Here is a 57671-nt window from a genome sequence, read left to right as displayed (position 1 = left end):
TACTAATAGAAGCGAAAAGAATTAGAAGGGATTTGCTCTAGATGACGAAAGAAAGATGGCTAGAAGATTTATGCCGTTTTTTGCCTGAACAACAGGTGAAAATCGATGAGCCGCTACACCTGCATACGTTAACGCGAATGGGTGGGCCAGCTGATATTTTTGTAACACCAAAGACTGAAGATGAAACTGCTGCGACAGTTAAATATGCATATGAAAATAATATACCGCTTTTGCTTCTTGGAAATGGATCGAATATGGTCGTGCGTGACGGAGGGGTCAGAGGCATTGTTCTTAATCTGAAAAGCCTCCAGGCTATCCGCATTGATGGTGTTAGCGTCTATGCCCAAGGCGGAGCGCACATAAAAGAAGTATCCAAGGCAGCAGCAAAGCAGCGGCTTACGGGTATGGAATTCGCTTGCGGCATTCCAGGTTCAATCGGCGGTGCATTGGCAATGAATGCAGGCGCGTATGGCGGGGAGATCAAAGACGTCATACGGCAGGCGACTGTTTTAACCCGTGAAGGTAAAAAACTCGTATTATCCAAAGAAGAATTGGCTTTAAGTTACCGAAAAAGTGTCATTACGAAAAAAGGCTATTATGTTTTGTCTGCTGAATTCGACTTGGAGGTCGGCAAGCAAAGTATAATCGATGCGAAAATGAGCGAACTCACTTACCAAAGAGAATCCAAACAGCCTTTGGAATTTCCTTCGGCTGGCAGTGTGTTCAAGCGCCCGCCTGGGAATTTTGCGGGCAAGCTGATCCAAGAAAGCGGTCTTCAGGGCAAAGGGTTTGGCGGAGCGGAAGTTTCCACAAAACATGCAGGGTTTATCGTCAACAAAAACAACGCTACAGCAAATGACTATATCCAGACAATTGAAATGGTTAAGTCAGCAGTCCGTGAGAAGTTCGGTATTGACCTTGAGCTAGAGGTGAAAATTGTCGGAGAAGATTTAGCATAATATAGAAGCGATGCCCGTTACTAGAGGCATCGCTTTTATTTTTTTAAAATGTCTATGTTATAATTGGGCTATTCAAAAGAGGTGGAGGGGAAAGGATGATAGACTTTTCGACAAACGGCATCATTTTAATTGGCGGTATTTTCCTCTTAGCCGGTGTACTCATGACAAAAGTCTCTTCACGCGCCGGTGTTCCTTCCCTCGTTCTCTTCATGATTATCGGAATGTCCTTAGGAAGCGATGTTTCAGGGTTGATCTATTTCTCAAATGCAGAAATTGCCCAATTGGTCGGCATTGTCGCATTGATTTTCATCTTGTTCGAAGGTGGATTGCAAGCAAGCTGGAAACACATTCGGCCAGTGCTTGGCGGTTCACTTGTTTTAGCGACGGTCGGAGTAGTCATTACGACATCAATTGTCGCCGTAACGGCTTATTATATTTTAGAAATCAATTGGGTTGAAGCTTTTTTGCTGGGTTCCATTGTGGGCTCTACTGATGCCGCGGCGGTGTTTTCAGTTCTTGCCGGCCAAAACATCAAATCCAAAATCTCTTCTACGCTAGAAGCAGAGTCTGGGACCAATGATCCGATGGCGATGTTTTTGACTATTGCTTTTATTCATTTGATCGAGGCACCTGATTCATCTGTCGGGCAATTGGTCGGAGATTTTGTTTTGGAAATGGGAATCGGGGCTGTTATTGGTATAGGAATGGGATTTGTGGCAGTATGGGCGATCAACCACAGCAGTTTGGACGCTCCTGGTTTGTATGCCGTGTTATCTGCGGGGTTTGCCATCTTCATCTATAGCTTTGCTGCGACACTCCATGGCAGCGGATTGCTGGCAGTCTATCTTGCAGCGCTTGTGATGGGGACACGGGAATTGACACAGAGCTATTCGATTATCAGTTTCCATGAAGGAGTCGCGTGGCTCATGCAGATTCTCATGTTCGTCATGCTTGGATTACTCGTTTTCCCAAGCCAGCTGGCCGATTGGGATTTGATTTGGAGAGGACTTGTCTTATCGCTTGTGCTGCTTCTTGTAGCACGTCCGATTGCGGTTTTTGTTTCGACCATTTTCTTCGATTACTCTGTAAAAGAAAAAATCTTCCTTTCGTGGGCGGGATTAAGAGGTGCCGTGCCGATTGTCCTTGCCACTTTTCCACTGTTAGCAGGCGTGGACAACAGCTTCTTGTTCTTTAATATCGTGTTCTTTATCGTCATCACATCGGCCTTGTTCCAAGGTTCGACTATTCCTTTTATGGCAAGGAAGTTAGCGCTTAACGGGCGCCCACAACCAAAACGCATCCATTCTTTGGAGCTGGTGTCAATGGACCGGGCTAATGCCGAGATGCTGGAAATCGAACTAACAGCAAAATCTCCATTTGCCGGCCAGCTCGTCCAGACCATCGGCCTGCCGAGACAAACAGTTATCAGCGCCATCATCCGGTCTGGAAAACTGGTCATGCCAACTGGAAAAACGAAACTGAAAGTTGGAGATGTTTTGTACGTTCTGGCAGAGAAAAAACAAGTGGCCAAAGTAAAGATGGTGCTTGGAGAAGAAGATATAGCCAACTAACCCGCTGCCAGCGGGTTTTTGTTTTGATGAAGAGGATTTTTTTCGGCTGCAGTCGAATGAAATACCATATAAGGAAAAAAGGAGGGACTTTGGTGCCGGAGCAGGTAAGAAAAGGGTCAAAGCTAAGGTGGATGTTAGGGGTTGTCGGTGCGCTAGTAGTTCTCGCTATTATTGCATTGATTTTTGTAAACGTTTTCATAAATAAATCGAAACCGAGAATTGAAGGTGAAACGGCAGTCAGTATTTTGGATGATCGAGTGAGCGTTATAAGAGATGAAATCGGTGTGCCGCATATTAAAGCAGGGACAGATGCGGATTTGTACCGTGCGCAAGGTTACGTACAAGCCCAAGACCGCATGTTTCAAATGGATTTATCGCGTAGGCAGGCAAGCGGGCGTTTGGCGGAAGTGGTCGGAGATGCCGCAGTCGATACCGATAAGTTTTTTCGGGCGTTCGGTTTGCGGAATGCAGCTGAAAAATCATGGGATGGGTATAATGAGGAAGCGAAACAAGTGCTCGAATGGTATGCGGAAGGCGTAAATGCGTACATAAAAGAAGCGAAAGCAGAAGGGACGCTGAGTTTTGAATTTGCACTGCTCGGCTACGAACCGGAGGATTGGTCGCCGACCGATTCACTGGCTATCGGCAAATACATGGCATATGACCTTGGAGGAAATTGGTCGACGCTCGCTATACGGCACTGGGCCTTAAATGAGTTTTCGGAAAACAAGGCGCGGGAGTTGTTTATTGACTATCCGGAAAACGCGCCATCGATTATTGAAGCAAATTTAAAACAAAAGGTGAAAGTGGCGGGGGATTTTGATAGTTCTGTTATTCCGCCGGAATTCAATGGCAGCAACAATTGGGTTGTATCTGGAGATAAAACGGAAAGTGGAAAGCCGCTGTTGGCAGATGATCCGCATCTTGGACTCAGTACACCGTCGATTTGGTACCAAATGCATTTAGAATCGCCAAAACAAAATGTCAGCGGCGTTATTTTCGCGGGAATTCCTGGCATCATCTTAGGCCATAATGAAAAAATAGCCTGGGGCGTGACGAATGTCGGGCCGGATGTCCAGGATTTGTATATCGAAACGCCGAATCCGAAAGATGCCCATCAGTTTTTATACGAAGGCAACTGGGAGCAAGCGGAAGTCCGCAATGAACCGATCAAAGTAAAAGACGGCAAGACGGAAGAGTTTGAAGTGGTCGTTACACGCCATGGTCCGATCATTTCAAACGTCTTGTACGAAGAAGAAGATCCGGGCGCCTTGTTCTCGATGCAATGGACAGCGCTTGAGCCGACATTGGAGCTTCAGGCGATTCTCGGTTTCAACAAAGCATCAAACTGGGAAGAGTTTGAAACAGCGCTGGAAGACTTTCAGGCACCGGCGCAAAACTTTGTATTCGCTTCAACGGATGGCACCATTGCCTATAAAGCAAATGGACGGATTCCGATCCGGAAGATGGGAGATGGCCAACTGCCGGTCCCTGGAGATTCAGCGGAGTATGGATGGGAAGGATATGTGCCATTTGGCGAATTGCCGCGCGCCGTCAATCCGGAAAGTGGATTTATCGCTACCGCGAACAACAAAGTGGTGGACGACACGTATAAATACCACATCACGGATTTTTGGGCGCAGCCCTACCGTTATGAACGGATAGCGGAAGTGCTTGAATCATCGGACAATTTGACAAAAGAAGATATGATGGCGCTGCAAATGGACCAGAAGAATTTATATGCCGCCGAATTCTTGGAGAAAATGATTGCGGCTGTACGGAGTGAAACTGATAATTTTGATGAACTGCTCAGTATGCTTGAAGAGTGGGATCAAGCGGATGGCCTGGACCAAGCGGAGCCTCTCATTTTCCATCAATGGATCAAGCAATTGCCAGTCACGCTGCTTGCTGATGAATTTCCGGAAGATGTGTTCAGCATGCTGCCAGGAAAAAATCACATTACCGACCAAATGATGCGCGATGCTTTCGCTGGACGAGGAGGGGCGTGGGTGTCGGAGTACGGAGGAGTAGGCAAATGGCTGACAGATGCATTTGCCGAAAGTATAGCTCAAATAGAAGAAGAGTTTGGAAATGATTACGAGGACTGGAAATGGGGAGAGACTCATCAATTGACGTTCCCCCATCCTTTGGCAGGCGCATCGCCGGTTTTTGCGCAATTTTTAAACCCGGCGCCCGTTCCAATTGGCGGATCGAATATTACGGTCCAAGCAGCAGCTTCGGATGCAGAAGGCAATGTCGACCACGGCGCTTCTTGGCGCTTTGTTGCTGATTTGAGCGATTTGTCCAGCGCTTACCATATCGTTGGGCCTGGGCAGAGCGGCCATATGAAATCAGCTTATTTTCATGATCAAGTTGATGATTGGGTGGAAGGAAGATACCATGAAACCGTGCTGACCGGAGATGCGAAAGGGTCGACATTAATCTTATCGCCGGAATAAGCTATAATGAGAGGAAAATGATTAGAGGCGGTAGGATAGATGCGATTTTTGGCGGTTGGTTTGGGCGGAATGGCGGGAGCGCTGCTGCGGGCATGGATTTACACGGCAGTTCCCGTCGGATTCGGGATATGGACGGTTAACCTGGCCGGAAGTTTTTTAATTGGCATAGCAGCTGCATGGCTTGCCGGGAAATCGGCGGAATTGCGGCTATTCGTCTCGACCGGGCTAATCGGTTCATTTACGACTTTTTCCGCTTTCTCTAGCGACTGGTTCCATTATTTAGACCGTTCGCTCCTGCAAGGCCTGGTGTTTGCTGTTGGTATGACGACCGGTTCTGTCGGGTCTGCCGCTTTTGGCTTGTGGATCGGAAGAAAAGGTGGGCGCTTATGATTGGCATTGCAGTTGGTGCGTTTCTTGGAGCGATTGCGCGCTACCTTTTTTACCTTTATGTTGAAAGGAAAGCTTGGCATCCAAAAACAGCAACGTGGCTTGTGAACAGCTTGGGTTCGTTTGCGCTTGGCGCATTTATGGGAAGCGGGAAGCTGTCGGTCTTTTGGATGACTGGATTTTTAGGGGCTTTTACGACGTTTTCCACGATGGCGCTTGATGTGGTCAAAGATATAGAAGACGGCAAATGGCGGAGTGGCTTGGCATATGTGGCGGCCACCTTGCTCATTGGAATTGTGCTGTTCAGCGCAGCCTATACGATTTTTTAAATAAACAGGCATCCTGCAGTTTTGCGGGATGCCTGTTTATTTTAGAAGTTTGGCGAACGTGCATAAAATATAAACTCTCTCTTTCTTCTCTGATTTGCTCGAAAAAGGCGGACAGGCAATTTGCCTGTCCGCCTTTTTAATTACTTCACAATGATAACGGGCGCTTGCACGCGTTTGGCTACTTTATGGCTGACGCTGCCGAGCACCATTTCCTGAAAGGAGTTCAATCCGCGGCTGCCGATGAATACCACGTCATAGCCTGTTTCATTGGCATGCTGGACAATGGTCGGTCCTGGCGTACCATGCAATGTTTTCGTTTCGAATGCTACGCCTTCCGAACGGAAAATTTCTTCTAACGGCAATAAGTGCTTGCGCCGTTCAAAATGGACTTCATCACTGCTTTGGCCATGAAGGATCTCGCTTCGCGCTTTGTCATAATCGATAACATATAAAAGGGTAACGACAGCTTCGGGGTTCGCTTTTGCCATTTTCACCGCTTCGCGGGCGGCTCTGATGGAATGGTCGGAACCGTCTGCTGCAACAAGAATTTTTTGATACATGTAAAATCCCCCTTAATGTTGGCTTGGACTGTTGCCTTCCTTGCCATATGTCGCTAATTTGTTTACGAGTTTTTGGCTTGAAGCATTCAATCCTGTAATTTCTACTTTTTGTGCTTTTGCCTGCAATTTGTTCATTACACGGTCAATAGCCCCAACTCCGGAATCATCCCAAACTGTTGCATCTGTAAAATCCAAAGTGATGTGATCAGCCGGTTCTGCCGTATCGAAATATGCAACGAAGTCTTGACTTGATGCAAAGAATAATTGCCCGTGTATTGTATAGACATTCGACGAATTCTTGTCGAATCCTTTTTTTCGGATTTCCACTCTGGAAATTTTGGCAGCAAACAAAACTGCGCTTAAGATGACGCCTGCAAATACACCTTTTGATAAATCGTGCGTGTAAACGACAACGACGACTGTGACCAACATGACGAGTGCGTCGGATTTTGGCGCGGTCGCCAAATATTTGAATGAACTCCAGTCAAATGTGCCGATGCATACCATGACCATGATGCCGGCAAGAACCGGCATCGGAATTTGGACGACCCAGTTTCCAAGGACAATGATCAAGAACATCAATACGGCCCCTGCAGTAAACGTGGACAAACGCCCGCGTCCGCCCGATTGGACGTTGATGCCGGATTGGCCGATCATCGCGCATCCTGCCATTCCGCCGAAAAAGCCGGTGACGAAATTAGCGATGCCTTGTCCGCGCGCCTCTTGGTTCTTGTCCGAATCCGTTTCAGTCGCATCGTCCAAAATGGAAGCCGTCAACAGTGATTCCAGCAAACCGATGATTGACAAGGCAAGAGCCGTCGGGAAAATGATTTGTAAAGTTTCAAAATTGAATGGTACATCAGGAAGGAAGAACGTCGGCAGGGATTGCGAGATGGTGCCGAGGCTTCCGACATTCTGCATGTCGATGCCGGCATACATAACAATTCCGGACAACACTAGAATAGCGATGAGCGGTGCCGGAATTGCCGTAAAGAAACGCGGCAAAATATAGACGATGGCTAAGGTCACGGCTACAAAAACATAGGTGATTGTATTAATGCCGAAAATAAACGGCACCTGTGCCAAGAAAATCAAAATGGCAAGTGAATTGACAAAACCGATCATGACGGCGCGCGGTATGAATTTCATAAAACGCGCAATTTTCAAGTAGCCAAAAATCAATTGAAGAATTCCTGTTAATATCGTGGCAGCCAACAAATAATCCAATCCATGGTCCCGGACCAGGGAGACCATGGCAAGCGCCATTGCTCCTGTGGCCGCTGAAATCATGGCAGGCCTTCCGCCGACGAAAGAAATGATTACTGCAATAGAGAACGAAGCGTATAGCCCCACCATCGGATCGACTCCGGCAATGATGGAAAAAGCGATCGCTTCTGGAATAAGAGCGAGGGCAACGACGATGCCGGCAAGGATATCCGCGCGGATATTGCCAAACCATTGCTCTTTGTATGACATGGTGTTCAAAAATTCCACTTCCTTTTATATTGGTATAGTTTTGACTCCTCACTCTCAGAGAAGCCCCGGGTTATGGCAATCGTAAGAACTTTATCATTTTTTCTTGAAAGAGTAAATGGTTTTCATTCAAATCTTCGTTTGACTAACATTGCTTGAAGATTTATACTGCAGAAAATAGTCAAAGGCGCATTTGAATGGGAGCTGGAAAGGAAAACAAGTGTATTATTCATTGGTTCAAGTCTGCGTTCACAGCTAATGAAGAATGCCGGCGATCGGGCAAAAGGGAGTGCAATGGGCTTGGAAAGGAACCAGCAAGGCATTGCTTCCCCGCTTCATTTATTGGCATTGCGTTGGGCGTAGAGCTGCACGGACGCCACCCTTGAAACAGCGGGTATCGCGGTAATGGCTGGTGTTTTAAAAAACTTCCATATACGATTCGACGCATGTGAAAAAAATTGCGTATAATAAAGGAAACATCATTTTGCATTAGGATTGAAAATAATTGCTTTGCTTCTGATTACTCCAGTATGGCTGACGCCGTGGGTGCGGTTTTTGCGGATATATGTGCTGTGCTGTTCATTATACTAATGCACTTCGGCTGATGAAAGTTCAGAAGTAAGAAGTATTTGGAGGATTTTGGTTTGAAATTAACTGAATGGACTATGGAAGAGCAAGAACAGCTTATTAACTTCATGACAACGAATTCATGGCCGTTTCACGGAATCGAACATCCGGTTCGCGGATTGATCCAAAAAACGATTGAAGAAGGCGGCTACCAATCTGATCAGGTGACTACGTTTTGGATAGAAAACGACGAGGGCATGCAAGTCGGGTTAGTGAAAATTTTCGATTTGCAAGACGATATTCCGCTTTTTGATTTGCGGATAGCGGATCCATACCGAGGCAAAGGCTACGGTCCGAAAGCGCTGAAAATGATTGCCGATTACGTGTTCTCATTGCCGGAAAAGAAAATCCGGTTGGAAGGCAACACGCGCCACGATAATTTTGCGATGCGCAAAGCTTTCGAACGGACCGGTTTTGTCAAAGAAGCCCATCTGCGCCAAGCGTGGTTTTCTCCAAGAGAAAACCGCTATTATGATGCAGTGACTTACGGCATGACGCGCGAAGACTGGCAAGCGGGCATTACCACGCCTGTCCACTGGGATGATGTAATGGAAATTGAAAAAGAGCCAAGCTTTAATCCGATATTGCTCAACTTTCCGGAAGAATTTGAATCGGAACGCTTGCTGATCCGGATGCCAAAAAGAGAAGATGCGAAACTCAGCTACGAAGCAGTAGTGCACTCCATTGACGCACTCCGTCCGTGGATGCCATTTGCGCAAAAAAAGCCGGATTTGGAACAGATGGAAGCCAATTTGGTGGAAGCCATTGCTGATTTTCAACTGCGCAAAGATTTGCGCCTGCATTTCTTCTCGAAGGAAACTGGCGACTTTATCGGTTCTTCCGGGCTTCACCGGATCGATTGGGAAGTGCGCAAGTTTGAAATCGGCTATTGGGTGGATAATCGGTTTGAAGGAAAAGGCTATGTAACGGAAGCGGTTGACCGTATTACAAGATTTGCATTTGAGGAACTAGAAGCTAACCGGGTGGAAATACGCTGCGATCCGGAAAATGTGCGGAGCCGTGCAGTGGCGGAACGATTGAAGTTCGAACTCGAAGGCATCCTTCGAAAAGATTCTGTCTCCAAAATCGGCAATAAATTAAGAGATACATGTGTTTATGCAAAAGTGAAAGAATAAAAAGAAGCGGCAGGGGAATTTTCCCTGCCGCTTCTTTGGGCTAAACGCCCCGTCTGCCTGTCACTAAGTTGATGATCAAAATAATAGCTGCGATGACTAAAAGAATGTGAATTAATCCTCCTGCAACGTCCATTAAGAATCCGATCAACCAAAAAGCAATAACTACTACTAAGATAATCCAAAGTATGCGGCCCATGTTCCTCACCTATCCTTTCTGGTTCCATAGTAATAGATACCCTCATATGGATACGGGCAAACCTCGGCAGAAAAGTGAATCTATTTGCAGGCCCTTGTGAGTCGGTTGTTCGATAGAGTGGGGTATAGTAAACTGAAGAGAGCCACGTTAGGGAGGAACTTATTTTGCCTACTCCGAGTATGGAAGACCATATAGAAATAATTTATTCGCTAATTGAACAAAAAGGGTACGCGCGTGTATCGGATATTGCGGAAGCTTTATCGGTTCTGCCGTCTTCCGTAACAAAGATGGTCCAGAAGTTGGATAAAGATGGGTATCTGATATACGAACGCTATCGAGGCCTTGTGTTGACTCCTCAAGGGCAGAAGTTAGGAAAGCGGCTCGTGAAGCGGCATGATCTGCTCGAACAATTTCTGCGGTTGATCGGAGTTGACGAAGAGCGCATTTACGGGGATGTAGAAGGCATTGAGCACCATTTGAGCTGGAATTCGATCAACCGGATTGCGGACTTGGTTCAAGTGCTGGAAGAAAACTCGGCCTTTCGGGAAGAGCTTGAAAAGCTTAAAAACGAACAAAATGATAAATAACCGATACAAGGAGGATATATAAATGGCATTGCATCCAGGATTAAAAGCAACATTAGAGATAAAAGACCGGTCGGGTTCCCAATGGATTTTGACAAACAGTTCAGGGGATGAAGTCCTGATGAACGCATCAGAAATCGAAGAAGGGCAAGAAATCGGCAGTGAAATAGAGGTATTCATGTACCGGAACCGCCAAGGCGGCATTTCAGCGACGCCGATGATCCCGCACATTTTACCAAGCCAATATGGTTGGGCAAAAGTATTGAAAGTATCAAGGCGCGAAGGATTGGTAGTGGATATTGGCACCACCCGGGAAGTCTATGTGCTTCCTGCCGACCTTCCTCAAGTCGAAGAACTATGGCCAGAGCCAGGCGACCATATTTTTATGACATTGCGCACTGATCGCTACGGGGATTTATATGGCCGTCTAGCTACTGAAGAAACAGTTAGCGAGTTGTCTGTTCCGGCACCGGAAGAAGTGTTTAACAAAGACTTGAAAGCACGCGCTTATCGTTTGCTTCCAGTAGGTTCTTTCATGCTTTCCGTTCCAGAAATGTACCGCATATTTGTCCACGAATCGGAACGCGAAGCAGAACCGCGCCTCGGAGAAGAAAAAACAGTCCGTGTCATCGGCGTTAAAGAAGACCGGACTTTGAATGGCTCGTTGCTTCCTCGCAAACAAGAGCGTTTATCCGGTGATGCGGAAAAAATTGCGGCTTATTTAGAAGAATCGGGCGGCCAGATGCCGTTTACCGATAAATCCACACCGGATGAAATTCAGGAAATGTTTGGCATGAGCAAAGCGGCATTCAAGCGGGCACTTGGCACGTTGTACAAAGCCCGTCGGATTGTACAAGAAGAAGGTTGGACAAAGTTAACAAAGTAATGCAACCTTTTCCCCGTAAATTTCGTATTAATTTGGAGAAAGGGGTTATAACTCATGAAAAAAATGATTTCTGCCATTACGATGGTTTTAGCGGTATCGGTCTTATCGCCGGTAACCGGTTCGGCAAATGTCGGCATCAATGAAAAATTTGGTCTTCCAATCGCAGTCTACGGCGCCAACTTATCAGATGCTGAAAAAGATAGCGTCGCGAAAAGTTTGGAAGTGACAGGCGAAGTAGAAGAAATTGAAGTGACAGGTCAAGACCTTATAAAATACATTAAAGACGGCGATTCACGTGCGCGCATGTATTCTTCCGCTAAAATCACGCGGCAAGATGAAGGAAAAGGAATGGTAGTCGAAATTGTTACACCCGACAACATCACACAAGTAACAACGGAAATGTACGCCAACGCGATGCTGACAGCAGGCATCAAAGATGCGACAGTGGAAGTGGCAGCGCCAAAGCCGGTAACAGGGCATTCGGCGCTTGTCGGCATCTATAAAGCTTATGAAGTGAACGGCGGGGAAGAATTGGACCCCGAGCGGACAGACGTGGCAAACGACGAACTAGGTGTAGCGACTGAAATCGCCGACAGCGGTGTGGACGAAGCCAAAGTCAGCGAATTGCTGACGGAGATCAAAAAAGATATTGCCGAGCAAAAGCCTGAATCACGGGAAGAAGTAGAAAAGATTGTAGAAGAACAAATTATCAAGTTGCAAATCGAATTAAGCCCGGAAGACCGCCAATTGTTGGTTGATTTGATGGACCGGATCCGCAGCTTGGACATCGATTTTTCTCAATGGTCAAACGAACTTAACGACTTAAGCAAGACGATTGAAGACAAAATTGGAACCGTTGTAAACGATGACGGCTTCTGGCAAAGTGTTAAGAATTTCTTCAACAAACTGATCGATGGCATTCGTTCATTGGTCAGTTAATAAGGCAGAAAGGCGAATCAGTCACCATACTGATTCGCCTTTCGTTTGTTGAGGAACTTGAGTGATCATGAAATTGGAATAGCCAGAGACGTAAAAAAGAAGAATGTTTGTCTAAGAGTTCAAAAAAAGTGAAACTTGTACCGAAGGAACAACAAGCAAGAAAGAAAAAGCGTCGCTTATCCAAATGGTCTCTAGTGAATGGAGCGGAATCCGGCGACTCCAGCGGACAAAGCGCAAGCCGAAGACCCTGGACTGAGCAACGCGAAGGAAGCGGCTGAGGCTGCGCCCGCGGAAAGCGACCGGATGGAGCGCAATGAACAACTGCTTCACTTTCTCGACAGCCTGAAGGCGAATCTGTCACCATACTGATGCGCCTTTTTTTATTTTTTTAAAAAGCTCCTTTATTGCACGATTGAACAGCAAGTGATAAGATGAATTTAATATCTCGAATTCAAGATAATTAAAGGAGGAAGTTAAATGAAATTAGAAGGAATCCACCACGTTTCTGCGATTACAGCCAATGCAGACAAAAACCATGCGTTTTTCACGGGTATTTTAGGCATGCGCTTAGTGAAAAAAAGCGTCAATCAAGACAATACGTCTTCCTATCATCTGTTTTATGCAGATGCAGTGGGGACGCCTGGGACAGACATGACGTATTTTGATATCCCGATGGCGGGCAGAACTTATCCCGGTGTATCGAGCATCAGCAGTACAGGATTTCGCGTGAAAAGCGAAGCTGCTTTGGATTATTGGATCAGCCGGTTTGAAGGATATGGCGTGCCGCATGGTGAAATTGAGAAGCGCTTTAACCGGCCGGCACTGACTTTTCAAGATTTTGAAGGGTCACGGCTAATGCTTGTGGTTGATGATGGATCAGGAATCGATTACGGAATTCCTTGGTCAAAAAGCGGCGTTCCGGATGAATTTGCGATTGTCGGATTAGGACCTGTCCAGCTTACCGTCCGCAAAGCCGACAAGACGGCAGCTACGCTGACAAACATTCTTGGATTTGAACAAATCGGTTCTTATGCATCAACGGTAGAAGGCATGCCGGATATTTTGGTGTTTTCGACAGGAGAAGGCGGTCCTGCCGGCGAAGTACACTTAGAAGAGCGCACGGATTTGCCGCCTGAACGCCCAGGCAGAGGCAGTGTCCATCATGTTGCGTTTCGTGTTAAGACGTTTGAGGAATATAGTAAGTGGAATGAGTATTTGCGTTCGAACGGTTTTGTCACGTCAGGCGAAGTGGACCGTTATTACTTCAAGGCAATCTACTTCCGTGAACCTAACGGCATCTTGTTTGAGCTGTCAACGGATGAACCGGGATTTGCGACTGATGAGCCAATGGAAGAACTTGGCGGGAAACTGGCATTGCCGCCGTTCCTGGAACCAAAGCGGACACAGATCGAAGCTTCCTTACGCCCATTAACGCTTAACGACTAAGGTAAGAGGAGGATGAAAAATGCAATTTGAATTTACGGAACTTGGCCATGACGAATTTGCTTTTATCTGGAAAGAAGAAGGCGATTTAAAAGCGGAAATCACGTGGACACAAATGGCCGATGTCATGGTCATAGAGCATACGTATGTCGACCAATCACTGCGCAACCAAGGTATAGCCAAAAAACTGCTGGATGAAGCGGCAAACTATGCGCGCCAGAAAAATTATAAAATGGAACCTGTTTGTACTTACGCAGCCGTAGCTTTCGAACGATATAGCGAGTACAACGATGTAAAAGCATAAACATAAAAAGCAATCCGCTATTTGATTTAGTGGATTGCTTTTTTATGTTTCAATTATGTAGTTTTCCATCATTGCCTCCAATTTATAGACCTGTCATAAAGAAAACGATTGCCGTTAAAATAGACGCTCCGCCGATCCCGTACATAAAGTCTGATTGATTAAATATTAGTTTTTTTTCCATTTTCTAGAACCCCTTTCAAATCTTTGATATTAATAAATTACCCGAGATTAGAAATTTTAAACAGGTTTTATTAAAATTTTTAGGGGAAAGGAATAGCAAGAAACGAAATTTTATGCTATGGCAAAAAATCTTAAAAGAGGTGATCGAGATGAACGAAGGCAGAGTGAGCAGGGGCGCTGAGAAAGCGTTAGGTATAATAGGCATAGTCTTTAACCTGATTGTTATTATTTCAACCATTCTTTTGATTAGCAACTCGGGCAGTTTTCAAAACTCACCACAATTTCAACAAATCGAAGAAGAAATCAGGAATAATCCATCTTTTTCAAATCCACAAGATGCTCAAGCGGCAATTGACGCATTTGCTGCCAGTTTTGGAGCAGTTGGCTGGACGCTTGTCGCTTTACTGGCAATCAGTACGCTTTTTGCAATATTAGCATTACTGAATCTACGGAAAGACAAGAATGCCAAACTGGCCGGCGCATTCTTTATCATTGCCGGTTTGTTTGCGGGTATACTTTCCCTGACATCTATTCTTTTCTATATCGCAGCCATCATGTGTTTTGTCCGCCGGGCGAAGCATAGACGGGATGATGATATGCGCTACCGCGATAACGACAGAGGCGGGCGCTCTGATGACTATTCCCGCCGCACGGATAACACAGAAACCCGGACAGATGAAGCTCTCCATAAAAAAGAAGACACACCGTACCGACCTTTATAAATATCAAGTTCAGTATTATTCGCTAATATGATTGAAGGACCGAAGTTGTAAGCTGTCGAGAAAATTCTCGACAGCTTTTCTTTCGATCTAGCTGTGCACTTTTAGCTTGGCTTGAAGACCTATTTTAAAAGCACCCGCTTACAAGGCGGGTGCTTTTAAATCATATACATATTTAGCTGTCTGCAGTGGATAGCCTTCGAACAGTTCTTCAAACTCTTCTATGAACTTGAAGCCGTTGGTTTCATAAAAATGGCGGCCCTTCAGGTTTTTACTTTCTACATATACAAACAATTGCGAGCCCTTCAAAAGGGACAAGCCGCTGCTTAGCAGTTTTTTGCCATAGCCGTTTCGCTGGTATTCGGGCTTTAAGTAAATGGCGATCAGCTCTGCATCGCCATCTTCATCGACTTTGGTGAAGTTAGCGAATCCGACGGGTTGGCCTTCATGTTCAGCTAATAGCATAATTGTTTTCTTTAAACGCATTTCCATCATTGGAAATGAGTAAGATTTATCTAAAAAACTTTTTTGGACCGGGGAGGGAATGATTCCTTCATACGTATCACTCCAGCTAGTATAGGCAATTTCCTGCACAGAAGAAATATCTTCTGTCGTGCCTGTGCGAATCATGCAATCACCTCTAAAATTCTTTTTGCCATCATATCAAAAAAAGCCCAGAATAGCCACTGATGTGGAATAATAGAAGGAAAAAGGAGGCGTTATTTTTTGAATTGGAAAACTTATCATTTTAATGAATTATCAGTTGGAAAATTATATGAAATTCTAAAGTTAAGGGTGAATGTTTTTGTTGTAGAGCAAGAATGTCCATATCCGGAACTGGATGATTTGGATCAGGAATCGGTTCATCTTGAATACGCGGAAGGCGGAAAAACGCTTGCTTATGCTCGGCTTGTCCCGGCAGGGGTAAAATACGATATTCCATCAATCGGCAGAGTGATAGTCCATCCGGAAGCCAGAGGGAGAGGGCTGGCCAAACAACTAATGAACCATTGCATGGAGTATATTCTTTCGGAATGGCAAGCTAAGGAGATTCAGCTGCAAGGCCAAGTATATTTACAGGAATTTTACGAAAGCTTTGGTTTTCAACCTGTTTCAGAAGCGTATGATGAAGATGGCATTCCTCATGTTGATATGAAATACACAGCAAAATAAAAATGCGTTTGATTACAATTTATTTCAGGTTAGGTCTTAAACGTTCAGGGTAAATAGAAGATAAATCTGATAGGAGTGGTATAGATGGCAAAACGAAGAGGTTTAGTGATCGCGGGATTAGCTGCTGGGGCATATGCATATTTTAAGAACCCCGAGAACCGGAGAAAAGTCACCATCGCTTTTAACAACACGAAATTGAAGGTTAATGCTTTTATGGAATCCCAGAACTTGGAAGGCTTCGAAGGATCAGGGACGGCCGGTTCATCTGATGAGGCATCTTCGTCGACGAAACCGAAAAGTGATGGAACGTCGACAAGCGTTCAATATGTCAACGAAGATAAGGGGCAAGAGGAAATAGAACCCGTCAACCCAAGTTAATGAACAAATTGAAGTGATCTTGCACTCGCAAAAAGGATGGGGAAATCCCATCCTTTTTGCGTTCCTCCATATTATATTTCCATTATGGATTAGCGAAGCCTATAGTCCGGGTAAAGACATAGAAGAAATCAATTTACTTCGGAGGTAACAAGATGAAAAAAGCGATGTTTATATTAAATCCATCTGCCGGTAAAGAAAAGGCGGCTGACCACCGGCTGGATGTTCAATTTACGTTAGAGCAGATGGGTTATATGGTAGATACAAGAGAAACTGCGGGGAAAGGGGACGCTACCCGCTTTGCGAGGGAAGCCTGTGAGAATAAATATGATTTTGTGGTGGCGATGGGAGGAGACGGCACGATTAACGAAGCGGTATCGGGCCTCGCCGAACAAGAACATCAACCTTTATTTTCATTAATTCCCCTCGGGACAGTCAATGACTTTGCCAGGGCTTTGGGAATTTCCTTGGATCCGGCAGAGGCAATTGAAGCTTTAAAGACAGGTTCCGAAAAGTGGGTAGACATTGCTAAGGTGGGACATCAATACTTCATGAACATCTTGGCAATTGGGCAAATCGCGGAATCAACGTATGAAGTAACCCCTGAACAAAAAACAAAACTAGGGGCGCTGGCTTATTTTGTAGAAGGGCTCAAAGCGATCACTGAAGATGCCGAAATGTATTTTGAAATTGAACATGACCATGGCGAGTGGAAAGGAGAAGCCAAACTTGTACTGGTGGCTTTGACAAATTCGGTTGGCGGTTTTGAAAAATTAGCGCCGGAAGCGTTGACCGATGATGGATTGTTGCATCTTTATATAGTAAAAAATGCGGCTCTTCCGGCTTTTATCCGTATTGCAGGAGCATTATTGGTCGGTAAACTGGAAAAAGATCCAGCTGTAGAAGTGGTCCACACTACAAAAGTATCGATTAACACGAGCAATCCACTTTCCTGCAATATCGATGGAGATGAAGGATGTGCGACGCCTTTTCAAATCGAAGTATTGCCTCGCCATATCCGGGCGCTTGTTCCGCCGGATATAGAAGTAAGTTAAAGGCGCAATAGGGAAAAAGCAGCCATTTAAACAAAATGGTTGCTTTTTTATTTTTGAAAAAAACTGGGAGATTATTAGTCAAAAATGAAACCATTTTAAGAGTATTTCGTTATATATAGTATATATTTTGGGAATATATTTCCTTTTAATCGGTAACTAGTAAAATAGCGCCTAAATCAAATTACATAAAAAAATTTAAAAAGTTAGGAGATAGGCTATGTTCTTATTAGCCGTTTCAGTATATAGTTGAGGGAGCGCTTGCAAATATTGTATAAAGAAAGACGGGGAAAAGATGAATATTATTGCTGCACCATCCATTCAAGAAACTATTTCCAAGATTTTCATGGCGGAAAATGAGAATTTAAATCAATATGAAGGATTGGAAAACTTTTTTGAAATTGAAACCCAGTTGGTTTACGAAATCCATCATCTTGAAAAAGACCGGGCAAAACAAACATTGCGGGAATTGATAGACCTGATATCGGTGCGTGCCGGTAAAGATACCATCCGCGCAGTACGCAATTACTATATAGTGCTATCTTCACTTATGGCGCGTAAATTATACGAAATGCGTGTACCGCCGAAAAAAGCATTTGCATTCAATTCTGCATGCATTGAATTGGTGGACAACCGAATGAACGATTCAGAATTTTTATATGTGGCAGATGAATTGATCGAGTTTTTTGTATCAATTATCTCTGAGCGGAAACAGCCCTCTTTTGGCCATCAAACGGTCAATAAAGTGGTGATGTTCATCAATGATGAAGTCGAGCGTGATTTATCTGTGGAAGATATCGCAAAACATTTTCATATTTCCACAAGCCATTTATCCCGTATCTTCAGAGAACATGCAGGAATTACGCTTGTCGAGTATTTGAATGTGCGACGGGTCGAAGAGTCGCAATATTATTTGCGCCATTCGGATAAAGTCATTTCGGACATTTCAAAGCAGTTCCATTTCTGCAACCAAAGCTATTTCACGCGCATTTTCAAAAAGTATACATCGGTTACACCTAAGCAATTCCGGGACAGCCAACACATTCCATATTTCCGCTATACGTTGCCCAATGCAAAATAAGGAGAAGAAATTCTCCTTTTTTTCTTGTCTTTAGAACTTCTAAGGTTTAAAAGCCATTCGAAATTCTGCCACAATCTGCCGAAAAGTTTGCTGGGACATAGCCATTGATTGAATTTTGTCGTTCTTATGGGTATACTTCTTAATAGTTGAAAAAGGTGAAGGTGACTAAATTGAAAAAGAAATTAACATTGCTGCTCATGCTAGCAGTTTCAGTAATTCTATTAAGTGGCTGTTCCGCAGTGGAAAACCAGGAAGGTTTTTTCTATAGCACATTCGTTAAACCATTCGCGTTTTCCATTCATTATTTAGGCGACTTGTTTAACGGGAATTATGGTTTGGCTATCGTTGCTATCACGATCATTATCCGTTTGATCTTAATGCCGTTTATGTTGAATACCTACAAGCGCCAGCAAGGCATGAAAGTTAAAATGGATAGAATGCGCCCGGAAATGGAAGATATCCAAAAGCGTTTGAAAGCAACAAAGGACAAAGAAGAGCAAATGAAAATCCAGCAAGAAATGATGGGCCTTTATAAAAAGCATGATGTAAATCCCCTTAATATGGGATGCTTGCCTGTTATTGTTCAAATGCCGATTATCATGGGCCTTTATTTTGCCATCTTGTATGCGCCAGAAGAAATCAAAACACACGAGTTCCTATGGTTTACTCTTGGTTCACCAGATATTTTGATGACATTGATCGCCGGAGCTGTCTACTTCTTCCAGGCAAAAGTTTCCTTATGGACAATGCCGGAACAACAGCAGAAACAAATGAAGCTCTTCATTTATATTTCGCCGATTATGATCATGTTTGTTTCGTTTTCATCGATGGCTGCGCTGCCGGTTTACTGGGCAGTCGGAGGGATTTTGCTGATCATTCAAACATTCATCGGCCGGAAATTCTATTCGGAACATCCGGAAAAAGCGTTGGAATCAGTTGAAGAGAAGAAATAATATGAAAAGCCGGCAAAGTTTGCCGGCTTTCTTTTATAGGGGTTGAAAACATGAACCGAAAATTGGTCTTAGGGATAAGTGTAGCGGCTTTAAGCATTGCGTCCTTGATTTTTTTGATCAAGGGAAATATGGAAATAGCGGTGCTGTTAATGACGCTGCTGTTTGTCATTACAAACAGTTTCCGCTCCCAGCAAATGAAAAAACAAGGAATGGAGCGGGAAGCTAAGTGGATGGCAGGCGTGGCTGTCACTTTTGCAGTTTTGTTTGCAGTTGTCCTTGTTACGGTTATTATATAAGAAACGGTGCAGTCTCATTGAGGCTGCACCGCTTTTTTGTATTCATATTTATCTTTTTGCCGTTGTTCCAATAAGTTATCCAACCGGCCTAACAGGCTCTTGATGTCTTTTGGGGAAATTTGTTTCATTATGCTCATCTCCTTGTAACGTTTCTACACATTTATTCGTATAAAAAGAACGTGTTTTGGGGGTAATAAGGCATTTATTTAATTATTATCAGCTTTTTTTCGTTAAACTCGTCGTATCGTTTGGTGTAGCCGAATCACATTGGGAAAGTGAAACCAAAAGAGAGAATTATAAAAAAGCTGGTATATGGGTTTAAGGGTGGGTATAATGCCAGAAGAGCGTTTGGAAATTAAAAAAAGCTTTGGGTGCTTGTCCGCCATTGCAACTTTAAATCCATTTATAAAGTCTTTTTAAGTATAGCGAGTGCTTCTTGCCTCCGGGAGGAGGTTTGGACCCGCCATATGGTAAAATAGCAAAGAAGTTAAGGGAAAGAAGGAAAATTATGCCATCGCGTTATACACCAAAACAAAAAACAAAGAACCCTTTTATAAAATGGTCTTTGATCATTGGATCCATATTAGTAGTCGCAGCTGCCGCCGCATGGTTTTATTTGAAGACCATAGATAGTCCAGCCAACATAGACGGTGCCGCAAAAAACGAAGTGCAGACTTCACAAAGCCCTGCAGAAGGGAAGCCGGAAGGGGATGAACCTGTGGAAGAAACCGAAGCACCAGAACAAACTGAGGACCCAAAACAAGAAGAACCACAAGGACAGCCGGAAGAAACGGAAACGCAAGAGAAGCCGGCTTCTGAATCAGAGCCGAAAGAGCAAGAGCAGGCAAAGGATGCTGCCGTGTATTCAGAAGCAGTCAAACTTCCTAAAGAACCAACAGTGATTAATGGTATTTTACTGGCAAACAAACAGCATCCACTGCCAGAAACTTACGCGCCAGGTGAAGGGAAAGAAGCACGTGCGGCATTTGAAAAAATGAGAGAAAAGGCGCTCCAAGAAGAGATTGACTTGGTCGCGTTCAGCACGTACCGTGATTTTAGCCGCCAAAAGGAGCTATATAACGGCTATGTGGCAAAAGATGGACAAGAAGCGGCGGACCGCTACAGCGCGCGGCCGGGTTATTCAGAGCACCAAACTGGACTCGCTTTTGACATTGGTGAAGCAGGGCAAGAACAGCACTGGGCTTCAGCTTCATTCGGAGAGACCAAAGGCGGAAAATGGCTAGCAGAAAATGCGCACAACTACGGCTTTATCTTGCGCTATCCAGAAGGAAGCGAAAGCATTACAGGCTATATGCATGAGTCTTGGCATTTCCGCTACGTCGGAAAAAAAGCCGCAACTGAAATTCACAAAAATGGCATCACGCTGGAACAATATTTAGGCGTGTAAATTTAAAAAAAATTCCATAAATGCATTGAAAAAAGAGTCCCGGAATTATAACATCCGGGACTCTTTTTTTGTTTATAAAATTGGCGTCAATAACCGGGCAATCGACTCTTTAGTCTTGATCATGCGCGTCCGGCCGTAATATTTTTCGTATGTCAATTCGGTGGATAATTCCATGTCATGATGGAACAATTCAGTCAGCTCGCTAGAAACTTTTTCGTCGTACATGAACGCATTGACTTCGAAATTCAATTTAAAACTCCGAACATCAATATTAGCTGTACCAACTGTAGATGCCTTGCCGTCGACAACAATCATTTTCGTATGTAGAAAGCCATTGTTGTAAATGAATACCCTTGCGCCAGCCCGCAGCATCTGGCCTGCATAGGAATAAGTGGCCCAATAGACGAATGGATGGTCCGGCTTGTTCGGGATCATGATGCGGACATCGATTCCTGATAAAGCTGCAATTCGGATCGCGTCGTAGAAACTGGCGTCCGGGATGAAATAAGGCGTTTGAATATAGATGGACTTTTCGGCCAGGTTGATCAGCTTCAAATAACCATCCTTGATTTGTTCCCATTCTTCATCCGGTCCGCTTGATACGATTTGGATTGACGTTTCGCCTTTTTCGGGAATCGCCGGAAAATAATCATCATCGTATTCAATGTCGTTTCGGGCAGAGGCCTGATTCCAATCGAGGATAAACCGTGTCTGTAGCGGGTGCAGCGCACTTCCCTGGAGTTTCAGATGAGTGTCCCGCCAATAGCCGAACTTCCGGCTGAGCCCGATATATTCTTCTCCGACATTAAAGCCGCCGATATAGCCGACCCGGCCATCGATAACCACAATTTTCCTGTGGTTCCGATAGTTAAGCCGCGGATTGATGATTGGCCAGATAGCTGGGAAAAACACTTCCACTTCTCCTCCGGCGTTGATAAATTCTTTGAATTTTCGCTTGCTGAGCCGGCGGGAACCCATATCATCATACAACAAGCGAACTCTGACCCCTTGTTTTGCCTTTTCGGTCAAGGCATCCATTATCCGATTGCCAAGCTGGTCCAAGCGGAAGATGTAGTATTGGATGTGAATATGGTGTTTGGCATTATGGATATCGGCGATCAGCGAATCAAACTTTTCGCGTCCGTCGTTGAAAATTTGCACAGAATTGTCTTGTGTCAAGACTGCCCCGTTGTTTCGCAACAGCAAATAAACCAGTTCTTTATAGGATTTCGCGTTATCATCACGAAAATGAAAGTCGTTATCGTGCAAAGAATTCATTTGATGGGCAATCAAGTTTTCAATTCCTACTTTTTTGCGGCCTTCCCACTTGAAAAGGGTCTTTCTTCGAAGTCGTCTTCCAAGCAAAAGATAAAAGAAGAAACCGAAAATTGGAATGAAAAATAAGACTAGTATCCATGCCCATGTTGAAGAGGCGTCACGGCGTTCTAAAAAGACGAGTGCTGCGGCAAGAAAGATATTTAAGACAAAAATGACTGCCGTGAGGATGCCGATAATGGATAATGTCATAGGTATTCCCCTTATCTCAAAAATTTGATTCTGGTTTAATTATAGACTAATTGCGCAAAAGGAAGAAGAATATTGTCATTTTAAGTAAGCAACTTATCCTATTTTGTTAAACAGCAATAAAAATAAAGCGCACTCGCCTTATGGAGGAGTGCGCTTAAATTATTCGTTAATATTTTCTTCTTGCTTTAATTGCTCGACGATGCCTTCAACTTCTTGGCGGCTCATTTTTTCTTTACCTGATTTTAATGCTTTTAATGTGCTATGGGCCAACGCTAGAGGAACTTTGCAGAACATGAGAATCCGTTTGTTTTTAATGGATTTCACGTAAAGCTGGGCTTGTGAAAGGTTTTCGTTTGCGTAATTGTACATATCTTCCCGGTTCCAGCCTTTTGGCACAAAACTGACACCGCGTTCCAAATCTTCATCATAATTCCGAAGCATATTGACGGCTTGCAATCCACGGCCAAACGCAATAGCAAGCTCAGGATCGGTTTCTGTATTGTCATGCCACTTCCATAAATCGGAAAGCATTGTACCGACAAGTCCAGCTACATAGTAAGTGTAATCATCCAGTTCTTCCCGTGACTGAATGTTCCAGCCTTTTTCCACCCATTTTGCCATTCCTTCTGCCATTTCTGCGGTAGAAGCTTTTACTTTATCGGCAATTTCAGTCGGGCATAAGCTAATCCAATCGTATAAGCGAAGGCTGACTTGAGGCAACATATGCTCATAAGGCTGTAGCAGCGCTTTGTATTCGTTTGGATCAAACGAAGTTTTTAGCATTTCGCTGATTGTTAGCAGTAAGGTCTTTTTTGCTTTGTCGTCCAGTTCTGGATGGTCTTCGATTTCATCAATCGCCCGCATGCAAAGATAGGCGGATGCGACAGTTTTTTTTAGGGTAGGTTCCAAAAAACTGATTGGGATGAAAAAAGTCCGGCTTGTTTCTTTTAACATGACCATGGACTCTTTGTGCAGATTCGAGACTTTACTCATCTCAATTTCCTCCTGTTCGTAGACAAAATAGCAACTTGTATGTACTGAGAGAAATGGAGCGGAACCCCAGATCTTGAAAGTGCCTGTCTACTAAATATAAACGAAATACATAAAAAAACAAATGATTACCCTGATTGCAGCTTTGGCACAGAAAAAAATCCCAAGGGCCAATCGCTTTTCAGCGAACAGCCTTTAGGATTTCAAGTTTATTTTGAATGGAAATACTGCCAGCCCTCTAAAATGCCTCCGGCAAATCCACGTGATGCACGGTAAATTGTCGGATCTTCCGGCACAGCCAGCAATTCAGGGTGTGCATTTCCGACAATGACAGAAGGGAAGCCTTGTGTCAGCATTTCCGTGTCATTTCCAGAGTCTCCAGAAGCCAGCAATTTAGCGTCTTGGAGGTTGTATTTTTCTACTAGATAACGGAGCGCTTGGCCTTTGCCGCCGTGGATAGGCAAGATATCCACGTATTTGCTGCCGCTGTAGATGAATTTATGCTGTATTCCTGCATCGCTCAATTGTCTGCCGAATTCAGCTGCTGTCTCATCATCGGTTACGTAATAAGAAGAACGGTTTTTCCCGGTGACTGGTTGTTTTGTCAATCCTGAAAACCGAGAAGCAATTTCCTCAATTTCTTCAGGTCGCCAGTTTTCAGTCATGCGGGCGTCCCAGTCCTCATCCATTACATACTCTTCACCGTTCTTGATGCGGATTTCTGTACCGACATCCGTAACGGCAATGTCGGGGGCAGGCAGGTTTTCCGCTTCTCTCAGTTTTTGCAGCGACCCGAAATGGCGGCCGGTATTGTACACCAAGTTAATGTGATAGGGCTGTTCCTCAAAGAACGTCAATAGTTCTTTTAAAGCTTCCCTATCCCCGACGAAGGTTTTGTCCAGGTCGGTTACCAATAAATGTGTTGCTCCGTTCATCAATGATCACCCCATACATAGCGTCTATTTTTTTGGAAATAGATGTCCACTGGAATTCTTGGTTTGCCACATCGATGGCTTGCCGGCTTAAGCGCTCAGCAAGCAATGTATTCACAGCGAGGACTTCCATTGCAATGGCCAAATCTACTTCGTTCTTTGTTTCAACAAGCAGTCCGGTGACGCCATCACGCACCACGTTTTTCAATCCGCCGACATCAGACGCGATGACAGGGCTTCCGCATGCCTGTGCTTCTGCCGCAACCATACCAAACGATTCATAGAAGCTCGGAACAATAGTGGCCGTTGCCGCATTGAATAATGTTGCCAGTTCATCCTGTGATTTCGGCCCAAGAAATTCCACTTTATCTTCAATTCCTTTTAAAGCATAGCATAAACTTTCATCAAGAGGCATACGCGTTGCCGAATCGATAGCTTCTTCATCGCCGCCGGCAATCAACAAGCGCGGGTTGTAAGCTTTGTCTCCTTTAGCCACTAACAACTGGAATGCATTCAGCAATGTATAAATGCCTTTTGTTTCTTCCAAACGTCCGGCAAATACAAACAATGGGCTTTCGTAACCCAATTTTCTTCTTAAGTGTTTACGGTTTCCGCGCACCTTGAATGCTTGGTCAACCCCGATGGGGATTACTTTGATGGGAGAAGGAGAGGCGACATTTTCCTGGATAAGCTGTTTCTCGCTTTTGGTTGTCGCTAAAATTTGATCCGCAGATTGGAGAATGGTTGCTTCAGCTGCCATACGGCGTTCATCCCGAATGCCTGTCGCTTTTTCTTTCGCCCATCCCAAAGAATGTGATGTATAGATAAACGGCAGACCAAACTCTTCTTTCAGTTTTTTACCGATCAGTCCCGATAGCCAGTAATGAGTATGGACTAAATCATACGATTCTAGAGGCAATGTTTGTTTCATTTCTTTATAAAAAGCAGGGAGCATCTTGTACATTTCATTTTTTGATACAAAGCCTTTATAGCCGGCTTTGATACGATAAACACGGCATGATTTGCCGAATGTCTCAATTCGAGGGGCTGTCTCGTCGCACCAGTGTGTTGCTACATCTACTTGCCATCCTCTTTTTTCTAAGGCCAATGCCAATTGTTTCACATAATTGTTTTGTCCGCCGGCTTGTTTACCGCCAAGCTTCGCTAAGGGATCTCCATGATCCGAAACAAAAAGTACTTTTTTTCTCATTTCAGTTCATCTCCATTCTTAATACCTCAGTATCTAAAAAAACCGAGACTGAGGTATTTATATACCCATGATTTTATCACTTTAAACATATAATTAACGAAATTTTCTATTTATATTTTCGGATAGATAAAAAATTCAAGGGAAAACCCTTAGAAATAGGCTTTCCAAGGGCTGTTTCACAAAGCGTTATTTTGAATTGTCAACAAATCTACCGTAATCAGGCATTGCCACATAAGGGAAATTGTTGACTAATTTTACGAGTCCCGCTGCCATTTTCGGGCCTCGCATCGGTTTACCGTGCCCCGTAGCCGCAATAGATGGTCGCAAGTTCGCTATTTTAATGACCGATTCCCAGGCATTTTGCCAATCTGTTGTCAAATAGACGGGCGGGCCGCACACTTCTTTTTTCTGTACAAGCACTTTATAAAACGAATCCTGTTTCACTGTTACAAAAGCGTCGCCAGCGATAATGATCCGTCCTTCAAACCGGAATAGAGAAATATGGCCTTCTGAATGACCTGGTGTGTGAAGCCATTTCCAGCCAGGCAGTTCTGGAATATTGCCGCTTGCGGGAAGTTCCTTGAGGTGTTCGGAAATATTGATCGCTTGCTTTGGGAACGCCGCTGACATCTTGGCTACAAGGCCGCCCTGCACAGTGGAATCTGGTTCCGGGTAATCTTTTTTCCCCTGCAAATATGGGAACTCGAGGGGATGGGCATAGACAGGTACCGGAAACTTCGCAAGTATATCGATAATTCCGCCTACATGGTCAAAATGGCCATGTGTTAAAACGATCGCTTTCAGCTTATGGTCCGGGCCAAACCGATCTTCGGCCTCTTTCAATATCCTGCTTCCCGACTCAGGCATACCCGCGTCGATCAATACCCAATCACTGCTGATTGCAGGATTTCCGATAAAATAAACATTGACAATTTGGGTGGTAAAACAATAAACATCACGCATCACTTCCCGGCCTGAACCGTCTTTCACTGAAGTGACGGGCAATACTCTTTCTGTCGATGAGCTTCTTTCCATACTGAGTCCTCCTCCATTTTCCTCGCTTCTTTCTAATAATGCTTTACCCCAAATACGGATATTGAATCAGCTCTCTACCGAGAAACTTCACTTGATGGAGGTCTTTATTCCACCAAGGCGCTAAACCGGAAGTTGGTTATGGCCAACTTCTGTTAGAGGGGTTTGAGTATCGATTGAATTAGCGGTAAGATAAACGGATAAAACTTTTGGAAATAGGTGTGGACGACATGAAATCAATCATTATTATTGGAGCAGGAATTTTGGGGGCTTCAGCCGCTTTTCATGCGGCAAAAGCAGGTGCGCAAGTAACGTTGATCGACCGAGGGGATGAGGGCCAAGCAACCGGTGTCGCAGCAGGGATTGTCTGCCCATGGATTTCGCAGCGCAGAAACATGGCTTGGTATGGACTTGCTAAGAGCGGCGCAGCTTATTATCCTGAGCTTATTCGCCAGCTTGAAAGCCAAGGCGAAAAAGAGACGGGCTATAAACAAGTCGGTATTGTCAGCATCCATGAGGCGAGCAAGCTCGATAAAATGGAGCAAAAAGCGTATGAGCGCCTGGAAGACGCACCTGAAATGGGGGAAATCCGCAGACTATCTTCAGAAGAAACGAAACATCTGTTTCCTTATGCTTCTGATAAATATGGTTCTCTTTATGTAAGCGGCGCAGCACGGGTGGACGGCCGTGCGGTGCGCGACGCTTTAATCGGCGCAGCTGTCAGGCTAGGGGCGAAGCGGATCCATGGAACTGCGCAACTTTGGATGGACGGTCCTAAAGTAATTGGCGTTAAAACAAAAACAGATGAATTCCAAGCTGACAGCGTTGTTTCAACGGGTGGGGCATGGGCTGCTGAATTGTTCGAACCGCTTGGTTTAAAACTTAAGATCGTTCCTCAAAAAGCGCAAATTCTCCATTTGCAGGTTGAAAGACACCAGACAGGCGAGTGGCCGGTTGCGATGGTGCCGAACGGTTTGTATGTCGTGCCGTTTTCAGACGGGCGGGTTATTGCAGGGGCAACCCATGAAAACGACGCCGGATTTGACGCGAAACTGACAGCAGGTGGCGTTTACCATATCCTCAATAGAACGTTAGACGCCGCTCCTGGTTTAGCTGCAGCGGAAATGGTGGGAGCAAGGACAGGTTTCCGCCCATCCACTCCGAGCGCACTGCCGTTTATTGGCCAAGTTCCGGAACATCCAAATGTCTATGCAGCAAACGGGTTGGGGTCCTCCGGGCTTACAGCCGGACCTTATCTTGGTTGGCAGTTGGCTAAACTGGCGATCGGGGAACCTCTGGATATCGATTTGAGTCTATACGATATAGAAGAAGTTTTTCAAAAGAGGTAGAGGAGGGCTCGCCTTGTATTGGTGTAAAATCGCCCGGACAGAAGCTGAATTCAAAGCAATAGCTAAATTGAATTATGAAACCTTTGTTGAAGAAATACCGCAGCATGAAGAAAATACAGATGGACTGCGGGTAGATCCATTCCATGAACAAAATACCTACGTCATCGTTTTGTCCGATTCGGAGCTTGTCGGAATGATCGCACTTCGTGCAGAACGCCCTTTTTCCTTGGACGCGAAGATTGGAAAAGTAGAGGGGCATTTGCCCGATATTGGGAAAGTATGCGAGATCCGGCTGCTTGCCGTCCGGAAAAAGCATCGGAATGGCCGGGTCTTCTTTTTGTTGGCACGCGCTTTGTCGGATTTTTGCTGCGAAGAAGGATATGATTCCGCAGTGATCTCAGGAACGACTCGGGAATTGAAGCTTTACGGCCAGTTGGGGTTTCGCCCATTTGCGGAACCTGTCGGCAGGGGAGAGGCGGTTTTTGTTCCCATGGTGACGACCCGCAAACAGTACAGCCAGTTGGTAGCGGCACGCCTTCAAACAAGAAAGAAAACCTTCTTCCCGGGACCCGTCCAGTTGAGTGGAAAGCTGGCCGCGCCTTTTGGCGAAGAAGCGGTATCCCATCGCTCTGCAACTTTTCAGACGATTCTTGAAGAAACAAAAGAACGGTTGCGAAAAATGGCGTCAGCCACGCCGCACCTCTTGTTCGGGAGCGGGACGCTGGCAAATGAAGCAATGATTGCCCAATTGCCAAACTTGAAGGCAAAAGGGCTTGTCTTGGTAAATGGAGAATTTGGCAGGCGGCTAAAAGAGCAAGCAAAACGCTGGAAGCTTGAATTTGATGTGCTGGAAGAAGCTTGGGGAGAACCTTTTTCGCTCGGCAAGATAGAAGGGGCCTTTAAAAACCGCAAGATCGGCTGGCTGCTGATGGTGCACGGGGAAACGTCGACTGGTTTACTGAACAACTTTGAAGAAATCGCAGCACTTTGTAAACAGCAAGAGACAAAACTCTGTTTGGACTGTGTCAGCAGCTTTGGCTCGGTGCCTTTCTCGCTTGAGAACGTTTGGCTTGCTTCGGCGGCCAGCGGGAAAGCGGTAGGCACAATGAGTGGGGTGGCCATCGTCTTTGCCCATCATTCAATTGAACCGGATGACGGCCTGCCTGCTTATGTAGACTTGGGTCTTTACGCCAATGAAATTCCATTTACATTATCTGGCGGTTTACTGAAAAGCTTTAACCAGGCGCTGCAAGCTTATCCCGAGCGGTACTTGCTGCTTGAACAGCGTTTAGAATTACTGAAGAAAAAAACAAAAAACTGGCCAGTCCTCTCAGATGGCTTTCCAACTATTATGAGTTTCCGGATGGAAGAGGAAGTCACCGGCTTTTTGCAAGCTGCCCAGTTGTCCGGTTTTGAACTGCATGCAAACAGCGGCTACTTGAAAACGCGTGGCTTGTTTCAAATTTCCTGTATCCAACCACAGTTTGAAGAGGATTTGGAGTCGCTCATGAAATTCCATGAAGTCTACCAAACTTATGTCAAAACATAAAAAACCGCCGATTGGCGGTTTTTTTAATCCATAATTTGCTTATAGACATCCAAGATGAATTTCTTATACGGCAAATCCGGCATTGGTTCAATGTTTTCTTTCGCGATTTCTGCGTGCTTTACGGCAAGATCATGGTTGCCTTGTTTCTCGTAAATCAACGCCATATATGCGTCTTTTTCGTAATTCATCGATAAATCATAGGGGTGGTGGAGGTATTCCGCAACTTTATGGAGCTGAAACCAATGAAGCGCTTTATCCAATTCCCCCATACCGTAAAGTGCCTTGCCCTTTTCTAAATAAAATTGGGAGACATCGATAGTTGAACCTTTTTCCAAAAACTTTTCGATAACATCATAAGCTTTCTGATATTCGTGCGTAAAAGAATTTCTGTAATGAGCTTCAAGCAAATCAAGGGTAATATCTATTTCTTCATCTTCCGAAAACTCGGCAAACAAGCGCAGTTTTTGTACGTAATAATCCCGGCTGTCTTTGTCGTTGTTCAAAACTGCCTGGAAACCCATCACTCTATATAAATCATTGATTCTGTAAAAGATTTTGTTTTCTTTTGCGTAATTTACTGCCTCCTTCATTATGCGGAGCGCGCTGTTTGCGTCGCCAACGGCACAATATAAAACTGCTTCCAAATAATCGAAATCCAGCTTTTTCAACGAATCCAACACTGCTTCCCGTTCTTCGAAAGATTGGCGGGATTGCTGAAGCATTCTTAAAGATTGGGTGTAATCGTGTTCCATGAATTTTATAGTTGCGCGGAACGTATGGATATCGGCCGTTTTGTTTATCATATGCAAGCCTTCATACATTTCCTCTGCTTGTTCCAAAAACGGCTGCCATCTATCTGACTTGGCATAGTAAAGGCAATGGCTATATATTTCAAGGAGCCTTGCCGATTCATAACGGTAAGGCATTTTTCTTTCATAAGGTTCTATTTTGTTGATAATAGGCTTGAAATTATTTTTTGGATCTTTTTGTTCTGCTTTATAAAGCCCCTCAACTTCATGAAGCAACTCACGCATTTCGTTCGGCGAAACTTCTTCTAATAGCTCATTTCTATTAACACCGAGCTGTTCCGCTATATACGACAAACTCTCCATTGAAGGGTTTGCTTTATTGTTTTCTATCAAACTGAGCATGCCTTTTGTTAATCCTTTGCCAGCAAGCGCCTGCAATGTCAGGCCTTTTTCTTTGCGTAATTTCTTGATGCGTTCGCCTAAAGTTGCCAATCTATCACCTGCTTTTCTTATATAGTTTAATTATATTAAACTTTTTATTGCATTGCTAGTTTTCTCGTGTTATATTTTGTTTAATTAAATTAAACATTTTTGGAGGATGGAAACCATGAGCGAGGCCGCTAGAATAAGAAAAGCGACTTTCCACCTGTACACGTTCACCATCAGCAAGCTTATTTCCACATTTGGCAGCAGTGTCTATACGTTCGGCATCAGTTTATATGTGTTGTCGCTAACTGGATCAGCTGCAAGCTTCGCCATCAATTTGATATGCAGCATCTTGCCGCGAAGCTTGATTGCACCTTTTGCCGGCTATGCCGCAGACAGTTACTCAAAGAAAAAGCTCGTCATTTTGTCGCAAGGGGCAAGTGTCCTGGCAGTTGCCGGGTTGTTGATCTACAGCTTGGCTTCTGGGTTGTCGCTAAGCGCTATCTATATAACAACCGCAGTCGTTTCAGCCAGTTCCATGTTCACGAGTGTGACATTCACTTCGTCAATTGCCAACTTAATCGACCCGGAGCGCATTCAGAAAGCGATGGGCTTTAACCAATCGGCGATGTCGATTGCCACAATTGGCGGGCCGGTTGTTGGCGGCATGCTCTTTGGATTTGTCTCCATGAACGTTTTTTTGGCCATCCAGATGGCAGCTTATGCCATAGCGGTCTTACTGGAATCCACCATGAATTTTAAACTATTCACAAATGCTGGGGAGAAAGAGGGATCTGAACGGCAGCAGTCCATGGTCAAGAGCATGAAAGAAGGGGCGGTGTATTTAAGGGCTAATCGTGTAATCATGGTCATTGTCACAACAGCTGTTGGCATCAATTTCTTTTTTTCTGCCATGATGATCGGCTTGCCGTTTATTGCCGTTCAGCAATTGAATATCAGTTCAGCGCATTTCGGCATTATTGAAGGGACGATTGCGGCGGGCATGTTAGTGGCATCGATTTACTTCGCCGTAAGGAAGGAAGTGAAATTCCCGCTGCTCTTTTCAAAAAGAGCAATTCTCGCAATGTCAGTTATGTTAGGGGCGTTGGCGATGCCGTTAATTTTAAATTTGACATATGGAATGAACGTAGGTTATCTGGCAATCCTGATGTTCAGCTTTGGCGTATCCAATATTTTTGTAAACACACCTATAGGCGTAATGATGCAAAAAGATGTGGACGAAAAATATCGGGGCCGCGTTTTCGGCATTCTCGATTCCATGTGTATGGCAATGATGCCAGTCGGTTATTTGTTGTTCGGACTATTATATGACGTGGTCCCGGCGCAGTTTGTTGTTTGGGGCAGCAGCTTATGCCTCATTCTGCTGACCCTTTACATGATGCGGCCATCGGTGATGAAAGAAGCCTATCCCGAGTTGGCCAGGCCAGCTCCGGGCCAGCCCGAGCTTCAATAAGACCTCTTTCAGCCGGGTTGTCTAATAAGTACCAATATTAAAACCCGTGTAGATAAAAGCATTGCTTTTTCTTCACGGGTTTTAGGATTTTTCTAAAACCAGCTGTTGCGAATGTAAGCGGCTGAAGCCGTGCCCGTGGAACACGTCCGCCGGAATGGATAAGCCACTTTTAGGGCAGCTCTGTCTTATTAAGCTAAACTTCAGGTTTAGGCTGGAAGATAACGGGAAAATCGACAAAGACAATGCAAATTTGGAAAGGGTGATGAAGATGGAGAAAGATAAACCGGAACACATTCCTGCTCAAGAACAAGAAAGCCAGCCAGGACACGAAACAGAAATGACCCCGCGTCCCGACTTTGCTAAAAACCTCGCGGGGCAAGCACAGCGCCTGCCAGGAAAGACGGCGTTAATAACAGGCGGAGACAGCGGCATAGGGCGTGCCGTTGCAGTCGCTTTTGCCAAAGAAGGGGCAGATGTTGCGGTCTCTTATTTGAATGAGCATGAAGACGCAGAAGAAACGAAGAAGTTTATCGAGCAAGAAGGGCGTCGTTGTTTGTTGATTCCAGGGGATATTGGCGATGAAGCTTTCTGCCAGGAAGTGATCCAAAAAGTGATTGATGAATTCGGCAAGCTCGATGTCTTGGTGAACAATGCTGCCGAACAACACCCTCAAAAATCATTGAAAGATATTTCGGCCGATCAGCTCGAGCGGACCTTCCGCACAAACATATTCAGCATGTTCCATCTGACTAAAGCTGCCCTCGACCACTTGAAACCAGGCGCTTCAATCGTTAACTCAACTTCCATCACCGCATTCCAAGGAGAACCGTCGCTAATCGATTATTCATCAACAAAAGGCGCGATTGTTGCTTTCACACGCGCGCTTTCGGGCTCTCTTGCAAAAGAAGGCATCCGCGTGAATGCAGTGGCTCCAGGGCCGATTTGGACGCCGCTCATCCCGGCAACGTTTGAGGAAGAAGGCGTGGAAGACTTTGGCTCCGAAACGCCGCTTGGCCGCGCAGGACAACCGGACGAATTGGCGCCAGGATATGTTTATCTGGCGTCTGACGACTCTTCATATGTGACTGGACAAATTCTTCACATCAATGGCGGAACACCGATTTAATAGCCGTATAAAAAAGCAAGTGCCTCATATGGAGGCACTTGCTTTTTCTCTGTCGCGAAGCGTTTTAGGTGAACTTTGATAAAGCACAATCAATAAGATGGCGATGATGGCCAAAGCGCCGGATAAAAAGTAAACCGAGCCGGACTGGCTGGTAAGGAGCCAAGTGAAAAACAAAGGACCGATAATGCGGCCCATATTGTCCATGGAATAAGTCATCCCGGCAGCCGTCCCGTATTTTCCGCCGGATTCTTTGGAAGTCAGCGATACTAAAGATGTGCGGGCAAGGGCATTGCCTGCAGTAAAGATGCTTAACGCTGCGCCAGCAAAAAACAAATTCTCGGTAAATGGCAGAAGAAACAAGCCTGCTGCGGTCACTAATTGAGCGCCGATAATCCATTTTGTTTCCTGTCCGTTTTTTATTCGGCGGACGACGCCGCCTTGGATGGCGGCATCGACCAAGCCGCTAGCAATAAACAGGTAGCCGAGCTGAAGCGGCGTGATCTCAATCTGGTCGATTTGAAACAATTGGAACGTTGATTCCAGGCCGGCCAGCAAAAACGTTACCATAAATGAAAATAAGAACAGATATCGAATGCGGTACTGCCAAAGCGCAAGGCCGCCTCGCGGAATAATTTCCCGCTTGGTGGAAGAGCCTCGCCGTACCGGTTCTTTTAAGAAAAATGCACTATAGATTAGCAACAGCAGGACTAGAACGGCGGAAGCGGTGAACGGAAGCGCAAGGGAGATGCTGCCGAGCAAGCCTCCAATCGCCGGTCCAAAGATGAATCCAAGGCCGATCGACATGCCGAGCAGACCCATGTACTTGTTGCGTTCTTCATCAGTCGTTATATCTGCTACAAAACCAGTGACTGCCGTATAAAGAGCTCCTGAAAAGAAGCCGCCGACAATCCGGGTTGCATACAGCAATACCAATTGATCGAGGAATAGCGAAGAAAGGAAAAAGCTCAAGCTGAATCCCGCTAAACCTATCAAAATCAACTTTTTTCGGCCTGTCCGGTCAGACAACGCTCCCCACAACGGAGCAGTGAAAAAGGAAGCGAGCGCATAAATTGTAATCAAACCGCCAACATGGATATCTGCATACCCCTGTTGGACAACAACTTCAGGCAATACCGGTATAATAATGCCAAAACCCAAATAAACAAAAAACTGGACCGACATCAATAGCAAAATAATTTTCTTCATCGCAAAAATTCCTGCTTTCTAAAAAGGCTCAACTCCCATTCTACCCTTGTTTCAAGCTAGCAACAACGCCCTATCCCGAAAGAATTTCGGGATAGGGCGTCTGCGACGAAGCAGCGAAGCGATGCAGGAGCAACGGGTTTGAACCCGAAAGAATTTCGGGATAGGGCGTCTGCGACGAAGCAGCGAAGCGATGCAGCGCTCTTCCATGCTTCGAAGCTAGCGAAGCGATGCAGAAGCAGGAGCAACGGGTTTGAACCCGAAAGAATTTCGGGATAGGGCGTCTGCGACGAAGCAGCGAAGCGATGCAGCGTTCTTCCATGCTTCGAAGCTAGCGAAGCGATGCAGAAGCAACGGGTTTGAATCCGAAAGAATTTCGGGATAGGGCGTCACGAAGCTGTCAAAGAAGGCAGATAGTTCGAAAAGAATTTACATTGTCATCAAAATGAAAAGTTTAATACGTAAAAAACATGGTATTATATACATAGACACAAAAAAGTCAAATGTTTTCCTCTTGCTTATGAAACCGTTAAGGTTTTGAATCGTTATAAAAGTATGGAAAAATATAAAGAGGTGATCTGGATGGCGAAAGACGTAGAAATTCGCAAAATCGTTTCAAATTTATCGAAACTGGGAATCCAAGCAAAAATCACAAAATCCCGCGTTGAACTCCTAAGAGCACTCGCTTTGCCACAATCTCCACAAACGCAGTCATAAGCAATAAAAAACTCCGACGTCAAGCGTCGGAGTTTTTTATTCATCTTCTTTATGGTTGCCGAACATGTAGTTTTTATGATGGAATTTCATGCTGAAGACAATGCCGAGAGCGAGCATGTTTCCGATCAATGAACTGCCTCCGTAACTGATAAGCGGTAGCGGGATTCCGGTAATCGGCAAAAGTTGGATAGTCATGCCGATATTCTGGAATACGTGGAATGTGATCATGGCGATAATGCCAGCACATACGTATGTGCTAAATGTGTCTTTCAATTGCAATGTGATTTTGGTCAAATGATAAATAAGCATGAAAAAGAGAATGATGACGGTACTTGAACCAATAAATCCGAAATCTTCAGAGATGACGGTAAAGATAAAATCCGTATGGTTTTCCGGCACATACACTTGGCGGCCTTGATAGCCCTTGCCGAATACTTCCCCCGAACCGATTGCATTCATTGCGGCAATCAAGTTATAGGCTTCGTTGTCCGCATAGGAGTAAGGGTCAAGCCAAGTATAGATACGGGCAAATGCATACGGTTGAAGCCCTAGTTTGTCCGTTAAAAACTCTTGCATGTTCAGCGTCATCCAAAGCAGGAGGCCGCCGATTGCTGCAACACCGCCAAAACTTGGCAAAATGATTTTCCAGGAAATGCCGGAAACGATAATCAGTGCAAGCGTAATAGCGATAAATACCAATGCGGTTCCGAGATCGGGCTGCTGCATGATGAAAACCAACGGGATGAGCAACAGCACGGCGATTTTACCCAATAAATAAAAATCGGTTTTCAGTGTTTTCACTGGATTTTTTTCGTGATGGGAAGACGCCATTTTGGCCAACGATAAAATATAGAAGGTTTTCATGAATTCGGCCGGCTGAAGATTGAAAAACGGCAAGTGGAACCAAGCTTTTGCACCATTGACAGGCTGTCCAATCTGGCCTGGTCCTGCTGGCGCAAGCATTAAGAGAACTAGCAGAAGAATGCCGAAGCCATATAAATAATACGCGGCTTTCTTGTATTGATCAGGATCAAAATACATAAGAACGCCGATCATGCAGCTTGCGATGATATAAAAAATAGCTTGTTTCGGCACAAAGTTAGCGCCATATTGGCCAGTTGTTTGTGCAGACGAAATCGCGATCAAACTAACGACGAAAAATAGAAGTAATATAAAAGCGAGCGACCAATCGATGCGGTCAGCGAAGCTTTTGTTTGTTTGCATTTGCGTTCACCTATACTTTTTATTATTGAGATTCGGTATTTATTATAACGTATTGCCCTAAAATTTGCCTGCTCCAAAAGTAATGACGTCTGGCAGTGCTTTGATGTTTCATATTTTATTTAATTAGCCGTATAATAAGTAAGACTGGAGTGAAAAACATGGTGAAGAAACCGCTAGGCGCGGATTATTATATACAGCATTTATATGTTTACTTGAATGAAGCTGATCGGTTTGCCCTTTTCAGCGGACTTACCTTCGCCCATTTTTTGGATGCTATGAAGATGCCAAAGAACCTGTTGCTTCTGAAACATCCGTACGAGGATGCATCCTTCAATATGCATACGTATATGGAATTTGTTTCACAGGAAGAATTTGCTCAGCTGCGAAAAGCGCGGGCATATAAAAAAAGCGAGTTTTGCTGGATCGATTTTAAAAGCGAAAAACAGCTCAATTCTTTAACGCCACAAGAACAAGCAGAGCTGCTATATATCGGCCACAAAAAGGAAACGGTGCGCCCGCCGTTCTATGCTACTCTGCAAAATGAATTTGTTTATTTGTCGAGCGAAGAAGAGCAGACGACGAAAATTTATTTCCGCCACTTGGATCGCCTGAACGAACTTGTCGGAAATTATTTTACCCAATTAATAAGAAGAGAAGAAAACGGACAGAACTTCTGGCGCCGAAAAGCAAAAGATTTAATCCCTGAGCTGCCGCTTGAAACCTTGAACTCTTTAAGGCAAGATTATCGGGAAGGTGTCCTGATTTCATTAGCGGATCCGGAGAAAACGAAAAATACGATTGAACTTCATGTGCGTCCGGTTGAAGAGATTTCGTTCTTGGACGAATTCTGGTCAAATATCCAAGAGTATACGAAACAGGATATTAGCCGCAAAATCGTTTTTGATCGCAAATCAAAGCAATGGAAATAATAATGTGTGGCTTTTCAAGCTGTCGAGAAACTCTCGGCGGCTTTTTCATTTCGTCTTGCTCCGCTTAGAGTCGGCGGCTCTGTGTTTCAAAACCAAAGCTCAACTCCTCTTTAATCTATAGATAAAAAAAGAATTACCCATCAAACTAGGAAATAATACTTGCTTAGAGTATTATTTTTTTGTGGTTGAAAAAAAGGGAACCATGGCTTAGTTTTATTTAGTCGTCGCTCCCGGTTCATGATAAACTAGGCAATATGTGCAACAGAAGTTGAAAGAGAAAAGCACAGCAGTGTTAGCAACTCGATAAAGCGGAGGTTTACCTGATGAAAAAACAAGTTGGTTTATTATATGGAGGCAAGTCGGCAGAGCATGAAGTCTCTCTATCAACTGCCCACGCTATGACTCAAGCATTAAATTTCGATAAATACGAAGTATATCCAATCTACATAACGCAAGAAGGGGAATGGATCAAAGGCGGTTTGCTTGAAGGGCCGGCAGAGTCGATTAAGCAGCTTCAACTGGCAGACAGCAGTTCCAATCCCAATAGCATCTCAGGCTTTCTTCCGGCAGAGCAGGAAAAAGGGCTGGATGTCATCATCCCGCTTTTGCACGGACCGAACGGCGAAGATGGCACAGTACAAGGTTTGCTTGAAGTATTGAACCTGCCCTATGTCGGCAACGGCGTTTTAGCGTCAGCCGCTGGCATGGACAAAGTAATCATGAAGCAATTATTCCATCAGGCAGGTTTGAAACAAACTCCTTATGTGTATTTCATAAGAAATGAGTGGCAAACCAATCAAGACCATTGGATCAGCAAAGTGGAGGCCGAGTTGAACTGGCCGGTCTTTGTAAAACCGGCGAATCTAGGGTCCAGCGTCGGCATCAGCAAAGCGGACAACAAAGAAGAGCTAGTTGCGGCAGTTCAAGAAGCATTGAAATTCGACCGCAAGATTGTTATCGAACAAGGTGTAGTGGCACGTGAAATTGAAATTGGCGTTATTGGAAACGACGTCCCGGAATGTTCTGTTGCCGGAGAAATCAAACCGTTAAAAGCGTTTTATGACTACCAGGCGAAATACAAAGATGGCAACACAGCCATGATTATTCCTGCAGAGCTTGATGAGGCTGTTTATGCGGAACTTGTGGAGGCTGCCAAAAAAGCTTTTAAAATCCTGGATTGCTCGGGGCTTGTGCGTGCGGATTTCTTTGTCACAGCAGCAAACGAAATTTTAATCAATGAAGTAAATACGCTGCCAGGATTTACACCATTCAGCATGTTCCCGCTGTTATGGGAAAATACCGGACTGGCGTACCCGGATTTAATCGAACGATTGATTGATTTGGCCGTTGAACGTTTTGAAGAAAAGCAGCAGCTGCAAGTTAAAATAGATTGAGTGGAGAAATCAAATGAAAAAAAAGATTGAGCAAGTAGCCAAGTGGCTTGGTATTAAGACGAATTTAAAAGGCATTGAAATTACAGGAGTCTCGATCAATACGAGAACGCTTCAACCTGGAGATTTGTTCATTCCTTTCCGCGGCGAAAAAGTCAACGGACACCAATATGTAAGGCAGGCGATTGAAGCAGGGGCATCCGCTTCTTTATGGCAGCGTGATGAGCCGAACCCACCGGAGGATTTACCGCTCTTGTTTGTGGAAGATTGCGAGACCGCTTTGCAGGAGATGGCACGGGCGTACCGGGATGAATTGTCGACAACAATCATTGGCATTACCGGCTCAAACGGCAAGACCTCCACGAAAGATTTGGTGGCAAGCGTCTTAAAGCCTTATTTCAAAGTGCAAAAAACGCAAGGCAATTTTAATAATGAACTTGGATTGCCTCTTACCATCTTGTCGCTGGATGCCGACACGAAATTTGCAGTATTGGAAATGGGCATGAGCGGATTCGGGCAAATTCAATTTCTATCAGAATTGGCTCGGCCGGATTATGCTATCATCACCAATATTGGAGAAGCCCATATGCAGGACCTTGGGTCACGGGAAGGCATCGCACAGGCGAAATTTGAAATTACAGCCGGGCTTGAAACGCATGGCAAGCTCTTTTATGACGGAGATGAACCGCTGCTTCGTCCGCACGTGGAAGATTTCCTTCAAGCTGTGTCATTCGGCTTTGGTGAGGACAATGAGTTGACGGTGACGGATATCAAAGCGACAGAAAACGGCAGCAGTTTCATGGTCAGCGGGATTATCGATGCAGCTTTTAGCATTCCGGTTCTTGGAGAGCATCAAGTGAAAAATACGTTGGCGGCGATTTTGGTCGCTTTAGAAGCCGGCCTGTCAGAAGAAGACATCCGGAAGTCATTGAAAGACGCGGCGCTGACAGATATGCGGATGCAGATCATTCCAGCTGCCAATGGAGCGACGTTCATCAACGACGCATATAATGCAGCGCCTTCATCGATGAAAGCAGCACTGAATTTTATCCGCGAAACGACAATGAAAGAGGATAAATGGGTGGTTCTTGGCGATATGCTGGAACTTGGCGACAAGGAACAGGAATACCATGAAGCACTTGGGAAATCCATTACTTCCGATTTGGCGGGGGTCTGCCTTTACGGACCGCGGATGAAGTGGCTTCATGAAAAATTAGCTTCTTCTTATACTGGCAAGCTTCTATGGAGCGAGTCGGATTACGAACCGATCATTTCGTTGCTTCAGGACAATATTACGGCGGATTCCATTATTCTTGTAAAAGGATCCCGCGGCATGGCGCTTGAGCATGTCATCGAACCTTTTACTAAACAGTGAAAAGGGGAGAGCCGCTTGAAGACAGGTGTTTTATGCATACATGGTTTTACGGGCGGGCCTTATGAGGTGCAGCCGTTTGCTGAGTTTATTGAGAGGCAGACGGATTGGGCTGTTAAGATTCCGACGCTTCCTGGCCACGGGGAAACCTTGGCATTAAAGAAAATGACGGCGGACCACTGGCTCATGGAGGCGGAACTGGCTCTCCGCGAGCTGAAAAAAGAGGCGGACCGCATCATCATTGTCGGGTTTTCCATGGGCGGCTTAATTGCGCTGTATTTGGCGATGCGCTATAAAATCGACAAGCTGGTCTTGTTGAGCGCGGCGGCCAAGTACATAAGCGTCGGCCAAATCATGCAAGAAGTGAGAGGCATGGCGGCAGATGCTGTCAAATGGAAATTAGCGGAGAATGAGATATTCTGGCACTATCAATATAAATTGCTTCATACGCCTTTGCTATCGACATTCGAATTCCTTAAAGTGGTGAAGCTGGTCAGCCCTTATTACAAAAGCATCCATGTTCCGGTATGCCTCGTCCATGGGCTGAAGGACGGAATTGTCCCGGTGACAGCTTCAGAATTCATCTACGACAACATAGCTTCTGAAGAAAAGCTGGTCATCCATTCGGCCACCGGCAGGCACTTGATCTGCTACAGCGACGACTGCGAGGATTGGTTTAAGCGAGTTTTAGACTTTATGAAAAAACTGGAAGAGTAAACTGATTATTGGAACCTTTGCGTATTGATTGCATGTGGTTCCTAATCGTGCTATTCTAATGAAAGCAATGGATACATTTTTGAAACACTCTTCCCTGTGAAGAGTATTTTTTTGAGCAAAACGGTTTGTTCTACTCATAGGGCATCAAACACCCGCCGATCAGACCGCTCGGCAACGCCCGAGCTTTTCCTGTTCACACATCCCCTCTGACTTAAAACTACAGAGTATGATTTTCGACGTGAAAGTTCCTCATAAAGGCTCGACTTTGTCACGATTTCATCTAAAATGTACACCATTTGTAAATCAGATGAAGACAAAAGGAGATTGAAAAAATTTGGTAAAATTTTCAGAGTTAAATCTTAGCGAAACAACTTTAAAGTCCGTAAGACGCATGGGGTTTGAAGAAGCAACACCAATTCAAGAAGGCACGATCCGTCTAGGTATGGAAGGCAAAGATATTATCGGGCAAGCACAAACTGGTACTGGTAAAACAACTGCATTCGGTATTCCGTTGATTGAAAAAATCGACACTAAAGATGGCAATGTCCAAGGATTGATCATTGCGCCAACTCGCGAACTAGCAATTCAGGTTTCAGAAGAATTGTACAGACTGGGCCAAGATAAAAATGTGCGCATTCTTTCAGTATACGGAGGCCAAGAAATCGGCCGCCAAATCCGTGCGCTTAAAAACCGCCCACAAATCATCGTTGGTACACCAGGACGTCTTTTGGATCATATCAACCGCCGTACGCTTAAATTAGACAATGTAAACACATTGATCCTTGACGAAGCGGACGAAATGTTGAACATGGGCTTCATCGAAGATATTCAAACAATCATGTCAAGCGTTCCAGAAACTCGCCAAACATTGTTGTTCTCAGCAACTATGCCGGATGCAATCCGCCGCATTGCAGAGAAATTCATGAAGACTCCAGAAATCGTTAAAATCAAATCTAAAGAAATGACTGTTGAAAACATCGAACAGTTCTTCGTTAAATCGGTAGAGCGCGAAAAATTCGATATCCTTTCACGTCTAATCAATGTTCAACAACCGGAACTTGCAATCGTCTTCGGACGCACAAAACGCCGCGTTGATGAATTGTCTCATGCTTTGAATATCCGCGGCTATGTAGCTGAAGGAATTCACGGCGACTTGAGCCAAGCGAAACGTATGTCTGTATTGAAGCAATTCAAAGCAGGTAAAGTCGACATTTTAGTCGCAACTGACGTAGCAGCTCGCGGACTTGATATTTCAGGCGTATCTCACGTTTACAACTTTGATATTCCACAAGATCCTGAAAGCTATGTTCACCGTATCGGCCGTACTGGCCGTGCAGGTAAAAAAGGAGTCGCTGTCACGTTTGTAACACCACGTGAAATGGGCTACTTGAGCATCGTTGAAAGAACGACAAAGAAGAAAATGGAAGCTTTGATTCCTCCAACTGCTGATGAAGCTGTACTAGGCCAAAAACGCGTTGCGATGGAACAATTACAAGAAATGACAGAGAAAAACAACTTGGGCGACTACCGTACATTTGCGGCTGAAATGCTTGAGAAGTTCGATGCTGTTGATTTGATTGCAGCTGCCCTTAAAACAATGACGAAAGAACCGGAAGATACTCCAGTTCAAATTTCTGAAGAACGTCCTCTGCCTTCTCGCGGAGGCGGCGGATACAAAGGCAAGAGCGGCGGAAGCGGTTCTCGCAGCGGAGGTGGCGGTTATAAAGGCAGCCGTTCTGGTGCAAACGCTGGCCGTCCATCATCAGGCCGCAGCGGTTCAGGTGCAGCAGGCAGACGCCGCGAAAGCGGAAGCGCTGGCGGCGGACGCCCAGGACGCACACGCCGTCACGAATCTTAAGAAGAAAAGCGGAAACGGCCGTTCAGGTTCGACCGGCATAAGACAGACTGGCGAAGCGGCGTTTTCTGCCGCACAGCCAGGATGGCTTATGACTCGAGAACCTGGCCGTTGAAGTCTAGACAAGAAGAAAAGCGAAAGTGCCGGTTTGATTTGGCATTAAAGCGAAAAAATAAAAGGCGAACCCGAACAGGCAACTGTTCGGGTTCGCCTTTTTTATGTCTGTATTATAAAGTACAATAAAGTGAAGTGTGATTCAGTAAGGGTTAATTGAACCGTTTGGAAAAATGTGAAACGTTCTGTTGGATAAATCGTATATAAAGCATGAGGGCGAATGGAGAGAGAGATATGGACCAACAACCAAAAAATCAGATTTCGAAAAAGGGCTTAACGGTTTGGAGAGTGTACGGCATGATTGAAACTGCGGTCATTGCGTTGATTGCCGGTGCAGCGGCGGCTGTGACTTATTTTTTTGATGGGCCATGGTGGCTATACGCGATTTATGCGGCTTTTCCGATTGTACTTGGTTTTCTTCTTATTTACTTGTTTCCGAAAATTCGTTGGGAGCGCTGGCGCTACGAAGTAAGGGAGCAGGAGATTGAACTTCAGCATGGGCTGTTTATTGTGAAGCGCACATTGGTTCCAATGGTGCGTGTCCAGCACGTCGATACGGAACAAGGTCCGATTTTGCGCAAATATGATTTAGCGGAAATATCCATATCGACAGCCGCTACAACCCATACAATTCCGGCTTTGATCACTTCGGAAGCGGACGAAATGAGAAATCGTATTTCTGTGCTGGCAAGGGTGGCGGAAGATGATGTCTGAGATGCGCTATAAGTTGCACCCGATTTCTGCTTTCTTAAATTTCATCAAGGGGCTAAGGGAACTGATTTTTCCGTTCATCATTATTTTCGGCGTCAATCTCTTTAGGGGCGGAGGCGAGAGTATCGCTGACCGTGGGTGGCAAGGTTTAATCCCGGTTCTGATCGGTGGTGTTGTATTAATCTTTATGCTTATCAGCGGCCTTATTAAATGGCACCGGTTCGTCTATTGGTTCGAAGAAGGCGAGTTGAGGATTGAATACGGCTTGTTTGTTAAGAAAAAAAGGTACATACCATTCGAACGGATTCAGAGCCTGGATTATACAGAGGGAATTTTCCACCGGCCGCTCGGATTGGTGAAAGTAAAGGTAGAGACAGCCGGGACAGGTAAAATCGGCCAAGCGGACGTAGAATTGACGGCTATTCCTCGGGAAGATGCCGAACGGATAGAAAAAAAGATGGAGTATGCCAAACGCCATAATTGGGAACCGATATTAGAAGCTGGAGAAGCGGTTACGGAAGAAGTGGCGGAAGTTTCGGTAAAAGCGGTTAAGACCGTGTACCGCATGTCTTTAAAAGAGCTGATAATTCTCGCTACGACTTCCGGTGGGATTGGCGTAGTTATTTCAGCTGTAGCGGTGTTTCTTTCGCAATTTTCGGATCTGATTCCATATGACGCCATCTACCAAGAGGTTATTTTGTTTTTGCGTTTCGGTTATTTGATTGTAGCGTTGACGATTTTTCTCATTCTGCTATTAGCGTGGGTAATTTCGATTATATTGGCGATTTTCGCGAATTATCAATTCACCATTTCGACGGATGAAGACCATATATATATTTCGCGGGGATTATTGGAAAAAAAGAAGGTCTCGGTGCCTTTTAAGCGGATTCAAGGAATACAGATTTCGCAGAACCCGCTCCGTGAATGGTTTGGCTATGCGACGGTGACTGTAGAAAGCGCTGGAGGAACCCTTGGGGATAAAGATGAGAAGATTCGGTTGTTTCCGTTGGCCCGAAAAACGGCAATATTCCCGATTCTCAGCGAATTATTTCCGGATATGGAGTGGGAGCCGGTGATGAAAAAAGCGCCTAAACGGAGCGTTCATTTCTTTTATCGTCTCGATTTCTTCTGGATGATTCCGGTTGCTGGCTTAGTAAGCTACTTTTTTTACCCTTATGGGTTGTTTTCTCTGCTTATTTTTCCAATTGTTATCCTGTTTGCAGTCTGGCAGCATCGCACGGCCGGCTACGCTTTAACGAGAAAACAATTGACGATGGAATTTCGTACAGTCAGTAAACATGCGTTTTTTATGATGAAAAAGAGAATTCAGGCTATTGAAGTGACGCAAAGCTATTTTCAGAGACGGAAAAATTTAGCCTCCATCCAGGCGACGATCAAATCGGGGATGCTTGGAGCAGCTGCTCGTGTCGACCATATGGAAGAGCAGGATGCTAGTGAGGTTTTGGCTTGGTATGAGCCTTCTGACAGCAAAGCTGCCAAATGAAAAAAAATAAGGCCAGCCGGGCTTCCCCGGTTGGCCTTATTTTTTGGTTTTCCAGCTGACGATGCGTTTTGGATGGAAATAACTGAGTCCGATGAGAAAGCCGGTGATCATTCCGGCGATATGCGCGGTCGCATTTACATTCGGTGTCAAGAATGTCATCACTATACTAATCACAATAATCGGGAGTATAATTTGTCTGAGTTGAGGCATGACGCGGCGCCCGTAGTACAAAAGTGCTCCGAAAGCTCCGAAAATGCCGAAGATCGCTCCGCTTGCCCCTACATGGGAATAGTCAAGCGGCTGCAAAAAGTAGGTAGCAACCGAACCGAAAAAACCTGACAACAAGTAAATCGTGAGAAAGCGGACTTTTCCTGTTAAGCGCTCCAATTCAGGGCCGAACAAAAATAACGAAAACATATTGAATAGCAAATGCATCAAGCCGCCGTGCAGGAATACCGGCGTGATAAACCGCCACCATTCGCCATCAGCGATAAAATAATTATAGCCAACTCCGTAATAAAACACTTGGTCCCCAATCTCAGGCACCCATGATAAAATATGTATCAACACGTTGATCGCAATCAATGCGGATACGACAGGATATAACCGTATATACTGTGAAAAGCTTTCTGTACGTAAAAACATCTTGTCACCTCTATTTCATACAAATTATTATACCTTTTTAGGCTTTAAGATTGAAAGGAGAAACAATTATGATTACCGGAATTGGCCTCGATATTACAGAATTACAAAGAGTACGAAGATTGGATAAGAAATCACCGAAGTTTCGGGAGCGAGTTTTAACGGACCGTGAACTCGCCGAATACGCTTTGTTGTCGGAAAAGCGGAAGACGGAGTTTCTCGCAGGCCGGTTCGCGGCGAAAGAAGCGTTCGCAAAAGCGAATGGAACCGGAATTGGGAAAGCCTGTTCGTTTCAAGATATCGAAATCAGAAAAGACAGCAACGGCAAACCGGGGATTTACTTTCAGCAACTTGAAACAGGCTTGGTTTCGATAACCCATACAAAAGAATATGCAGCGGCACAAGTGCTTTTGCAATCAAATTAAGTGAGTAGGGATGATATGACAGAATTTTACCGGCCGACAAAAGCGGTCATCGACTTGAATGCAATTCAACAAAACTTACAGATTTTTAAAGAAAGAAGCGGCAAAGCGGAAATCTTTGCAGTCGTAAAGGCGGACGCTTACGGGCATGGCATGGTGGAGGTCGCCCAAAAAGCGGTTGAGAGCGGCGTCAACTGGCTCGCGGTTGCAACACCGGATGAAGCTCTTTTGTTGATGGAGCATAAAATCGAAGCAAACATTTTGGTGATGGGCCACTCGCCCGCAGCATTTATTCCGGTAGCCCAGCGAGCCGGAATTGCAGTTGCTGCCATTTCGCTCGACTGGATTTTGCAGGCAGGAGCCGTCATTGATCCGGACCTTCCGCGCTTGAAAATCCATTTGAAAGTGGATACCGGCATGCGCCGCGTCGGTGTTCAGGCAGAAGAAGTACGCGAAGCGGTCCAGTTGATCCGTCGCCACTTTTTTTCTTTTGAAGGCCTCTTCACCCATTTTGCCACGGCGGATGAGGATCGAAATGATTTGTTTCAACGGCAAGTCAAAACCATGGCGGCCGTGGTTGAAGAAATAAACGATTCATCGGTAATGATCCACGTTTCAAACAGCGCCGCAGCTATTATGCATCCGGAGTTGGCATTTGATGCTGTACGGATCGGCATCTCGTTATATGGGATCGCTCCATCTTCTTATGTAGAAAATAACATGCCAATCACCTTGGCGCCAGCCTTAGGGCTGGAAACGGAAATCGTCCATATTAAACGAGTGGCAGCGGGAGAGGCGATCAGCTACGGCGCAACTTACCGCTGTGAACAAGATGAGTGGATCGCGACGCTTCCAATCGGCTATGCAGATGGCATGCTTCGCGGGCTGCAAGGCCAGGAAGTTTTGGTGCGCGGCAAAAGAGTGCCGATCGTCGGCCGGATCTGCATGGACCAATGCATGATTCGGCTGCCGGAGAAAATGCCGGTCGGCGAGCAAGTTCAATTGATCGGCTCTCAAGCCGGAGCGCAAATTCGAATAGAAGAATGGGCTGAAAAGCTGGATACAATCGCCTATGAGATTCCGGTAAACCTGACAAAAAGAGTGCCTCGAATCTATTGCTGAATTTTAGAAATTCTAGATTTGCCTTTCCACAGCGGACATTCAATGTTAGTATAATAACAAGTAGAGAGAAGATGATCGGTATTTCGGAGGTGTAGGCTGTGTACGAGAGAGTCAAAACAAAAGAGGTGGTTGTTAAATTGCCTAAAAAAATGATTTCAGAACTGACTACTTTTTCAGATGAACGAGTTCAAGAACGTGGAGACTATATTTACGTTTCCACTCATCGGGTAACGAAGAACATGTACGATTCTTATCATATTCGAGAAGCGATGATCAAGGGTTATGTGGAAATGTCGCAAATCAACCTATCGATTGCTTGTGAGTGTTCTCACGCTGAATACGAAGCGGAGCACACGACGGTGCGACTCGTAAGCGGAGGGTGACAACTTGATTGTAAAACGTGGTGACGTTTTTTTTGCAGAACTATCGCCAGTCATCGGGTCCGAGCAAGGCGGGACCCGTCCAGTGCTGGTGATTCAAAATGATATAGGAAATCGGTTTAGTCCGACAGTAATCATAGCTGCCATTACTGCGCAAATCCAAAAAGCAAAATTGCCGACTCATGTGGAGATCGATGCCAAGAAATATGGGTTTGAACGTGACTCAGTCATTTTACTTGAACAATTGCGGACGATAGATAAATCGCGGCTTACTGACAAAATTACCCAGCTTGACGATGCGTTAATGGAAAAAGTGGACGAAGCACTGGAAATTAGTGTCGGCCTCGTGAAGTTCTAGCATACATACTCCTTAAAAAACACCCAAGATTTGTTTCTTTGGGTGTTTTCTGTTATTCCTTTATATAGAGTAATGCGGCAACCGATAAAATAGATGTGAAAAAAACAGTTTTCCGATACAATAAAGAGAGCGTATATAACATGTGTTTTATACATAGTGTTACAGGGAGGGTTTTTTGAAAAAATGAATAAGCAAATAGCTAGTTACATCGAGAATAACTCAACTGAGATTATTTCGAAATGGCAAGAACTTATGAAGAACGAGGAAAGTGAACGGTCTTTTCAAGTAATGCCGGCGGATTTAATGGATCAGACGAGCAGAGAATTTTCTGATTTGTTGGTTACGAATTTGTTGGATAACCACGAAGCTTATGAAAACCGGTTGGCGGATTTTGCTGAGAAGGTCGTGCGCCTTGGTTGGTCCATCACTTTTGTCACGAAAGCAATCACGCATTATGTCGAAGTGGTTTATCACGGGATGGAAAATGCCGGAATTATTAATGAAGAAAACGTCCGTGCTTTCGTTGAAGAGTTTAGCAATTGGGTGACACCGATACGCGACAGCACCATTGATACATATTCAAAAACATGGGAGCGGACAGTGAGCCTGCAAAAAATTGCTTTGCAGGAACTCTCCGCGTCGCTTATTCCTGTTTTTGATAAAATATCAGTCATGCCGCTTGTCGGCACTATTGATACGGAACGCGCCAAGCTGATTATGGAAAATCTATTGGAAGGCGTGGTAAAACACCGCGCTGAAGTAGTGCTATTGGATATTACCGGGGTGCCTGTAGTTGATACAATGGTAGCCCATCATATTATTCAAGCAGCAGACGCGGTGCGTCTTGTCGGCGCCAAATGCATGCTAGTCGGAATTCGGCCGGAAATCGCCCAAACGATTGTCACTCTTGGCATCAATTTGAACGAATTTACAACAACAAGCACTTTGCAGCGAGGTGTAGAACAAGCCTTGGCTTGGACAAATCGAGAAATTGTGGAGGTTGAAGAACAATGAATTTTCGAATTCCGATCTTAAAATTAAGAGATACATTGATTGTTTCCATTCAGTGGGAATTAGATGATCAAACGGCAATTCAGTTTCAGGAGGATTTGCTAAATAAATTGCACGAAACAAGTGCTCGCGGTGTAGTGATCGACTTGACTTCTGTTGATTTTATCGATTCTTTCATTGCCAAGGTCTTGGGAGACGTCATTAGCATGTCAAGCCTTATGGGAGCGCGAGTGGTTATCACCGGTATCCAGCCAGCAGTAGCTATCACTTTGATCGAGTTAGGAATTCGACTTGAAGATGTTATGACAGCACTGGATTTAGAAAATGGTTTGGATAAACTTCAATTGGAATTGGAGGCTTAAAAATGAGCAACCAGTCCTCAGTAGAAATTTTAACGGAATGGGATATTGTGGCTGCAAGACAGCTCGGACGCAACGTCGCTAAAGAGCTCGGCTTCGGCACAGTAGATCAGGCTCGTATCACTACGGCCATCAGCGAGCTTGCCCGCAATATATATTTATATGCTGGCCAAGGAAGAATCGAAATTCAGCGTTTAACAGAAAACGGAGTCAAAGGCATTTTAATCATTGCAGCTGACAATGGGCCCGGCATTCCTGATATTCGGAAAGTGATGGAAGACGGATTTTCGACTTCAGGAGGCTTAGGAGCTGGATTGCCTGGCGTCAAGCGCCTGATGGATGAGTTCAGAATTGAAACGATCCTAGGAGAAGGGACAGATATAAGAGCTACAAAGTGGCTCCGATAGGAGGTGCGCCCGATGGTTCAGAAAATCGAAAGCCAATATAAAGAGATATTAAACCAGTACATGCAAAGACAATCTGAGCAAAACTTGTATGTTGGCCAAAATTTCAGCAGACAACTTATTTCTGAGAATACTTCCCCTGAAGAAGTGATTTCAATGCACAAGGCCGCTATGCAGGAATTGTATAGCGACATGCCTGAGGAAGTTTGGCATTCTTTCGATTTTTTAATTGAAATGATGATCAATTACGGATTGGCTCTTCAAGAGCGCCAAAGCCTTCTGAAGCGCCAAGAGGAATTGAAAGTGGAAATGGATTTAGCAGCCCACGTCCAGGAAACCTTGCTGAAGACGAAATTGCCGGCGCTTGAAGGGCTGGATATTGGTTTGCTGTCCGTTCCTGCACGCAAAATGAATGGAGATTACATATATTTTATAAGTGATCAAGCTGGCCATGCAGGGGTAGCGGTCGCTGATGTGATCGGGAAAGGGCTGCCGGCTGCTTTATGCATGTCGATGGTCAAATTTGGCATGGACAGTTTAAATGACTCGACAGCACTTCCGAAGCAAGTGCTTGAAACAATCAACCGCATCGTTGAAAAAAGTATAGACGATTCGATGTTCGTCTCCATGTTTTATGGAAGATATAAGGCGAGTGATGCGACTTTGACTTATGGCTCTGCAGGACATGAACCCGCCATCTTGTACCGGGCTAAAACCCGCGAGTTTTTTGAACTTCCTGCAAAAGGGCTGCTGCTCGGCGTTTCGCCGCTTGCCACTTATGAAGAACATACAATTTCTCTTGAAAAGAACGACTTGGTCGTCATGATGACGGATGGCGTAACCGAATGCCGGACCGATGAAGGATTCATCGAACGCGATGTAATTTTTGATTTGATTGAAAGCAAAAAAGATGAACCTGCCCAAGTGATTGTGCAGCATGTTTATGATGAGCTGGACCGCATGCAGAATGCGGAACTTAGAGACGACTTTACATTGGTGATTTATAAAAAAATCTAGCAGCAGGTTTAGTGCTTTAAAGTAAGGGTAAACAAACTTACGATGGCTTTATAAGTTCGAGCGAATTACAGAAAAACGGGGTGTCAATAAATGAATATTCAAGTGGATTTAGAAGAGGCGAACAATGTCTTGACCGGATTTATCCGCGGAGAAATCGATGCGTTCACTGCACCGGTTCTTAGAGACAAATTAGAGAATTACCAACATCATGAAGGATTAAATGCAGAGTTGGATCTTTCCGACGTTAATTATATGGATAGTACAGGTTTAGGTGTTTTTGTAGCTTTTTATAAAACAGTCAATGCAAAAGGCGGTCATGTAAAGCTTAAAGGTCTCTCTGCTCGTTTGAAACGGCTATTCGACATAACCGGTTTGGGCGACATTATGGACATCGAAGCCGCTGGAAAAGGTGGTAATTGATATGCGTCCTTTCGATTATGTTGAAATGAGGGTTCCTGCCAAGTCGCAATATGTAGGTGTCGCAAGGCTGACCATTTCTGGTTTGGCAAGCCGCATCGGTTTTACGTATGACGATATTGAAGATTTGAAAATCGCTTCCAGTGAAGCGGTGACAAATGCAGTTCAGCATGCATACGTAGAAGGAGAAGAAGGCGAAGTTGTTATTGGCTGTGCATTGTATGGCGATAAAATCGAGATCATGGTAGCGGACCACGGCCAAAGTTTTGACTTTGAAGACACAAAAGCAAAAGTTGGCCCTTACCACGACCAGGAAGAAGGAGCTTTTCTTCGCGAAGGAGGTCTCGGCCTTTATTTGATTGAAACGTTAATGGATGAAGTCAAAGTGCACCATCAAGAAGGCGTAACGGTCTTTATGACAAAGTACGTTGGAGGAGAGCGGGTGGAAGAGGATGTCGAAACGGTCTCATCCTAATCAACCTACAAAAGAACAAGTTCTTGAGTGGATTGAAGCTTACCAAAAAAACGAAGATGAAGAAGCCCAAACTAATCTAGTGAACAACTACAAACGTTTGGTCGAATCTATCGCGCGCAAGTACTCGAATGGCAAATCTTACCACGAGGATATTGCGCAAGTAGGCATGTTGGGCCTGTTAGGGGCGATTCGCCGCTACGACCCATCGTTTGGAAGAAGTTTTGAAGCTTTTGCCGTCCCTACTATCATAGGCGAAATCAAACGATTTTTACGGGATAAGACGTGGGCTATTCACGTGCCGCGCCGCATAAAAGAACTTGGTCCGCGCATTAAAGCGACAGTTGAAGTGTTGACGCGCGAACTGCAGCGGTCTCCGCAAGTTTGGGAAATCGCCGAGTATTTGGATGTTGATGAAGATGATGTGCTAGAAGCGATGGAGATGGGGAAAAGTTATCAAGCCCTTTCGATGGACCATTCTTTGGAAGCCGATTCGGATGGCAGCACCGTAACACTATTCGATGTTGTTGGCCAAGAAGACGATGGCTATGAAAAAGCGGATCAGCGCATGCTTGTGGCAAATGCTATGAATGTGCTTTCGGAACGGGAAAAACAAATTATTCAGTATACGTATATTGAACAGCTCAGCCAAAAGGAAACAGGCGATAAGCTCGGGATTTCCCAAATGCACGTTTCACGGCTTCAGCGAAAAGCAATCAAAAAATTGCAAGAAGCCATTTTGGCGGCCGGTGGAGTTTCGTAGTGGAAGCCATACATCATAGTTTCATCGAAGCTTTCATCTTCAATGAAGCAAAAAAAGGAAATTACGAGTCTGGCGACAGCTATCACACGGTGCTGACAGACGAGTATTTCATTTGCTCCATTGCTGACGGTCTTGGAAGTGGGCCAGTGGCGCGTGAATCTTCACAAGTCATCCCGCAAATACTAAGAGAATACCATCACGAAACAATCGATCAATTGATGCTGCGTTTCAATGAGTTGATGGTCCAAAAACGGGGAGCGGCAGTAGCGATTTTCAAAGTGCATTTCAAGAACAAAACTTTGGAGTACAGCTGTGTAGGCAATATCCGTTTTTACCTTTACCGAAAAGGAACAGGAGAGATGATTTATCCTTTGCCGGTTATGGGGTATTTGTCTGGACGCCCACAAACATTGCGGACGCAATTGTATACGTATGTGGAAAATGATTTATTTTTGATTCATTCCGATGGAGTGGATTTGAGAAACCCGAAAGCAATGATGCGCCAGGCTGGAATTCCTGAACGCCTCTATTACGATATACTCGGCACCATTCAAACGGGTGACGATGCAACATTCATTACAGGAAGCCTTCTCAAGTGAGAAGGCTTCTTTTTTATGTGATAAAATGAAGAAGGAAAAAAAGGAGAGTGTAGTTGATGGAAATGCAGCAAATCCAATCGTTGATTGCTAAAGAAACAGGTGTCCGCCCCAACCAAGTGGCACAAGTTATTGCTTTGATCGAAGATGGCAATACGGTCCCTTTTATCGCGCGCTACCGAAAAGAAGCCACAGGTTCGCTCGATGAAGTGCAGATCAAAGCGATCGATGACCGTTATACATATATCCAGAACTTGGAGCAGCGAAAAATAGAAGTCATTCGTTCGATCACTGAACAGGAAAAGATGACGCAGGAATTGGAGAAAGAAATACAAAACGCGTCTGTCCTTCAGCGATTGGAAGACTTGTACCGTCCATACAAGCAAAAGCGCCGGACAAAGGCAACAATTGCAAAAGAAAAAGGATTGGAGCCGCTGGCGGATTGGCTGATGGCTTTTACAAAAGAAGATCCATTGGCAAAAGCCGCTGAATTCGTGAACAAAGAAGCGGGAGTGGAAAGCCCGGAGGATGCGATCCAAGGCGCCCAGGATATTTTGGCTGAGACATTCGCTGATGATCCAGACATCCGTGAGAAAATCCGCTATATGACACGGAAAGATGGAAAAGTCATGACTGCAGCCAAGAAAAATCACGAAGATGAAAAACAAGTTTTTGAAATGTATTATGAATACGAAGAAGCCATACAAAAAATCGTGCCTCACCGAATCTTGGCCATTAACCGCGGAGAGAAAGAGGAAGTCTTGAAGGTATCGATCCAGCCGCCGGCCGATCGAATCATAACATTGATGAAAAACAAATGGATCAAATCTTCAGTGCCTTCAAGTGATATTGTGGCTGAAGCAATTGAAGACAGCTACAAACGCTTGATCCAAACGTCGGTTGAGCGGGAAATCCGGACAGAGCTTAGTGAAAAAGGAGAAGCCCAAGCTATCCATATCTTCTCCGAGAACTTGCGCAACCTTTTGCTGCAGCCGCCGATGAAAAACAAAATGGTTCTGGGTGTCGACCCGGCATACCGGACCGGCTGCAAGCTCGCCGTGATTGACGAGACCGGAAAGCTGCTTGAAGTTGCGGTCATTTATCCCCACGCGCCTAAAAACGATCAAGCGGGCGCAAAGAAAATCATGAAAGGTTTGACCGGCAAATATCCGATCGAGATTATGGCGATTGGCAATGGGACAGCATCGAGGGAAACGGAACAATTCGTTGCCGATTTCTTGTCCGAAACGTCGGCCGATATTTCTTATGTTATTGTCAACGAAGCGGGAGCCAGTGTTTACTCGGCCTCTGAAATCGCGCGAGCGGAATTCCCGAATCTTCAAGTGGAAGAACGCAGCGCGGCGTCCATCGCCCGCCGTCTTCAGGATCCTTTGTCGGAGCTGGTGAAAATCGATCCCAAAGCTGTCGGTGTCGGCCAATACCAGCACGATGTTTCCCAGAAAAAGCTTGCGGAACAATTGACGTTTGTTGTAGAGACGGCAGTAAACCAAGTGGGAGTTAACGTCAACTCAGCCTCTTCCTCTTTGCTGCAATATGTAGCCGGCCTGAGCAAGACGGTGGCAGAGAACGTCATTAAAGTGCGTGATGAAAATGGAAGATTCACTTCACGAGCCCAGTTGAAGAAAATTCCGCGGTTAGGTGCCAAAACATATGAACAGGCAATCGGCTTTTTGCGGATTCCGGAAGGGAAAAATCCGCTGGACGCAACTGGCATCCATCCGGAAAGCTATGCCGTTGCCGAAAAGCTGTTGGATTTAGTAGGAGCAGACAAAAAAGCTGTCGGGAAACCTGAGCTTGCTGCAAAATTGGAAGCTTTAAATGCTGCTGATTTGAGCAAAGAGCTGGAAGTTGGAGAAATAACATTGCAAGATATCTTGGAGGCGTTGAAAAAACCGTTCCGCGATCCGCGTGATGAATTTCCGCAGCCTTTATTGAAGAATGACATTTTAAAAATGGAAGACTTGCTCCCGGGGATGGAAGTGCAAGGGACCGTGCGCAACGTTGTCGACTTCGGTGCATTTGTCGACATCGGCGTGAAGCAAGATGGCTTGGTCCATATCTCAAAATTGAAAAAAGGTTTCGTCAAGCATCCGCTAGAAGTCGTGGCGGTAGGTGATATCGTCACCGCATGGGTTGAGAAAGTCGAAAAAGACAAAGGGCGCATTGCTTTAACAATGCTTCAGCCAAAAGAACAAACACAGGGGCAGCAGTAAAGCCTGCTTTTAATAGGGGAGTTAGTATGACGAACGAAGAATTGACAGAGCTGATCAAAGACATATCACTGAATGTTTTTCATAAACCATTTGCGCATGCAGGAATATTTAACGCCAGATTAAGAACGACGGGCGGCAGATACTTGTTAAGGTCTCACAACATTGAGATCAATCCGAGTTCGTATGAGAAATTCGGCTATAAAGAACTTGAAGGGATTATAAAACACGAACTATGCCATTACCATTTGCATTTAGAGGGTAGAGGATACAAACATCGGGACAGCGATTTTAGGAACCTGCTAAGAGAAACTGGATCACCACGATTTTGTTCTACAATTGAAGAGCGAGCAAAAAGGAAAACGGCGAAACGATATGTGTATGCATGCTTATCGTGCAACACGAATTATGTTCGAAAGATCCGGATGAACACAGAACGCTACCGATGCGGCAAATGCGCTGGCAAACTTTCAGCGGCACAAAACGGATAATGGAGAAAGAAGAGGCTGGCGCGTTTGCGCCAGCCTCTTCTTTCTTTTTAAATTAGTTGGCGCACAATAATAAATTAGGGATAAACACTTATTAAAAGTAATTTTAAAAAGGTGTTGACGATTCTTTGGAAGGTCTTTATAATAGAAAAAGTCGACAAGTACTTAAGCGAACTTAAACGACTTGAAAATAATATTCCGAAGTAGCTCAGTGGTAGAGCACCGCACTGTTAATGCGATGGTCGTAGGTTCGAATCCTACCTTCGGAGCCATTTAGGCCCCTTGGTCAAGCGGTTAAGACACCGCCCTTTCACGGCGGTAACACGGGTTCGAATCCCGTAGGGGTCACCATTATATTTGAAACTGTTTCAGAGGAGAATTATTCTTCGATAACATGTTCTTGTATAAAAAGAATATCAATTATAATATTGTCGCGGGGTGGAGCAACGAACAGCGAAAGCTGTGAGTTACATCGATGCAGGCGCAGCCGAAGCAGATGTCCATTACGAAACAAAAGTAAGAGAAACAACTTTCCATTACTAATATTGTCGCGGGGTGGAGCAACGAGCCGTACGAAGACGGCGAAGTAACACCGAAGCAGCCGGAAGGCGATGCAGGTGTCCACTACGAAACAAGCGTAAAAGAAAGAAACTAATACCAATAATATTGTCGCGGGGTGGAGCAGTTCGGTAGCTCGTTGGGCTCATAACCCAAAGGTCGCAGGTTCAAATCCTGCCCCCGCAACCAAATGGTCCCGTGGTGTAGCGGTTAACATGCCTGCCTGTCACGCAGGAGATCGCCGGTTCGATCCCGGTCGGGACCGCCATTTTTGGGGTATAGCCAAGCGGTAAGGCAACGGGTTTTGATCCCGTCATGCCCTGGTTCGAATCCAGGTACCCCAGCCATCTTTTTTTGCAGTCGACACACCAAATTCATCAACCTGAATGATCTTGAAAGGTTTGAAGTTTTTGTTGACATTGAGTTAGGTATAGCGTACAATAGAATTTGTCCCTAAAATAATTCATTGCGGTCGTGGCGGAATGGCAGACGCGCTAGGTTGAGGGCCTAGTGGGAGAAATCCCGTGGAAGTTCGACTCTTCTCGGCCGCACCATACCTCGTACGCGCCCGTAGCTCAATTGGATAGAGTACTTGACTACGAATCAAGCGGTTAGAGGTTCGAGTCCTCTCGGGCGCGCCATATTTTTTAATCTTATATGCGGGTGTAGTTTAGTGGTAAAACCTCAGCCTTCCAAGCTGATGATGAGGGTTCGATTCCCTTCACCCGCTCCAATTTTACCAAACTGAAATAATTCGAATGTAAAACAAGCTTTTGTTGACATTGAATTACGAATAAGTTATGATAATAAAGTTGCTGTGAAAAACAGCAAAAACATGAACCTTGAAAACTGAACAGCAAAACGTCAACAACAGTTTATTGGCGCGTTCCGAACGCGGCAATAAAATTTCTGCGATGGTTGCCTTTGGGCAATCGGAGCACAACTTACTGATCAGGTTTACCAGATCAAGCGATTCGCGCGTCCTCCGGGACGGCGAGCGCCAGCATGAGCAATCAAGCTTCTATAATGGAGAGTTTGATCCTGGCTCAGGACGAACGCTGGCGGCGTGCCTAATACATGCAAGTCGAGCGGAACCGGAAGAGCTTGCTCTTTTGGTTTAGCGGCGGACGGGTGAGTAACACGTGGGCAACCTGCCCTGCAGATCGGGATAACTCCGGGAAACCGGTGCTAATACCGAATGGTTTCTGGTCCCGCCTGGGACCGGACGGAAAGACGGTTT

The 57671-nt window shown here is 45.0% G+C and carries 58 protein-coding genes, 8 tRNA genes and 1 rRNA gene; 54 read left to right on the top strand and 13 right to left on the bottom strand.

Features of this window, described 5'->3' with window-relative positions:
• The first annotated feature begins 41 nt into the window (after positions 1–41).
• From murB to FQV28_RS12380, 5 genes are all read left to right on the top strand, one after another.
• Positions 42–959: a UDP-N-acetylmuramate dehydrogenase gene (gene murB, locus FQV28_RS12400; protein WP_146496816.1), complete on the top strand. Its 918-nt coding sequence runs from the start codon at positions 42–44 to the stop codon at positions 957–959.
• A gap of 95 nt (positions 960–1054) precedes the next feature.
• Entirely contained in the window at positions 1055–2530 is a 1476-nt protein-coding gene (locus FQV28_RS12395; RefSeq protein WP_146496815.1) for a potassium/proton antiporter, read from the top strand.
• Between the two features lie 131 nt (positions 2531–2661).
• Positions 2662–4989 carry a penicillin acylase family protein gene (locus tag FQV28_RS12390; protein WP_255472958.1) on the top strand — a complete coding sequence of 776 codons (2328 nt, stop codon included), beginning with the start codon at positions 2662–2664 and terminating at the stop codon, positions 4987–4989.
• A 39-nt stretch (positions 4990–5028) separates the two neighbouring features.
• Positions 5029–5379, top strand: a complete 351-nt coding sequence (locus tag FQV28_RS12385) for a fluoride efflux transporter FluC (RefSeq protein ID WP_146496813.1) — start codon at positions 5029–5031, stop codon at positions 5377–5379.
• The gene (locus FQV28_RS12380; protein ID WP_146496812.1) at positions 5376–5705 is read left to right on the top strand and encodes a fluoride efflux transporter FluC; all 330 of its coding nucleotides are present in this window, start codon (positions 5376–5378) and stop codon (positions 5703–5705) included. Before FQV28_RS12385 ends, FQV28_RS12380 begins: the two co-directional genes overlap by 4 nt.
• Before the next feature lie 140 nt (positions 5706–5845).
• On the opposite strand, the gene FQV28_RS12375 is transcribed toward FQV28_RS12380, so the two are convergent.
• Positions 5846–6265, bottom strand: coding sequence for a universal stress protein (locus FQV28_RS12375; protein WP_146496811.1), 420 nt, complete (start codon positions 6263–6265; stop codon positions 5846–5848).
• Positions 6266–6277: 12 nt separating this feature from the next.
• Complete coding sequence (locus tag FQV28_RS12370; RefSeq protein WP_146496810.1) at positions 6278–7750, bottom strand: SulP family inorganic anion transporter; 1473 nt, start codon at positions 7748–7750, stop codon at positions 6278–6280.
• Positions 7751–8382: 632 nt separating this feature from the next.
• On the opposite strand from FQV28_RS12370, the gene FQV28_RS12365 reads away from it, so the two are divergent.
• The gene (locus tag FQV28_RS12365) at positions 8383–9501 is read left to right on the top strand and encodes a GNAT family N-acetyltransferase (protein WP_146496809.1); all 1119 of its coding nucleotides are present in this window, start codon (positions 8383–8385) and stop codon (positions 9499–9501) included.
• A gap of 40 nt (positions 9502–9541) precedes the next feature.
• On the opposite strand, the gene FQV28_RS12360 is transcribed toward FQV28_RS12365, so the two are convergent.
• On the bottom strand, positions 9542–9697 hold the full coding sequence (locus tag FQV28_RS12360; protein ID WP_146496808.1) for a lmo0937 family membrane protein: 156 nt from the start codon (positions 9695–9697) through the stop codon (positions 9542–9544).
• A gap of 164 nt (positions 9698–9861) precedes the next feature.
• Here FQV28_RS12360 and mntR point away from each other — a divergent pair, with 164 nt between their 5' ends.
• The 6 genes from mntR to FQV28_RS12330 all read left to right on the top strand — a co-directional run bounded on the left by mntR (position 9862) and on the right by FQV28_RS12330 (position 14755).
• Positions 9862–10284, top strand: coding sequence for a transcriptional regulator MntR (gene mntR / locus FQV28_RS12355; RefSeq protein ID WP_146496807.1), 423 nt, complete (start codon positions 9862–9864; stop codon positions 10282–10284).
• 22 nt (positions 10285–10306) lie between these two features.
• Positions 10307–11167 (top strand): CvfB family protein, encoded by an 861-nt coding sequence (locus tag FQV28_RS12350; RefSeq protein WP_146496806.1) that lies wholly within the window; start codon positions 10307–10309, stop codon positions 11165–11167.
• A 54-nt stretch (positions 11168–11221) separates the two neighbouring features.
• Positions 11222–12106, top strand: coding sequence for a DUF1002 domain-containing protein (locus tag FQV28_RS12345; protein ID WP_146496805.1), 885 nt, complete (start codon positions 11222–11224; stop codon positions 12104–12106).
• 477 nt (positions 12107–12583) lie between these two features.
• A complete protein-coding gene (locus FQV28_RS12340; protein ID WP_146496804.1) occupies positions 12584–13552 on the top strand; it encodes a ring-cleaving dioxygenase in 969 nt (322 codons plus the stop codon).
• 19 nt (positions 13553–13571) lie between these two features.
• Positions 13572–13853 carry a GNAT family N-acetyltransferase gene (locus FQV28_RS12335; protein WP_146496803.1) on the top strand — a complete coding sequence of 94 codons (282 nt, stop codon included), beginning with the start codon at positions 13572–13574 and terminating at the stop codon, positions 13851–13853.
• A gap of 329 nt (positions 13854–14182) precedes the next feature.
• Positions 14183–14755: a DUF4064 domain-containing protein gene (locus FQV28_RS12330; protein ID WP_146496802.1), complete on the top strand. Its 573-nt coding sequence runs from the start codon at positions 14183–14185 to the stop codon at positions 14753–14755.
• Positions 14756–14893: 138 nt separating this feature from the next.
• Here the strand turns inward: FQV28_RS12330 and FQV28_RS12325 are convergent, their stop codons facing one another.
• A complete protein-coding gene (locus FQV28_RS12325) occupies positions 14894–15382 on the bottom strand; it encodes a GNAT family N-acetyltransferase (RefSeq protein ID WP_146496801.1) in 489 nt (162 codons plus the stop codon).
• Between the two features lie 96 nt (positions 15383–15478).
• Between FQV28_RS12325 and FQV28_RS12320 the strand changes: the two genes are divergently transcribed.
• The 7 genes from FQV28_RS12320 to FQV28_RS12290 all read left to right on the top strand — a co-directional run bounded on the left by FQV28_RS12320 (position 15479) and on the right by FQV28_RS12290 (position 21090).
• Complete coding sequence (locus tag FQV28_RS12320; protein WP_146496800.1) at positions 15479–15925, top strand: GNAT family N-acetyltransferase; 447 nt, start codon at positions 15479–15481, stop codon at positions 15923–15925.
• An 84-nt stretch (positions 15926–16009) separates the two neighbouring features.
• Entirely contained in the window at positions 16010–16303 is a 294-nt protein-coding gene (locus FQV28_RS12315) for a hypothetical protein (RefSeq protein WP_146496799.1), read from the top strand.
• A gap of 152 nt (positions 16304–16455) precedes the next feature.
• On the top strand, positions 16456–17355 hold the full coding sequence (locus FQV28_RS12310) for a diacylglycerol/lipid kinase family protein (RefSeq protein ID WP_146496798.1): 900 nt from the start codon (positions 16456–16458) through the stop codon (positions 17353–17355).
• Between the two features lie 292 nt (positions 17356–17647).
• Complete coding sequence (locus FQV28_RS12305) at positions 17648–18433, top strand: AraC family transcriptional regulator (RefSeq protein ID WP_146496797.1); 786 nt, start codon at positions 17648–17650, stop codon at positions 18431–18433.
• Between the two features lie 170 nt (positions 18434–18603).
• Positions 18604–19386 (top strand): membrane protein insertase YidC, encoded by a 783-nt coding sequence (gene yidC / locus FQV28_RS12300; RefSeq protein ID WP_146496796.1) that lies wholly within the window; start codon positions 18604–18606, stop codon positions 19384–19386.
• Positions 19387–19436: 50 nt separating this feature from the next.
• On the top strand, positions 19437–19682 hold the full coding sequence (locus FQV28_RS12295) for a hypothetical protein (RefSeq protein WP_146496795.1): 246 nt from the start codon (positions 19437–19439) through the stop codon (positions 19680–19682).
• Positions 19683–20190: 508 nt separating this feature from the next.
• The gene (locus FQV28_RS12290) at positions 20191–21090 is read left to right on the top strand and encodes a D-alanyl-D-alanine carboxypeptidase family protein (RefSeq protein ID WP_146496794.1); all 900 of its coding nucleotides are present in this window, start codon (positions 20191–20193) and stop codon (positions 21088–21090) included.
• Positions 21091–21162: 72 nt separating this feature from the next.
• Here FQV28_RS12290 and cls read toward each other — a convergent pair whose 3' ends face one another.
• The 5 genes from cls to FQV28_RS12265 all read right to left on the bottom strand — a co-directional run bounded on the left by cls (position 21163) and on the right by FQV28_RS12265 (position 26784).
• Entirely contained in the window at positions 21163–22617 is a 1455-nt protein-coding gene (cls, locus tag FQV28_RS12285) for a cardiolipin synthase (protein ID WP_146496793.1), read from the bottom strand.
• A gap of 159 nt (positions 22618–22776) precedes the next feature.
• A complete protein-coding gene (locus FQV28_RS12280) occupies positions 22777–23610 on the bottom strand; it encodes a squalene/phytoene synthase family protein (RefSeq protein WP_146496792.1) in 834 nt (277 codons plus the stop codon).
• Between the two features lie 206 nt (positions 23611–23816).
• Positions 23817–24542 (bottom strand): HAD-IIB family hydrolase, encoded by a 726-nt coding sequence (locus FQV28_RS12275; protein ID WP_146496791.1) that lies wholly within the window; start codon positions 24540–24542, stop codon positions 23817–23819.
• Positions 24484–25749, bottom strand: a complete 1266-nt coding sequence (locus FQV28_RS12270) for a glycosyltransferase (protein ID WP_146496790.1) — start codon at positions 25747–25749, stop codon at positions 24484–24486. Before FQV28_RS12270 ends, FQV28_RS12275 begins: the two co-directional genes overlap by 59 nt.
• 186 nt (positions 25750–25935) lie before the next feature.
• Positions 25936–26784 (bottom strand): MBL fold metallo-hydrolase, encoded by an 849-nt coding sequence (locus FQV28_RS12265; RefSeq protein WP_146496789.1) that lies wholly within the window; start codon positions 26782–26784, stop codon positions 25936–25938.
• 227 nt (positions 26785–27011) lie between these two features.
• On the opposite strand from FQV28_RS12265, the gene FQV28_RS12260 reads away from it, so the two are divergent.
• Both FQV28_RS12260 and FQV28_RS12255 read left to right on the top strand, forming a co-directional pair.
• The gene (locus tag FQV28_RS12260) at positions 27012–28130 is read left to right on the top strand and encodes an NAD(P)/FAD-dependent oxidoreductase (protein ID WP_146496788.1); all 1119 of its coding nucleotides are present in this window, start codon (positions 27012–27014) and stop codon (positions 28128–28130) included.
• A gap of 13 nt (positions 28131–28143) precedes the next feature.
• Positions 28144–29679 (top strand): aminotransferase class V-fold PLP-dependent enzyme, encoded by a 1536-nt coding sequence (locus FQV28_RS12255; protein ID WP_146496787.1) that lies wholly within the window; start codon positions 28144–28146, stop codon positions 29677–29679.
• Positions 29680–29702: 23 nt separating this feature from the next.
• Here the strand turns inward: FQV28_RS12255 and FQV28_RS12250 are convergent, their stop codons facing one another.
• Positions 29703–30920, bottom strand: coding sequence for a helix-turn-helix domain-containing protein (locus FQV28_RS12250; protein ID WP_146496786.1), 1218 nt, complete (start codon positions 30918–30920; stop codon positions 29703–29705).
• Between the two features lie 115 nt (positions 30921–31035).
• Between FQV28_RS12250 and FQV28_RS12245 the strand changes: the two genes are divergently transcribed.
• Together FQV28_RS12245 and FQV28_RS12240 are read left to right on the top strand one after the other, a co-directional pair.
• Positions 31036–32328 carry an MFS transporter gene (locus FQV28_RS12245; RefSeq protein ID WP_146496785.1) on the top strand — a complete coding sequence of 431 codons (1293 nt, stop codon included), beginning with the start codon at positions 31036–31038 and terminating at the stop codon, positions 32326–32328.
• A gap of 268 nt (positions 32329–32596) precedes the next feature.
• Entirely contained in the window at positions 32597–33454 is an 858-nt protein-coding gene (locus FQV28_RS12240; protein ID WP_146496784.1) for an SDR family oxidoreductase, read from the top strand.
• Positions 33455–33478: 24 nt separating this feature from the next.
• Here the strand turns inward: FQV28_RS12240 and FQV28_RS12235 are convergent, their stop codons facing one another.
• Positions 33479–34660: an MFS transporter gene (locus tag FQV28_RS12235; protein WP_146496783.1), complete on the bottom strand. Its 1182-nt coding sequence runs from the start codon at positions 34658–34660 to the stop codon at positions 33479–33481.
• Positions 34661–35239: 579 nt separating this feature from the next.
• Here FQV28_RS12235 and FQV28_RS19565 point away from each other — a divergent pair.
• Positions 35240–35374 (top strand): Lmo0850 family protein, encoded by a 135-nt coding sequence (locus FQV28_RS19565; protein ID WP_255472929.1) that lies wholly within the window; start codon positions 35240–35242, stop codon positions 35372–35374.
• Positions 35375–35410: 36 nt separating this feature from the next.
• On the opposite strand, the gene FQV28_RS12230 is transcribed toward FQV28_RS19565, so the two are convergent.
• A complete protein-coding gene (locus FQV28_RS12230; protein ID WP_146496782.1) occupies positions 35411–36598 on the bottom strand; it encodes an FtsW/RodA/SpoVE family cell cycle protein in 1188 nt (395 codons plus the stop codon).
• A gap of 158 nt (positions 36599–36756) precedes the next feature.
• On the opposite strand from FQV28_RS12230, the gene FQV28_RS12225 reads away from it, so the two are divergent.
• From FQV28_RS12225 to FQV28_RS12195, 7 genes are all read left to right on the top strand, one after another.
• Positions 36757–37527 (top strand): hypothetical protein, encoded by a 771-nt coding sequence (locus tag FQV28_RS12225; RefSeq protein WP_146496781.1) that lies wholly within the window; start codon positions 36757–36759, stop codon positions 37525–37527.
• A 323-nt stretch (positions 37528–37850) separates the two neighbouring features.
• Positions 37851–38921 carry a D-alanine--D-alanine ligase gene (locus FQV28_RS12220; protein ID WP_146496780.1) on the top strand — a complete coding sequence of 357 codons (1071 nt, stop codon included), beginning with the start codon at positions 37851–37853 and terminating at the stop codon, positions 38919–38921.
• A gap of 13 nt (positions 38922–38934) precedes the next feature.
• Positions 38935–40293 carry a UDP-N-acetylmuramoyl-tripeptide--D-alanyl-D-alanine ligase gene (locus FQV28_RS12215; RefSeq protein ID WP_146496779.1) on the top strand — a complete coding sequence of 453 codons (1359 nt, stop codon included), beginning with the start codon at positions 38935–38937 and terminating at the stop codon, positions 40291–40293.
• A 15-nt stretch (positions 40294–40308) separates the two neighbouring features.
• Positions 40309–41007 carry an alpha/beta hydrolase gene (locus tag FQV28_RS12210; RefSeq protein ID WP_146496778.1) on the top strand — a complete coding sequence of 233 codons (699 nt, stop codon included), beginning with the start codon at positions 40309–40311 and terminating at the stop codon, positions 41005–41007.
• Positions 41008–41341: 334 nt separating this feature from the next.
• Positions 41342–42865 (top strand): degradosome RNA helicase CshA, encoded by a 1524-nt coding sequence (gene cshA, locus FQV28_RS12205; protein WP_146496777.1) that lies wholly within the window; start codon positions 41342–41344, stop codon positions 42863–42865.
• A 345-nt stretch (positions 42866–43210) separates the two neighbouring features.
• Positions 43211–43690 (top strand): PH domain-containing protein, encoded by a 480-nt coding sequence (locus FQV28_RS12200; RefSeq protein WP_146496776.1) that lies wholly within the window; start codon positions 43211–43213, stop codon positions 43688–43690.
• Positions 43683–45191, top strand: a complete 1509-nt coding sequence (locus tag FQV28_RS12195) for a PH domain-containing protein (RefSeq protein ID WP_146497111.1) — start codon at positions 43683–43685, stop codon at positions 45189–45191. Before FQV28_RS12200 ends, FQV28_RS12195 begins: the two co-directional genes overlap by 8 nt.
• A gap of 36 nt (positions 45192–45227) precedes the next feature.
• On the opposite strand, the gene FQV28_RS12190 is transcribed toward FQV28_RS12195, so the two are convergent.
• Positions 45228–45836 carry a rhomboid family intramembrane serine protease gene (locus FQV28_RS12190; RefSeq protein WP_146496775.1) on the bottom strand — a complete coding sequence of 203 codons (609 nt, stop codon included), beginning with the start codon at positions 45834–45836 and terminating at the stop codon, positions 45228–45230.
• Positions 45837–45904: 68 nt separating this feature from the next.
• Between FQV28_RS12190 and acpS the strand changes: the two genes are divergently transcribed.
• The 23 genes from acpS to FQV28_RS12075 all read left to right on the top strand — a co-directional run.
• Positions 45905–46258, top strand: coding sequence for a holo-ACP synthase (gene acpS / locus FQV28_RS12185; RefSeq protein WP_146496774.1), 354 nt, complete (start codon positions 45905–45907; stop codon positions 46256–46258).
• A 15-nt stretch (positions 46259–46273) separates the two neighbouring features.
• Positions 46274–47377, top strand: a complete 1104-nt coding sequence (gene alr / locus FQV28_RS12180; protein WP_146496773.1) for an alanine racemase — start codon at positions 46274–46276, stop codon at positions 47375–47377.
• 98 nt (positions 47378–47475) lie between these two features.
• A complete protein-coding gene (locus tag FQV28_RS12175) occupies positions 47476–47760 on the top strand; it encodes a transcriptional regulator (RefSeq protein WP_146496772.1) in 285 nt (94 codons plus the stop codon).
• Positions 47761–47764: 4 nt separating this feature from the next.
• Positions 47765–48115 carry a type II toxin-antitoxin system PemK/MazF family toxin gene (locus tag FQV28_RS12170; protein ID WP_146496771.1) on the top strand — a complete coding sequence of 117 codons (351 nt, stop codon included), beginning with the start codon at positions 47765–47767 and terminating at the stop codon, positions 48113–48115.
• A 183-nt stretch (positions 48116–48298) separates the two neighbouring features.
• The gene (locus FQV28_RS12165; protein WP_146496770.1) at positions 48299–49129 is read left to right on the top strand and encodes an RsbT co-antagonist protein RsbRA; all 831 of its coding nucleotides are present in this window, start codon (positions 48299–48301) and stop codon (positions 49127–49129) included.
• On the top strand, positions 49126–49488 hold the full coding sequence (locus tag FQV28_RS12160) for an STAS domain-containing protein (protein ID WP_106534565.1): 363 nt from the start codon (positions 49126–49128) through the stop codon (positions 49486–49488). The genes FQV28_RS12165 and FQV28_RS12160 overlap by 4 nt, the downstream gene beginning before the upstream one ends.
• A 2-nt stretch (positions 49489–49490) precedes the next feature.
• Positions 49491–49892, top strand: coding sequence for an anti-sigma regulatory factor (locus FQV28_RS12155; RefSeq protein WP_146496769.1), 402 nt, complete (start codon positions 49491–49493; stop codon positions 49890–49892).
• A gap of 12 nt (positions 49893–49904) precedes the next feature.
• Entirely contained in the window at positions 49905–50906 is a 1002-nt protein-coding gene (locus FQV28_RS12150; RefSeq protein WP_146496768.1) for a PP2C family protein-serine/threonine phosphatase, read from the top strand.
• Positions 50907–50996: 90 nt separating this feature from the next.
• On the top strand, positions 50997–51326 hold the full coding sequence (locus FQV28_RS12145) for an anti-sigma factor antagonist (protein WP_146496767.1): 330 nt from the start codon (positions 50997–50999) through the stop codon (positions 51324–51326).
• Between the two features lies 1 nt (position 51327).
• Complete coding sequence (gene rsbW, locus FQV28_RS12140; protein WP_146496766.1) at positions 51328–51798, top strand: anti-sigma B factor RsbW; 471 nt, start codon at positions 51328–51330, stop codon at positions 51796–51798.
• Positions 51776–52558 (top strand): RNA polymerase sigma factor SigB, encoded by a 783-nt coding sequence (gene sigB / locus FQV28_RS12135; protein WP_106534570.1) that lies wholly within the window; start codon positions 51776–51778, stop codon positions 52556–52558. The genes rsbW and sigB overlap by 23 nt, the downstream gene beginning before the upstream one ends.
• Positions 52558–53157 (top strand): PP2C family serine/threonine-protein phosphatase, encoded by a 600-nt coding sequence (locus tag FQV28_RS12130; RefSeq protein WP_146496765.1) that lies wholly within the window; start codon positions 52558–52560, stop codon positions 53155–53157. The genes sigB and FQV28_RS12130 overlap by 1 nt, the downstream gene beginning before the upstream one ends.
• A 56-nt stretch (positions 53158–53213) precedes the next feature.
• The gene (locus FQV28_RS12125; RefSeq protein WP_146496764.1) at positions 53214–55388 is read left to right on the top strand and encodes a Tex family protein; all 2175 of its coding nucleotides are present in this window, start codon (positions 53214–53216) and stop codon (positions 55386–55388) included.
• A gap of 26 nt (positions 55389–55414) precedes the next feature.
• Entirely contained in the window at positions 55415–55876 is a 462-nt protein-coding gene (locus tag FQV28_RS12120) for a SprT family protein (protein WP_146496763.1), read from the top strand.
• Between the two features lie 194 nt (positions 55877–56070).
• Positions 56071–56145 (top strand) — tRNA-Asn (locus FQV28_RS12115).
• 4 nt (positions 56146–56149) lie between these two features.
• A tRNA-Glu gene (locus tag FQV28_RS12110) sits at positions 56150–56224 on the top strand.
• Positions 56225–56543: 319 nt separating this feature from the next.
• Positions 56544–56620 (top strand) — tRNA-Met (locus FQV28_RS12105).
• A gap of 3 nt (positions 56621–56623) precedes the next feature.
• Positions 56624–56699 (top strand) — tRNA-Asp (locus FQV28_RS12100).
• Positions 56700–56703: 4 nt separating this feature from the next.
• Positions 56704–56778, top strand: a tRNA-Gln gene (locus FQV28_RS12095).
• A gap of 121 nt (positions 56779–56899) precedes the next feature.
• Positions 56900–56985 (top strand) — tRNA-Leu (locus FQV28_RS12090).
• Positions 56986–56995: 10 nt separating this feature from the next.
• Positions 56996–57072 (top strand) — tRNA-Arg (locus tag FQV28_RS12085).
• Between the two features lie 18 nt (positions 57073–57090).
• Positions 57091–57164, top strand: a tRNA-Gly gene (locus FQV28_RS12080).
• Positions 57165–57454: 290 nt separating this feature from the next.
• A 16S ribosomal RNA gene (locus FQV28_RS12075) occupies positions 57455–57671 on the top strand; the annotation flags it as partial.

It is taken from the genome of Planomicrobium sp. CPCC 101079, assembly GCF_007859275.1.
Lineage (GTDB): Bacteria > Bacillota > Bacilli > Bacillales_A > Planococcaceae > Planococcus.
This window is presented reverse-complemented; position numbering and strand designations above follow the sequence as displayed.

What these genes read in the sequence shown, in the direction of transcription:
- murB (WP_146496816.1), top strand. Translation starts at nt 42, where the DNA reads ATGACGAAAGAAAGATGGCTAGAAGATTTATGCCGTTTTTTGCCTGAA.
- FQV28_RS12395 (WP_146496815.1), top strand. Translation starts at nt 1,055, where the DNA reads ATGATAGACTTTTCGACAAACGGCATCATTTTAATTGGCGGTATTTTC.
- FQV28_RS12390 (WP_255472958.1), top strand. Translation starts at nt 2,662, where the DNA reads ATGTTAGGGGTTGTCGGTGCGCTAGTAGTTCTCGCTATTATTGCATTG.
- FQV28_RS12385 (WP_146496813.1), top strand. Translation starts at nt 5,029, where the DNA reads ATGCGATTTTTGGCGGTTGGTTTGGGCGGAATGGCGGGAGCGCTGCTG.
- FQV28_RS12380 (WP_146496812.1), top strand. Translation starts at nt 5,376, where the DNA reads ATGATTGGCATTGCAGTTGGTGCGTTTCTTGGAGCGATTGCGCGCTAC.
- FQV28_RS12375 (WP_146496811.1), bottom strand. Translation starts at nt 6,265, where the DNA reads ATGTATCAAAAAATTCTTGTTGCAGCAGACGGTTCCGACCATTCCATC.
- FQV28_RS12360 (WP_146496808.1), bottom strand. Translation starts at nt 9,697, where the DNA reads ATGGGCCGCATACTTTGGATTATCTTAGTAGTAGTTATTGCTTTTTGG.
- FQV28_RS12350 (WP_146496806.1), top strand. Translation starts at nt 10,307, where the DNA reads ATGGCATTGCATCCAGGATTAAAAGCAACATTAGAGATAAAAGACCGG.
- FQV28_RS12345 (WP_146496805.1), top strand. Translation starts at nt 11,222, where the DNA reads ATGAAAAAAATGATTTCTGCCATTACGATGGTTTTAGCGGTATCGGTC.
- FQV28_RS12340 (WP_146496804.1), top strand. Translation starts at nt 12,584, where the DNA reads ATGAAATTAGAAGGAATCCACCACGTTTCTGCGATTACAGCCAATGCA.
- FQV28_RS12335 (WP_146496803.1), top strand. Translation starts at nt 13,572, where the DNA reads ATGCAATTTGAATTTACGGAACTTGGCCATGACGAATTTGCTTTTATC.
- FQV28_RS12330 (WP_146496802.1), top strand. Translation starts at nt 14,183, where the DNA reads ATGAACGAAGGCAGAGTGAGCAGGGGCGCTGAGAAAGCGTTAGGTATA.
- FQV28_RS12325 (WP_146496801.1), bottom strand. Translation starts at nt 15,382, where the DNA reads ATGATTCGCACAGGCACGACAGAAGATATTTCTTCTGTGCAGGAAATT.
- FQV28_RS12315 (WP_146496799.1), top strand. Translation starts at nt 16,010, where the DNA reads ATGGCAAAACGAAGAGGTTTAGTGATCGCGGGATTAGCTGCTGGGGCA.
- FQV28_RS12310 (WP_146496798.1), top strand. Translation starts at nt 16,456, where the DNA reads ATGAAAAAAGCGATGTTTATATTAAATCCATCTGCCGGTAAAGAAAAG.
- FQV28_RS12305 (WP_146496797.1), top strand. Translation starts at nt 17,648, where the DNA reads ATGAATATTATTGCTGCACCATCCATTCAAGAAACTATTTCCAAGATT.
- FQV28_RS12295 (WP_146496795.1), top strand. Translation starts at nt 19,437, where the DNA reads ATGAACCGAAAATTGGTCTTAGGGATAAGTGTAGCGGCTTTAAGCATT.
- FQV28_RS12290 (WP_146496794.1), top strand. Translation starts at nt 20,191, where the DNA reads ATGCCATCGCGTTATACACCAAAACAAAAAACAAAGAACCCTTTTATA.
- cls (WP_146496793.1), bottom strand. Translation starts at nt 22,617, where the DNA reads ATGACATTATCCATTATCGGCATCCTCACGGCAGTCATTTTTGTCTTA.
- FQV28_RS12280 (WP_146496792.1), bottom strand. Translation starts at nt 23,610, where the DNA reads ATGAGTAAAGTCTCGAATCTGCACAAAGAGTCCATGGTCATGTTAAAA.
- FQV28_RS12275 (WP_146496791.1), bottom strand. Translation starts at nt 24,542, where the DNA reads ATGAACGGAGCAACACATTTATTGGTAACCGACCTGGACAAAACCTTC.
- FQV28_RS12270 (WP_146496790.1), bottom strand. Translation starts at nt 25,749, where the DNA reads ATGAGAAAAAAAGTACTTTTTGTTTCGGATCATGGAGATCCCTTAGCG.
- FQV28_RS12265 (WP_146496789.1), bottom strand. Translation starts at nt 26,784, where the DNA reads ATGGAAAGAAGCTCATCGACAGAAAGAGTATTGCCCGTCACTTCAGTG.
- FQV28_RS12260 (WP_146496788.1), top strand. Translation starts at nt 27,012, where the DNA reads ATGAAATCAATCATTATTATTGGAGCAGGAATTTTGGGGGCTTCAGCC.
- FQV28_RS12245 (WP_146496785.1), top strand. Translation starts at nt 31,036, where the DNA reads ATGAGCGAGGCCGCTAGAATAAGAAAAGCGACTTTCCACCTGTACACG.
- FQV28_RS12240 (WP_146496784.1), top strand. Translation starts at nt 32,597, where the DNA reads ATGGAGAAAGATAAACCGGAACACATTCCTGCTCAAGAACAAGAAAGC.
- FQV28_RS12235 (WP_146496783.1), bottom strand. Translation starts at nt 34,660, where the DNA reads ATGAAGAAAATTATTTTGCTATTGATGTCGGTCCAGTTTTTTGTTTAT.
- FQV28_RS19565 (WP_255472929.1), top strand. Translation starts at nt 35,240, where the DNA reads ATGGCGAAAGACGTAGAAATTCGCAAAATCGTTTCAAATTTATCGAAA.
- FQV28_RS12230 (WP_146496782.1), bottom strand. Translation starts at nt 36,598, where the DNA reads ATGCAAACAAACAAAAGCTTCGCTGACCGCATCGATTGGTCGCTCGCT.
- FQV28_RS12225 (WP_146496781.1), top strand. Translation starts at nt 36,757, where the DNA reads ATGGTGAAGAAACCGCTAGGCGCGGATTATTATATACAGCATTTATAT.
- FQV28_RS12220 (WP_146496780.1), top strand. Translation starts at nt 37,851, where the DNA reads ATGAAAAAACAAGTTGGTTTATTATATGGAGGCAAGTCGGCAGAGCAT.
- FQV28_RS12215 (WP_146496779.1), top strand. Translation starts at nt 38,935, where the DNA reads ATGAAAAAAAAGATTGAGCAAGTAGCCAAGTGGCTTGGTATTAAGACG.
- FQV28_RS12200 (WP_146496776.1), top strand. Translation starts at nt 43,211, where the DNA reads ATGGACCAACAACCAAAAAATCAGATTTCGAAAAAGGGCTTAACGGTT.
- FQV28_RS12195 (WP_146497111.1), top strand. Translation starts at nt 43,683, where the DNA reads ATGTCTGAGATGCGCTATAAGTTGCACCCGATTTCTGCTTTCTTAAAT.
- FQV28_RS12190 (WP_146496775.1), bottom strand. Translation starts at nt 45,836, where the DNA reads ATGTTTTTACGTACAGAAAGCTTTTCACAGTATATACGGTTATATCCT.
- acpS (WP_146496774.1), top strand. Translation starts at nt 45,905, where the DNA reads ATGATTACCGGAATTGGCCTCGATATTACAGAATTACAAAGAGTACGA.
- alr (WP_146496773.1), top strand. Translation starts at nt 46,274, where the DNA reads ATGACAGAATTTTACCGGCCGACAAAAGCGGTCATCGACTTGAATGCA.
- FQV28_RS12165 (WP_146496770.1), top strand. Translation starts at nt 48,299, where the DNA reads ATGAATAAGCAAATAGCTAGTTACATCGAGAATAACTCAACTGAGATT.
- FQV28_RS12160 (WP_106534565.1), top strand. Translation starts at nt 49,126, where the DNA reads ATGAATTTTCGAATTCCGATCTTAAAATTAAGAGATACATTGATTGTT.
- FQV28_RS12155 (WP_146496769.1), top strand. Translation starts at nt 49,491, where the DNA reads ATGAGCAACCAGTCCTCAGTAGAAATTTTAACGGAATGGGATATTGTG.
- FQV28_RS12150 (WP_146496768.1), top strand. Translation starts at nt 49,905, where the DNA reads ATGGTTCAGAAAATCGAAAGCCAATATAAAGAGATATTAAACCAGTAC.
- FQV28_RS12145 (WP_146496767.1), top strand. Translation starts at nt 50,997, where the DNA reads ATGAATATTCAAGTGGATTTAGAAGAGGCGAACAATGTCTTGACCGGA.
- rsbW (WP_146496766.1), top strand. Translation starts at nt 51,328, where the DNA reads ATGCGTCCTTTCGATTATGTTGAAATGAGGGTTCCTGCCAAGTCGCAA.
- sigB (WP_106534570.1), top strand. Translation starts at nt 51,776, where the DNA reads ATGTCGAAACGGTCTCATCCTAATCAACCTACAAAAGAACAAGTTCTT.
- FQV28_RS12125 (WP_146496764.1), top strand. Translation starts at nt 53,214, where the DNA reads ATGGAAATGCAGCAAATCCAATCGTTGATTGCTAAAGAAACAGGTGTC.
- FQV28_RS12120 (WP_146496763.1), top strand. Translation starts at nt 55,415, where the DNA reads ATGACGAACGAAGAATTGACAGAGCTGATCAAAGACATATCACTGAAT.